At 64.3% G+C, this 53,688-nt stretch carries 57 protein-coding genes and 4 pseudogenes (2 of these 61 running past the window's edge); 36 read left to right on the top strand and 25 right to left on the bottom strand.

Features of this window, described 5'->3' with window-relative positions; all coding sequences use genetic code 11:
* The 8 genes in view from ACFLEY_RS37705 to ACFLEY_RS37670 are tightly spaced (at most 40 nt apart) and all read left to right on the top strand, a layout consistent with a single transcriptional unit that may run on beyond the window.
* Window positions 1–229 carry the 3' portion of a helix-turn-helix domain-containing protein gene (locus ACFLEY_RS37705; protein WP_249162753.1) on the top strand. Its footprint begins 8 nt before the window's first position, so 229 of the gene's 237 nt are visible here — the last part of the coding sequence; its start codon lies off the left edge, out of view; its stop codon occupies window positions 227–229.
* A complete protein-coding gene (locus tag ACFLEY_RS37700) occupies window positions 229–441 on the top strand; it encodes a hypothetical protein (protein ID WP_060911662.1) in 213 nt (70 codons plus the stop codon). Before ACFLEY_RS37705 ends, ACFLEY_RS37700 begins: the two co-directional genes overlap by 1 nt.
* Window positions 441–638: a hypothetical protein gene (locus tag ACFLEY_RS37695; RefSeq protein WP_060911663.1), complete on the top strand. Its 198-nt coding sequence runs from the start codon at window positions 441–443 to the stop codon at window positions 636–638. The genes ACFLEY_RS37700 and ACFLEY_RS37695 overlap by 1 nt, the downstream gene beginning before the upstream one ends.
* Window positions 639–678: 40 nt before the next feature.
* Complete coding sequence (locus ACFLEY_RS37690) at window positions 679–867, top strand: hypothetical protein (RefSeq protein ID WP_063685610.1); 189 nt, start codon at window positions 679–681, stop codon at window positions 865–867.
* A complete protein-coding gene (locus ACFLEY_RS37685; RefSeq protein ID WP_060911664.1) occupies window positions 867–1,076 on the top strand; it encodes a hypothetical protein in 210 nt (69 codons plus the stop codon). The genes ACFLEY_RS37690 and ACFLEY_RS37685 overlap by 1 nt, the downstream gene beginning before the upstream one ends.
* Window positions 1,073–1,402 (top strand): hypothetical protein, encoded by a 330-nt coding sequence (locus tag ACFLEY_RS37680; RefSeq protein ID WP_060911665.1) that lies wholly within the window; start codon window positions 1,073–1,075, stop codon window positions 1,400–1,402. Before ACFLEY_RS37685 ends, ACFLEY_RS37680 begins: the two co-directional genes overlap by 4 nt.
* Entirely contained in the window at window positions 1,395–2,063 is a 669-nt protein-coding gene (locus tag ACFLEY_RS37675) for a hypothetical protein (RefSeq protein ID WP_060911666.1), read from the top strand. Before ACFLEY_RS37680 ends, ACFLEY_RS37675 begins: the two co-directional genes overlap by 8 nt.
* Entirely contained in the window at window positions 2,060–2,440 is a 381-nt protein-coding gene (locus tag ACFLEY_RS37670; RefSeq protein ID WP_060911667.1) for a hypothetical protein, read from the top strand. Before ACFLEY_RS37675 ends, ACFLEY_RS37670 begins: the two co-directional genes overlap by 4 nt.
* A gap of 135 nt (window positions 2,441–2,575) precedes the next feature.
* Here the strand turns inward: ACFLEY_RS37670 and ACFLEY_RS37665 are convergent, their stop codons facing one another.
* From ACFLEY_RS37665 to trxB, 5 genes are all read right to left on the bottom strand, one after another.
* A complete protein-coding gene (locus ACFLEY_RS37665) occupies window positions 2,576–3,847 on the bottom strand; it encodes a hypothetical protein (protein WP_060913055.1) in 1,272 nt (423 codons plus the stop codon).
* 215 nt (window positions 3,848–4,062) lie between these two features.
* Window positions 4,063–4,257, bottom strand: a complete 195-nt coding sequence (locus ACFLEY_RS37660) for a hypothetical protein (RefSeq protein ID WP_060910576.1) — start codon at window positions 4,255–4,257, stop codon at window positions 4,063–4,065.
* Window positions 4,258–4,360: 103 nt separating this feature from the next.
* Window positions 4,361–5,269: a 4-hydroxy-tetrahydrodipicolinate synthase gene (locus tag ACFLEY_RS37655; RefSeq protein WP_060910577.1), complete on the bottom strand. Its 909-nt coding sequence runs from the start codon at window positions 5,267–5,269 to the stop codon at window positions 4,361–4,363.
* 448 nt (window positions 5,270–5,717) lie between these two features.
* The gene (locus tag ACFLEY_RS37650; protein ID WP_028172837.1) at window positions 5,718–6,641 is read right to left on the bottom strand and encodes a LysR family transcriptional regulator; all 924 of its coding nucleotides are present in this window, start codon (window positions 6,639–6,641) and stop codon (window positions 5,718–5,720) included.
* A 5-nt stretch (window positions 6,642–6,646) separates the two neighbouring features.
* A complete protein-coding gene (gene trxB, locus ACFLEY_RS37645) occupies window positions 6,647–7,612 on the bottom strand; it encodes a thioredoxin-disulfide reductase (RefSeq protein ID WP_060910578.1) in 966 nt (321 codons plus the stop codon).
* A gap of 267 nt (window positions 7,613–7,879) precedes the next feature.
* On the opposite strand from trxB, the gene ACFLEY_RS37640 reads away from it, so the two are divergent.
* Window positions 7,880–8,359 carry an Lrp/AsnC family transcriptional regulator gene (locus ACFLEY_RS37640; protein ID WP_027547667.1) on the top strand — a complete coding sequence of 160 codons (480 nt, stop codon included), beginning with the start codon at window positions 7,880–7,882 and terminating at the stop codon, window positions 8,357–8,359.
* A 310-nt stretch (window positions 8,360–8,669) separates the two neighbouring features.
* Here the strand turns inward: ACFLEY_RS37640 and greA are convergent, their stop codons facing one another.
* The 3 genes and pseudogenes from greA to ACFLEY_RS37625 form a co-directional block, all read right to left on the bottom strand.
* Window positions 8,670–9,143 (bottom strand): transcription elongation factor GreA, encoded by a 474-nt coding sequence (greA, locus tag ACFLEY_RS37635; protein WP_011090113.1) that lies wholly within the window; start codon window positions 9,141–9,143, stop codon window positions 8,670–8,672.
* A 229-nt stretch (window positions 9,144–9,372) separates the two neighbouring features.
* Window positions 9,373–12,837, bottom strand: a complete 3,465-nt coding sequence (carB, locus tag ACFLEY_RS37630; RefSeq protein ID WP_060910579.1) for a carbamoyl-phosphate synthase large subunit — start codon at window positions 12,835–12,837, stop codon at window positions 9,373–9,375.
* 142 nt (window positions 12,838–12,979) lie between these two features.
* Window positions 12,980–14,151: pseudogene (locus ACFLEY_RS37625) on the bottom strand (MFS transporter).
* A gap of 113 nt (window positions 14,152–14,264) precedes the next feature.
* Between ACFLEY_RS37625 and ACFLEY_RS37620 the strand changes: the two are divergent.
* On the top strand, window positions 14,265–14,636 hold the full coding sequence (locus tag ACFLEY_RS37620) for a helix-turn-helix transcriptional regulator (protein WP_038965431.1): 372 nt from the start codon (window positions 14,265–14,267) through the stop codon (window positions 14,634–14,636).
* A gap of 239 nt (window positions 14,637–14,875) precedes the next feature.
* Here ACFLEY_RS37620 and ACFLEY_RS37615 read toward each other — a convergent pair whose 3' ends face one another.
* On the bottom strand, window positions 14,876–15,577 hold the full coding sequence (locus ACFLEY_RS37615; RefSeq protein WP_028172841.1) for a class I SAM-dependent methyltransferase: 702 nt from the start codon (window positions 15,575–15,577) through the stop codon (window positions 14,876–14,878).
* Between the two features lie 115 nt (window positions 15,578–15,692).
* Between ACFLEY_RS37615 and ACFLEY_RS37610 the strand changes: the two genes are divergently transcribed.
* On the top strand, window positions 15,693–16,217 hold the full coding sequence (locus ACFLEY_RS37610) for a Dps family protein (RefSeq protein ID WP_027547661.1): 525 nt from the start codon (window positions 15,693–15,695) through the stop codon (window positions 16,215–16,217).
* A 115-nt stretch (window positions 16,218–16,332) separates the two neighbouring features.
* On the opposite strand, the gene ACFLEY_RS37605 is transcribed toward ACFLEY_RS37610, so the two are convergent.
* A complete protein-coding gene (locus ACFLEY_RS37605) occupies window positions 16,333–16,854 on the bottom strand; it encodes a hypothetical protein (protein ID WP_060910580.1) in 522 nt (173 codons plus the stop codon).
* Between the two features lie 145 nt (window positions 16,855–16,999).
* On the opposite strand from ACFLEY_RS37605, the gene ACFLEY_RS37600 reads away from it, so the two are divergent.
* Entirely contained in the window at window positions 17,000–17,215 is a 216-nt protein-coding gene (locus ACFLEY_RS37600) for a hypothetical protein (RefSeq protein ID WP_011090107.1), read from the top strand.
* A gap of 42 nt (window positions 17,216–17,257) precedes the next feature.
* Here the strand turns inward: ACFLEY_RS37600 and carA are convergent, their stop codons facing one another.
* A complete protein-coding gene (gene carA / locus ACFLEY_RS37595) occupies window positions 17,258–18,448 on the bottom strand; it encodes a glutamine-hydrolyzing carbamoyl-phosphate synthase small subunit (RefSeq protein WP_060910581.1) in 1,191 nt (396 codons plus the stop codon).
* Between the two features lie 146 nt (window positions 18,449–18,594).
* On the opposite strand from carA, the gene ACFLEY_RS37590 reads away from it, so the two are divergent.
* The 7 genes from ACFLEY_RS37590 to ACFLEY_RS37560 all read left to right on the top strand — a co-directional run bounded on the left by ACFLEY_RS37590 (window position 18,595) and on the right by ACFLEY_RS37560 (window position 24,400).
* Window positions 18,595–19,323 (top strand): alpha/beta fold hydrolase, encoded by a 729-nt coding sequence (locus tag ACFLEY_RS37590; protein ID WP_060910582.1) that lies wholly within the window; start codon window positions 18,595–18,597, stop codon window positions 19,321–19,323.
* A gap of 33 nt (window positions 19,324–19,356) precedes the next feature.
* Window positions 19,357–19,812 carry a GatB/YqeY domain-containing protein gene (locus tag ACFLEY_RS37585; protein WP_060910583.1) on the top strand — a complete coding sequence of 152 codons (456 nt, stop codon included), beginning with the start codon at window positions 19,357–19,359 and terminating at the stop codon, window positions 19,810–19,812.
* 154 nt (window positions 19,813–19,966) lie between these two features.
* On the top strand, window positions 19,967–21,106 hold the full coding sequence (locus ACFLEY_RS37580; RefSeq protein WP_060910584.1) for an epoxide hydrolase family protein: 1,140 nt from the start codon (window positions 19,967–19,969) through the stop codon (window positions 21,104–21,106).
* A gap of 264 nt (window positions 21,107–21,370) precedes the next feature.
* Entirely contained in the window at window positions 21,371–22,981 is a 1,611-nt protein-coding gene (locus ACFLEY_RS37575; protein WP_060912920.1) for an acyl-CoA synthetase, read from the top strand.
* A 9-nt stretch (window positions 22,982–22,990) separates the two neighbouring features.
* On the top strand, window positions 22,991–23,458 hold the full coding sequence (locus tag ACFLEY_RS37570) for a MarR family transcriptional regulator (RefSeq protein ID WP_011090101.1): 468 nt from the start codon (window positions 22,991–22,993) through the stop codon (window positions 23,456–23,458).
* Between the two features lie 142 nt (window positions 23,459–23,600).
* Window positions 23,601–23,954: a nuclear transport factor 2 family protein gene (locus ACFLEY_RS37565; RefSeq protein ID WP_249163172.1), complete on the top strand. Its 354-nt coding sequence runs from the start codon at window positions 23,601–23,603 to the stop codon at window positions 23,952–23,954.
* A 2-nt stretch (window positions 23,955–23,956) separates the two neighbouring features.
* Complete coding sequence (locus tag ACFLEY_RS37560) at window positions 23,957–24,400, top strand: hypothetical protein (RefSeq protein WP_028172851.1); 444 nt, start codon at window positions 23,957–23,959, stop codon at window positions 24,398–24,400.
* Between the two features lie 2 nt (window positions 24,401–24,402).
* Here ACFLEY_RS37560 and ACFLEY_RS37555 read toward each other — a convergent pair whose 3' ends face one another.
* Window positions 24,403–26,634 carry an ATP-binding protein gene (locus ACFLEY_RS37555; protein WP_060910586.1) on the bottom strand — a complete coding sequence of 744 codons (2,232 nt, stop codon included), beginning with the start codon at window positions 26,632–26,634 and terminating at the stop codon, window positions 24,403–24,405.
* A 295-nt stretch (window positions 26,635–26,929) separates the two neighbouring features.
* Here ACFLEY_RS37555 and ACFLEY_RS37550 point away from each other — a divergent pair, with 295 nt between their 5' ends.
* The gene (locus ACFLEY_RS37550; protein WP_028172853.1) at window positions 26,930–27,703 is read left to right on the top strand and encodes a DUF2189 domain-containing protein; all 774 of its coding nucleotides are present in this window, start codon (window positions 26,930–26,932) and stop codon (window positions 27,701–27,703) included.
* A gap of 381 nt (window positions 27,704–28,084) precedes the next feature.
* Window positions 28,085–28,264, top strand: coding sequence for a hypothetical protein (locus ACFLEY_RS37545; protein WP_028172854.1), 180 nt, complete (start codon window positions 28,085–28,087; stop codon window positions 28,262–28,264).
* 18 nt (window positions 28,265–28,282) lie between these two features.
* On the opposite strand, the gene ACFLEY_RS37540 is transcribed toward ACFLEY_RS37545, so the two are convergent.
* From ACFLEY_RS37540 to ACFLEY_RS37525, 4 genes and pseudogenes are all read right to left on the bottom strand, one after another.
* Complete coding sequence (locus ACFLEY_RS37540) at window positions 28,283–28,795, bottom strand: SRPBCC family protein (RefSeq protein ID WP_060910587.1); 513 nt, start codon at window positions 28,793–28,795, stop codon at window positions 28,283–28,285.
* Window positions 28,792–29,261 (bottom strand): annotated as a pseudogene (locus ACFLEY_RS37535) (SRPBCC family protein). The gene ACFLEY_RS37540 and the pseudogene ACFLEY_RS37535 overlap by 4 nt, the downstream one beginning before the upstream one ends.
* Entirely contained in the window at window positions 29,254–29,568 is a 315-nt protein-coding gene (locus ACFLEY_RS37530; protein ID WP_011090094.1) for a helix-turn-helix transcriptional regulator, read from the bottom strand. Before ACFLEY_RS37530 ends, ACFLEY_RS37535 begins: the two are co-directional and overlap by 8 nt.
* Window positions 29,569–29,745: 177 nt before the next feature.
* Window positions 29,746–30,810, bottom strand: coding sequence for an IS630-like element ISRj1 family transposase (locus tag ACFLEY_RS37525; protein ID WP_026192128.1), 1,065 nt, complete (start codon window positions 30,808–30,810; stop codon window positions 29,746–29,748).
* Window positions 30,811–30,897: 87 nt separating this feature from the next.
* Here ACFLEY_RS37525 and ACFLEY_RS37520 point away from each other — a divergent pair, with 87 nt between their 5' ends.
* The 4 genes from ACFLEY_RS37520 (at window position 30,898) to ACFLEY_RS37505 (ending at window position 34,790) form a co-directional block, all read left to right on the top strand.
* On the top strand, window positions 30,898–32,343 hold the full coding sequence (locus ACFLEY_RS37520) for an LVIVD repeat-containing protein (RefSeq protein ID WP_060910589.1): 1,446 nt from the start codon (window positions 30,898–30,900) through the stop codon (window positions 32,341–32,343).
* Window positions 32,344–32,369: 26 nt separating this feature from the next.
* Window positions 32,370–32,879, top strand: coding sequence for a hypothetical protein (locus tag ACFLEY_RS37515; RefSeq protein ID WP_249163523.1), 510 nt, complete (start codon window positions 32,370–32,372; stop codon window positions 32,877–32,879).
* Between the two features lie 224 nt (window positions 32,880–33,103).
* Window positions 33,104–33,724 carry a LysE family translocator gene (locus ACFLEY_RS37510; protein ID WP_171901227.1) on the top strand — a complete coding sequence of 207 codons (621 nt, stop codon included), beginning with the start codon at window positions 33,104–33,106 and terminating at the stop codon, window positions 33,722–33,724.
* Window positions 33,725–33,806: 82 nt separating this feature from the next.
* Complete coding sequence (locus ACFLEY_RS37505) at window positions 33,807–34,790, top strand: DUF3592 domain-containing protein (RefSeq protein WP_060912921.1); 984 nt, start codon at window positions 33,807–33,809, stop codon at window positions 34,788–34,790.
* Window positions 34,791–34,811: 21 nt separating this feature from the next.
* Here the strand turns inward: ACFLEY_RS37505 and ACFLEY_RS37500 are convergent, their stop codons facing one another.
* Complete coding sequence (locus tag ACFLEY_RS37500) at window positions 34,812–35,615, bottom strand: N-formylglutamate amidohydrolase (protein WP_161536319.1); 804 nt, start codon at window positions 35,613–35,615, stop codon at window positions 34,812–34,814.
* 90 nt (window positions 35,616–35,705) lie between these two features.
* Here ACFLEY_RS37500 and ACFLEY_RS37495 point away from each other — a divergent pair, with 90 nt between their 5' ends.
* Window positions 35,706–36,605, top strand: a complete 900-nt coding sequence (locus ACFLEY_RS37495) for a transglutaminase family protein (protein ID WP_038965426.1) — start codon at window positions 35,706–35,708, stop codon at window positions 36,603–36,605.
* A 207-nt stretch (window positions 36,606–36,812) separates the two neighbouring features.
* Here the strand turns inward: ACFLEY_RS37495 and ACFLEY_RS37490 are convergent.
* Window positions 36,813–37,849: pseudogene (locus ACFLEY_RS37490) on the bottom strand (IS630 family transposase).
* 99 nt (window positions 37,850–37,948) lie between these two features.
* On the opposite strand from ACFLEY_RS37490, the gene ACFLEY_RS37485 reads away from it, so the two are divergent.
* Both ACFLEY_RS37485 and ACFLEY_RS37480 read left to right on the top strand, forming a co-directional pair.
* Window positions 37,949–38,709 (top strand): IS5 family transposase gene (locus ACFLEY_RS37485; protein ID WP_110115998.1). Its coding sequence is split into 2 segments (ribosomal slippage): window positions 37,949–38,288 and window positions 38,288–38,709, totalling 762 coding nucleotides; the frame shifts between segments, so codons are not numbered across the junction.
* 76 nt (window positions 38,710–38,785) lie between these two features.
* Entirely contained in the window at window positions 38,786–39,184 is a 399-nt protein-coding gene (locus ACFLEY_RS37480; protein WP_028172860.1) for a gamma-glutamylcyclotransferase, read from the top strand.
* 83 nt (window positions 39,185–39,267) lie between these two features.
* Here the strand turns inward: ACFLEY_RS37480 and ACFLEY_RS37475 are convergent.
* A pseudogene (locus tag ACFLEY_RS37475) lies at window positions 39,268–39,830 on the bottom strand (chlorite dismutase family protein).
* A 280-nt stretch (window positions 39,831–40,110) separates the two neighbouring features.
* Here ACFLEY_RS37475 and dnaG point away from each other — a divergent pair.
* Window positions 40,111–42,111, top strand: a complete 2,001-nt coding sequence (gene dnaG, locus ACFLEY_RS37470) for a DNA primase (RefSeq protein WP_060910592.1) — start codon at window positions 40,111–40,113, stop codon at window positions 42,109–42,111.
* Between the two features lie 374 nt (window positions 42,112–42,485).
* Window positions 42,486–44,645, top strand: coding sequence for an RNA polymerase sigma factor RpoD (gene rpoD, locus ACFLEY_RS37465; protein WP_060910593.1), 2,160 nt, complete (start codon window positions 42,486–42,488; stop codon window positions 44,643–44,645).
* A 108-nt stretch (window positions 44,646–44,753) separates the two neighbouring features.
* Here the strand turns inward: rpoD and ACFLEY_RS37460 are convergent, their stop codons facing one another.
* From ACFLEY_RS37460 to ACFLEY_RS37445, 4 genes are all read right to left on the bottom strand, one after another.
* Entirely contained in the window at window positions 44,754–44,990 is a 237-nt protein-coding gene (locus ACFLEY_RS37460; RefSeq protein WP_011090083.1) for a hypothetical protein, read from the bottom strand.
* A gap of 517 nt (window positions 44,991–45,507) precedes the next feature.
* A complete protein-coding gene (locus tag ACFLEY_RS37455) occupies window positions 45,508–45,855 on the bottom strand; it encodes a hypothetical protein (protein ID WP_028172863.1) in 348 nt (115 codons plus the stop codon).
* Between the two features lie 258 nt (window positions 45,856–46,113).
* Entirely contained in the window at window positions 46,114–47,058 is a 945-nt protein-coding gene (locus ACFLEY_RS37450) for an OmpA family protein (RefSeq protein WP_028172864.1), read from the bottom strand.
* Window positions 47,059–47,172: 114 nt separating this feature from the next.
* Window positions 47,173–47,700, bottom strand: coding sequence for a hypothetical protein (locus tag ACFLEY_RS37445; protein WP_028172865.1), 528 nt, complete (start codon window positions 47,698–47,700; stop codon window positions 47,173–47,175).
* A 156-nt stretch (window positions 47,701–47,856) separates the two neighbouring features.
* Here ACFLEY_RS37445 and ACFLEY_RS37440 point away from each other — a divergent pair, with 156 nt between their 5' ends.
* A complete protein-coding gene (locus tag ACFLEY_RS37440) occupies window positions 47,857–48,663 on the top strand; it encodes a lytic murein transglycosylase (RefSeq protein ID WP_028172866.1) in 807 nt (268 codons plus the stop codon).
* A gap of 208 nt (window positions 48,664–48,871) precedes the next feature.
* On the opposite strand, the gene ACFLEY_RS37435 is transcribed toward ACFLEY_RS37440, so the two are convergent.
* A complete protein-coding gene (locus tag ACFLEY_RS37435) occupies window positions 48,872–49,717 on the bottom strand; it encodes an SDR family oxidoreductase (protein ID WP_060910594.1) in 846 nt (281 codons plus the stop codon).
* Window positions 49,718–49,845: 128 nt separating this feature from the next.
* On the opposite strand from ACFLEY_RS37435, the gene ACFLEY_RS37430 reads away from it, so the two are divergent.
* The 5 genes from ACFLEY_RS37430 (at window position 49,846) to ACFLEY_RS37410 (ending at window position 53,579) form a co-directional block, all read left to right on the top strand.
* The gene (locus tag ACFLEY_RS37430; protein WP_060910595.1) at window positions 49,846–50,220 is read left to right on the top strand and encodes a response regulator; all 375 of its coding nucleotides are present in this window, start codon (window positions 49,846–49,848) and stop codon (window positions 50,218–50,220) included.
* A 280-nt stretch (window positions 50,221–50,500) separates the two neighbouring features.
* Entirely contained in the window at window positions 50,501–51,112 is a 612-nt protein-coding gene (locus ACFLEY_RS37425) for a LysE family translocator (protein WP_060910596.1), read from the top strand.
* A gap of 131 nt (window positions 51,113–51,243) precedes the next feature.
* On the top strand, window positions 51,244–51,597 hold the full coding sequence (locus ACFLEY_RS37420; protein WP_129557519.1) for a hypothetical protein: 354 nt from the start codon (window positions 51,244–51,246) through the stop codon (window positions 51,595–51,597).
* 111 nt (window positions 51,598–51,708) lie between these two features.
* On the top strand, window positions 51,709–52,920 hold the full coding sequence (locus ACFLEY_RS37415; RefSeq protein ID WP_060910597.1) for a GGDEF domain-containing protein: 1,212 nt from the start codon (window positions 51,709–51,711) through the stop codon (window positions 52,918–52,920).
* A 35-nt stretch (window positions 52,921–52,955) separates the two neighbouring features.
* Window positions 52,956–53,579 carry a peptidoglycan recognition family protein gene (locus ACFLEY_RS37410; RefSeq protein WP_028172869.1) on the top strand — a complete coding sequence of 208 codons (624 nt, stop codon included), beginning with the start codon at window positions 52,956–52,958 and terminating at the stop codon, window positions 53,577–53,579.
* A 44-nt stretch (window positions 53,580–53,623) separates the two neighbouring features.
* Here the strand turns inward: ACFLEY_RS37410 and ACFLEY_RS37405 are convergent, their stop codons facing one another.
* A protein-coding gene (locus ACFLEY_RS37405) for a hypothetical protein (protein ID WP_249163212.1) crosses the window boundary here: on the bottom strand, window positions 53,624–53,688 show its 3' portion. It continues 124 nt past the right edge of the window; 65 of the gene's 189 nt are visible here — the last part of the coding sequence; its start codon lies off the right edge, out of view; its stop codon occupies window positions 53,624–53,626.

Genomic DNA, 53,688 nt, shown 5'->3' with positions numbered 1-53,688 from the left:
CGCCGCAAAAGCGAAAGCCAAATCACGCAAGAAGCCGGAGGCTCCGATGACGCAGCTTGCCTACACGGTCCCGGAGTTCTGCCGCGCCTTCCGCATCTCGGAGCGGCACTACTTCAACCTGCGCGACGAGGGTAAGGCCCCGAGGGAAATGCGGGTCGGTCGCCGGGTGCTGATCTCCGTCGAGAGCGCGCAGGCCTGGATCAGGGCGCGCGAACTGGAGGGGACCTGATGATCTCCACCACCGACAAGCTGCGCTGCGTGCTGCGCGAGATCAGCTACCGCAAGCACGTCTATCGGCGGCGCGTGGCCGACGGCTTCATGACCGAGGCCCAGGCGAACCGCGAGATCGAGCTGATGGAGGCGATTGCCATCGACTATCGCACGATGGCGGCGGCCGAAGCGCCGCAGACCGAAATGTTCACCGAAAAGGAGCGGCCGTGATGGAGGCGATGATCACCATCGACGGGCACAAGCTGACCGAAGGCCAGAGCATGTCGGTTCGCGTCGCCATCACCGCGTTCCTGATGGAGCTGAAAAACGACAAGCAGTTTGCGGACAGCCTTGGTCTGATCGGCATCGCCTACCAGGCGCGGCTGACCGAGGTCATGCACATCATCCTCAACAACGAAGCGTCTTAAGCAACGCCAGGTCGTCCTGGCAAAACAAGGAGAGAAGTCTATGCGTATTCCCAAGGGGGCCGACATCCAGTTGAAGACGGAGAACGACGCGCTCGAATTGCACGTCACCGCAGCGATCACGACCAAGGCGCAGGCCAACGACCTGATTTCCTGCATCCGCCAGGTTTCGGGCGCGCTGGAAAGCGAGCGCCGCAGCCGCCGCAAGCCGAAGATCGCCGAGGCGGCGTGATGGCCTGGCGGTGGCGCGTGTCGGCATTCTACGGCGTCGAGGACCCCGACAACGGGAAGCGGCGCGGCGACTGCGCAATCATGACGACGCACGCCACCGAGGGCAGCTTGATGGTCGAGCTGGCGGCTTTTCGCCAGCGCGCCGACATCGGCTGGGTCGACATCGTCGACCTGCAAACTAGCGAGCATCATCGGGAGTACATGCGATGACCGACCGCCGAGCCCTTCCGATGCGCCGCAGCGCGGATACCTTCGACATCAGCTTCGGGGGGTTCAATCGCGGCTATGCCGTCACGCTCGGCTTCTACGAGGACGGCACGCTCGGCGAGGTCTTCATCTCGGGCGGCAAGAGCGGCGAAGCCGTTGAGGCTATTGCGCGTGACGGCGCGGTCCTGCTGTCGCTCGCACTGCAATACGGCGCGCAGATCGAGAACTTGGCCAGCGCCATCACTCGGGACGGCCAGGGCCAGCCTTCCTCGATCATTGGCGCGGTCATCGACCGACTCCTGCCGGTGGCGAGGGCATCGAATGAGTAACGTCGTCTCGACCGTATTCGAGCATACCAGCGTGCCTTACGGCGAGGACGGCAGGCTGGTGCGGGGCATCATCGCGCGATGCGGAGCGCCCAACTGCGAGACCGCCGTTCCGTTGCCGGTGAACCTGATGGCGAACGGGCGCGGCATGGACGGCAACATCGAGTGGCAGTTCATCGCGCGCAAGCTGGAGCAAAAGGGCTGGCGCATCGGCAAGAGCGCGACCGCGCACCGCTGCCCCAAATGCTTCAGCGCGGCGAAGTTCGCAGCAATCCGGAGATCTGGAGAGAAGACCGTGGTGAATAAAATCGAGCAGTCGCTTCAGGTGGTGCAGGAGAACGCCAAGGTGATGACGCGCGAGGACCGGCGCATCATTTTCGAGAAGCTGAACGATGTCTACATCGACGGCAAGATCGGATACGGGCGCGGCTGGACCGACGAGAAGGTGGCAAATGATCTCGGCGTGCCGCGCGCCTGGGTGAAGCTGCTCCGGGAAGAGAACTTCGGCGACGAGGTCGGCAACGAGGATATCCGCGAACAGGCCGCCGAGGCGCAGGCCGCGCTTGCAGAGATACGCAAGCTGGAGCCCGACATGCGGCGGCTGCTGGCACTCGCCGACAAGGTCGAGAAGTCGCTGGCCGAAATCCAGAAGGTGCTGAAGTGAGCGAACAGACCGAACTCGAGGCCCTGCGGGCCGAGCTGGCCGCAGCCAAGGAAGACGCAGCCGAGCTGCAGGACATTTTCGATCTGCAGTGGGAGGCCGACATGCGGGCGGTGCGCCTCTGGCGCGAGGCGAACCCCGGCAACGAGCTGGTGCTCCCTGATCGCGCCAACCTGGTGGTCTGGCTGCTCGGCCTGGTCGAGCGATCAGCGGCGCTGCCAGGCAGCCGCGAAGGCGAGCGCTGCTTCTGCGGCCAGCCCGCCGCGCACAAGGTCGAGGAAGTCGTCTTTGCCGACGACCCGCACCCGATCAGGCACCCGCTGACGAGCTACGTCTGCAGCGAGCACTTCCGCGAGATCATGGGACCGGCAGCTAAATGACCTTCCGCGTCATCAACCTGACAACGGGCGAGATCGTGGCCGAGCTGCACAGGGCAGATCACGCCATGCAACTGGACGTAGACGCAGCCTGTGGGATCGCGAAACAAAAAATGCCCCGCCTGAGCGGGGCGCTGATCAGGCAGCCATGGGGACAACGTTATCGGCAGCTGGTGCGGCCTGGTGATCGAGCAGAGCGCGGCGCGAGAGGTTGCCGGAATGCTCGGTGATGAACTTCGAATAGGTCCGCTCGATTTCCGCGACGCTCGTGTTGTGGCTGGCGGCGACGACCCGTATGGGGACGTTGAGCAGCAGGTTGCGGACAATCGAGCTATGGCGCAGCGCGTATAGCGTGACCTCGTCCGCATCGAGGCCGATGGCCTTGACGACCTCTGCGATATCCTCGCGATAGTCGTCCGATACGCCCTTGCCATCGACGCCCCAGGTCTTGCCGTTGCTCCGGAGCAGGAGCGGCGCGCTCGCGGGCCGACCCTTCGCCGCCTTCGCCAACCTTTCCGCCAAGGCCGGGGTGATGTGGACCGAATAGCGCTCGACCTTTTTGCTGGTCCGGTTGAGGCCGCCGCCCTTGGCCGACTTCGGCATCATCAGCCGGGGCTCGGTCTTGTGCGCGATCAGGTCCCGCACGTAGAGGCGAGCCGCCTGGGAGGGCCGCGCCCCGCTTTGCGCCAGCACGTCGGTGAACTCGCCGAGCTTTTCATCGTGGGCATAGGCAGCCCGGACGAAGCTCATGACCTGCGGATCGGTCAGGATGACGTTGTTGACCTCGTTGGCATCGGGCAGCAGCTGGAGGCCAGTCGTCCAGGCGTGCTCGTTCTTGATGCGCCGGTCGGCCTTGGCGGCGAGATTGAGCGCGGCCTTGATCACCTTGCAGTACCGGTTGACGCTGGCCGGGGCCATCTTCGCCAGCATGGCGTCGCGCCACTTGCGCAGCTCCTGGGAGTCGAGCAGCGGGACCGGCTTGGTCAGGAGGCTGGCGGGCAGATGGCCCTTCGGGGTGGTCGCGTTGCTCGCGCCAGCGCCGCGCGAGACCAGATCGTCCTTGTAGCGGTCCATGGCGATGCCGAGCGTGACCGGCTTGTTGCCTTGTTCCTCTTCGACCTCGTCCTCGTCGCCGCCGCGCACCAGCTTGCGCGCTTCGGTGACCGCTTGGCCGTAATTGAAGATGGCCTTTCCATCGGCCTTGGTGAAGTCGTCGGCGATGCCGAACTTCTTCAGCCATTCGCCGCCCTGGCCATCGGCGGCGCGGATCGACCAAGTACCTGCGCCTTCGTTGCGCCGATAGCCGAGCGAGAGGCCGGGGCCGAGCCGTTGCCAGTGCGGCTTCTTCCGGATATCGAGCTTCAATCGAGCAGTGGGACTCTCAAGGGAATAGTTACGGGGCTTCGCCATGATCTTGCACATTCCTTTTTGTTTTAGTGTCCGGCCCGGTGTCGGGAAGTGCGGGGTGCAACCTCTTGCGCCCCGCTTCAGGACTGTGCAAAATTTACTATGGAGTTCACGGGGTTAGAAGCCCTCCGGTTTACGCAAGACGCTGCAAGGAAATGCAAAATTCTCCCACAAGGGGAGAAGGGAAGGCAGCGTGCACGAGGTGAGATTGCGTCGCGCTAAACCCACCCGCTGTATTCGCGCCTGATCTCGTCGACCCGATTCCACTCCCGCGTCACGACCTCCTCGCTCAGGCCGATGTCGCGGCGCAGCCAGGCCGTCGCCGGATATTTGTCGGCCCATGTGAAGCCGCCCGCGCATGACAGGAATTGCCAGAGGGCCTTGAGAGCGCACAGCCACCGGTGAGGTCGCATAGGTTAATGTCCACTGAGATTGCGTCGGGCAGCACGCGGCCGTTCGAACCGGAGCCAACCGGTTCGTTCGAAAGGCCACATGCGAGTGAGGTGAAGAGGGGGGCTACGCCGCGACGTTCATCCGCCGCTCGATCTCGCGGTCGATCGTAGCGGCGAGCTCGCTGCTGACTTCCACCATCGGCAGGCGCACTTCGGGGCTGTCGATCAGGCCGCTGCGCCACAGCCAGTGCTTGGCCGGCGCGGGGCTGGGCTCGGTGAACAACAGGCGCGTCAGCTCGGCGACCTCCTGCCAGCGCGCCTGCGCCGCGTCGCGGTTGCCTCGCTTCAGCTCGGCATGCACGGCCGCGAACGTCGCGGTCTCGACATGGGCCGAGAGCACGATGCCGCCGTCGGCGCCGTCGATGAGCGCTTCAAGGTAGTTCGCGTTTTCGCCGGTGAGCACGCGAAAACCGTCCGGCCGGTCGCGCAACAGCGCGATCGACTGCTCGCGGCTGGCGCCGCAATCCTTCAGGCCGGCGATGTTGGGATGCTCGGCGAGCCGCAGCATGGTCTGGTTGGTGATGTTGACCGCGCAGCGATAGGGAATGTTGTAGAGCGCGAGCGGCCAGGCGGCGTGGTCGGCAAGTGCTTCGAAATGCGCCAGGAGCCCGCGTTGCGACGGCCGCACGTAATAGGGGCTCGCGATCAGATAGCCGTCGATCGGCCAGTCCGCGGTTTCATCAAGGCGCTCCTTCAGCCGCGAGGTGTCCGCGCCCGACATTCCGAGGCAGATAGGCAACGTTCGGCGGCCGGCCGCCATCTCGTCGCGGATGATGGCGACGAGGCGTTCGAGCTCGGCGTCCCGCAGCGTCATGCCTTCACCGGAGGTCGCCCCCAGGATGAAGCCGTCGACGGCCTGTCCGCTGTAATGTCGCGTCAGCCGCCGCAGCGAGATTTCGTCGAGCTTGCCGTCACGGAATGGCGTCACCAGCGGCAGCCAGAGCCCGTGCAAATGTTCTCGTAGTCCGGTCATGTCCAGTCTCCTTCTCGGGAAAAAACCTGAGACGGAGGGCACATGAAAAAACCCCGTCCAGGTGGCGGGGTTTTCGGGATTTGCTGCGATGACGAAGCGTAGTTAGCGCGCGCAAAAAACCGAGGTCCCCGGGTGGGGGCCTTTTTTCGAAACGATTGCGCACGACTTCGTGATCATTCGCAAATGAAGCGGGCGATACGTGGAACTGTCAATACACGCGGAAGGCGAATGCCGAATTGGGCAGAAAAAAAGCCGGGCTCGAACGAGCCCGGCTTAAGGTATTGGCCACGTGAGGCCGACACAATCACCTTCCAAGAGGGATTACTGAACTCCCGCGCCACTGGAGGAGGGGGACAAATGCGCAACGCGAAGGCTCAGCGTGCAAACATTATGAGCTTGCCTAACGCCATGCAGCAACAGCCGAGGCCGCATGTCAGACATGCGGAAATCAGGAAGGCCAGCGCTGCGCCTTGCTCACCACGAAGTCGCGGAACACCTGCACGCGCGCGACCGTCTTCAACTCCTCGGGATACACGAAATATGTATCGAGCTGGATCGAATCCGATTCGCCGAACAGCTGCACGAGACGGCTCTGCTCTTCGATCAGATAATCCGGCAGCGCGGCGATGCCGAGGCCCTGCTGACAGGCGCGTACCAGGCCAAGGATGTTGTTCACCCTGAAATAGGCCTCGCGCGGACCCGAGCCGTTGCGGCCGGCTTCGACCAGCCAGTTGCGGTTCTGAAGATGCGGCGCGAAGGTGCCGTCCGAGAGCGTGATGATGCGGTGGGAGTCGAGCTCCTCCAGCGTGCGCGGCGTGCCGAAGCGCTTGATGTAATCAGGCGAGCAATAGGCGTGGAAGCCCATCGCGAACAGCTTGCGCTGGATGAGATCCGGCTGCGTCGGCTTGCGGGTGCGGATCGCAACGTCCGCCTCGCGCATCGACAGGTCCAGCTCCTCGTCGGTGACGATCAGCGAGATCCGGATCTCCGGATAGAGCGCGGTGAATTCGCCGAGCCGCGGGATCAGCCAGTTGATGCCGACGCCGGGCGTGGTGGTGATCTTAAGATCGCCGCTCGGCCGCTCGCGGCTGTCGGTCAGTTTGGCGCGCGCCGCCTGGAGCTGCATGAACACGTCATGCGCGGTGCGGAACAGGAGGTCGCCCTGCTCGGTGAGGATCAGGCCGCGGGCGTGGCGGTGGAACAGCGAGACCGAGAGCTCCTGCTCGAGCGCCGAGACCTGGCGCGAGACCGCCGATTGCGACAGGCCGAGCTGCTCGCCCGCATGCGTGAAGCTGCCCGCTTCAGCCGCCGCGTGAAACACCTTCAGCTTGTCCCAGTCCATATCCGTAAATCCGTCGCGTGTTCGAGGCATGATCTTTATTCCGCTGCTGCACGCTCGCTGGCGCGCAAGGCCAAGAAACGTTCGGCTTCGAGTGCTGCCATGCAGCCGAGGCCTGCGGCCGTCACGGCCTGGCGATAAGTCTCGTCGGCGACGTCGCCGGCGGCGAACAGGCCGGGCACCGAGGTGGCGGTCGAGTTCGGGGCGACCTCGACATAGCCCGACGGTTTGAGCTTGACCTGGTCCTTCACCAGCTCGGTCGCCGGGGCGTGGCCGATGGCAATGAAGATGCCGTCGGCCTTCAGCTCGGTGAGCTTGCCGGTCTTGACGTTCTTGAGGCGGACATGGGTGACCTTGTTCGGGTTCTCGGTGCCACAGATCTCGTCGACGGCTGAGTCCCAGACCACCTTGATCTTCGGGTGCTTGAACAGACGCTCCTGCAGGATGCGTTCGGCGCGGAAGTGGTCGCGACGATGCACGATGGTGACCTGCGAGGCATGGTTGGTGAGGAACAGCGCTTCCTCGACCGCGGTATTGCCGCCGCCGACCACGATCACTTCCTTGCCGCGGTAGAAGAAGCCGTCGCAGGTGGCGCAGGCCGAGACGCCACCGCCCTGGAATTTCCCTTCGGACGGCAGCCCGAGCCAGCGCGCTTGCGCGCCCGTGGCGAGGATCACGGTTTCGGCGAGATAGACGTCGCCGCTGTCGCAGGTGAGGCGGAACGGCCGTCGCCCGGTCTCCAGCTTGGTCACCAGGTCGGTGACGATCTTGGTGCCGACATGGACCGCCTGCTTCTCCATCTGCTCCATCAGCCAGGGGCCCTGGATCACGTCGGCGAAGCCCGGATAGTTCTCGACGTCGGTGGTGATGGTGAGCTGGCCGCCCGGCTGGATGCCCTGGATCAGGATCGGCTCGAGCATCGCACGCGCGGCGTAGATCGCCGCCGTGTAGCCCGCGGGGCCAGAGCCAATAATCACGACCTTTGCATAAACAGGAGCGGACATTTCGATGGACGCCTTTCACGGGGGATTTGCAGCGCGGGCGCGGAAGGAGCCAGGAGGCCTCGCGGAGGCGCTGAAATATCAGAGCTAATCTAAGCGTTCTGGTGAGCTATGCAAGAATTGCATTCCCTGTCGGCGGATTTTTCCAACAGGGAACAAAAGTCGATTGCGCTGCACGCGCAATAAAATTGCGCAATGGGGGCGGACTGGGCTATGAGGATTGCGACAAACCCACCCGATACCGCCGCAAAGGCCAGGAGTTCCAATCACGTGTCGCGGAACCTAGACGAGATCGACCTGAAAATTCTCACCGAGATTCAGGCCGACGGTCGAATCACGAATGTTGAGCTGGCCAAGCGGGTTGGCATTTCGCCGCCGCCCTGCCTGCGCCGGGTCCGGGCGCTGGAGGAGGAGGGCTACATTCACGGCTATCGCGGGCTGCTGGACGCGCGAAAGCTCGGTTTCGACGTCACGGTGTTCGCGGCCGTGCACCTGTCCAGCCAGGCCGAGGCGGATTTGCGCGCCTTCGAGGAGTTCGTCCGCGCCGAGCCCCTGGTGCGGGAATGCTGGATGCTGTCGGGCGAGGTCGATTTCATCCTGAAATGCGTCGCGCCCGACATGGCGACCTTCCAGGATTTCGTCACCCACCTGACCGCCGCGCCCCATGTCCGCAACGTGCGGACCTCGCTGGTGCTGCACAATTCGAAATATGAGGCGGCCGTGCCGCTGGATGTGAAGGGGCGGCGGTAGGTTCGCCAAGCCTGTTAGTCTCGTCACCCCCGCGCGAGCGCGTAGCGCTCGTCGCTGGAGGTGCGAGTGATGGGGCGCGGAGCGCCCCATCGGGAGCCTCGAAGGATGGGCGGCCCGCGTGTCGCCGCGCGAGGCAACAATGGGGCCGTCGCCCTTCGAGGGCAGCTGAAGAAGCGGCCACCTCAGGGTGACGGTGATAGAGTTGCGCTTCGCGGTCTCCACACCGTCATTCCGAGCAACACGCCTAAACAAAAAGGCCGCGCGGTTTGCGCGGCCTTTTCAAAACATCATCACGCGCAGCGGCAAATCCTTACCGCCACTCCACCTTGGTGATCTCATACGCCTTGGCGCCGCCGGGTGCGTTGACCTCGACGGTCGAACCCTTCTTCTTGCCGATCAGCGCGCGGGCGAGCGGCGAAGTGATGGAGATGCGGCCCTTCTTGGCGTCGGCCTCGACCTCGCCGACGATCTGCCACACCGCCTTCTTCTCGGTGTCCTCGTCGACCAGCGTCACGGTGGCGCCGAATTTGATGGTGTCGCCGGACAGTTTCGAGATGTCGATGATGTCGGCGCGCGCGAGCTTGTCCTCGAGCTCGGCGATGCGGCCTTCATTGTGGGACTGCTCTTCCTTCGCGGCGTGATATTCCGCGTTTTCCGACAGGTCTCCGTGCGAGCGCGCCTCCGCAATATGCTCGATGATGCGCGGACGGTCCTCGGACTGGCGCTTCTTCAATTCTTCCCCGAGCGCGGCAAACCCGGCCGAAGTCATCGGAACCTTTTCCATCTTCTCTCTCGTCCTTCGATCGTGCGCCCCAGAACGCGAATGGGCGCCCAACCTTGATTCGTCGGTATTTCCGGGGATCGGTACATGAGCCGCCGGACGTCGACAGATATGGGCTTGGCGCCGGAACAGAACAACCATATGGCCGGACAGTTCCTGCGGCCATTGTGGCTTGACTGCCAATCACTTAGCGGAAGGCTTAACCTTTCAAGGCCTAGCCTTCCGTTCGCGATCAGGTTTCCGAAAAGTAGCTCTGCAGGGTACGAACCTCAAGGTCCCCGCCAAGATAGGCGCGGATGCCCTGCGCGGCCGCCACGGCCCCGGAAAGAGTGGTGTAATACGGCACTTTATGCAAGAGGGCCGCGCGCCGCAGTGAACGGCTGTCGGCGAGCGCCTGCGGGCCTTCGGTGGTGTTGAAGACGAGCTGGACGTCGCCATTGGTGATGGCGTCGACGATATGCGGCCGCCCTTCGAGCACCTTGTTCACCTTCTCGGTCGGGATGCCCTGGTCGGTCAGGAAGCGCTGCGTGCCCGACGTCGCCAGCACCTTGAAGCCGAGCGAATGCAACTCGCGAACGGCCTCGGCGATGCGCGTCTTGTCGCTCTCGCGCACCGAGACGAACACCGTGCCCTTGCGCGGCACCCGCGTGCCGCCGCCGAGCTGGCTCTTGGCGAAGGCCACCGCAAACGAGCGGTCGATGCCCATGACCTCTCCGGTCGAGCGCATCTCGGGGCCGAGCACCGTGTCGACGCCGGGGAAGCGCGCGAACGGGAACACGGATTCCTTGACGCCGACATGCTTGAGTTGCGCCTTCTTCAGCCCGAAATCGGCGAGCTTCTCGCCGGCCATGATGCGTGCGGCGATCTTGGCGACCGGCGTGCCGACCACCTTGGCGACGAAGGGCACCGTGCGCGAGGCGCGCGGGTTGACTTCGAGCACGTAGATATCGCCGTCCTTGATGGCGTATTGCACGTTCATCAGGCCGACGACGTCGAGGCCGAGCGCGAGTTCGCGCGTCTGCCGCTCCAGCTCCTCGAACATCTTCGCATCGAGCGAGTGCGGCGGCAGCGAGCAGGCGCTGTCGCCGGAATGGATGCCGGCTTCCTCGATGTGCTCCATGATGCCGACGATGAAGGTATCCTTGCCGTCGCAGAGGCAGTCGACGTCGATTTCGGTCGCGTCCGACAGGTAGCGGTCGAACAGCAGCGGGTTCTTGCCGAGCACGGTGTTGATCTGCCCGGTCTTGTCGTTCGGATAGCGCGCCTTGACGTCGGCCGGCACCAGCTCCGGCAGCGTGCCGAGCAGATAGTCGTTGAGCTGGTTCTCCTCGCGGATGATCTGCATGGCGCGGCCGCCGAGCACGTAGGACGGGCGCACTACCAGGGGCAGGCCGAGATCGGCGGAGACCAGCCTCGCCTGCTCGACCGAATAGGCGATACCGTTCTTCGGCTGCTTCAGCCGCAGCTTGTCGAGCACGCGCTTGAAGCGGTCGCGGTCCTCGGCGAGGTCGATGGCGTCCGGCGAGGTGCCAAGGATCGGCACTTCGGCGGCCTCGAGCGCGCGCGCCAGCTTGAGCGGCGTCTGGCCGCCGAACTGCACGATCACGCCATGCAGCGTGCCGTTGGTGCGCTCCTTCGCGATGATCTCCAGCACGTCCTCGGCGGTCAGCGGCTCGAAATAGAGCCGGTCCGCGGTGTCGTAGTCGGTCGACACCGTCTCCGGGTTGCAGTTGACCATGATGGATTCGTAGCCGGCGTCGTGCAGCGCGAAGCAGGCGTGACAGCAGCAATAGTCGAACTCGATGCCCTGGCCGATGCGGTTGGGCCCGCCGCCGAGAATGATGACCTTCTTCTTGTCCGATGGCGTGCTCTCGTCCGCCGGAGCGCCAGCAAACGGCGCCTCATAGGTCGAGTACATGTAGGCGGTTGGGGAGGCGAATTCGGCCGCGCAGGTGTCGATGCGCTTGTAGACCGGGCGAACGTCGAGCGCGTGGCGCTTCGCCGTCACCTCGGCTTCCGTCGTGTCGGCGAGCACCGCGAGCCGCGCGTCGGAGAAGCCCATGGCCTTGAGCGTGCGCATGCCGAAGGCATTGCCCGGCAGGCCGTTCTTCCTGACCTTCTCCTCCATGTCGACGATGCCGCGCATCTCGCCGAGGAACCACGGATCGATCTTGCAGGAGTTGAAGATGTCCTCGTTCGACCAGCCGAGCCGCATCGCCTGGGCGACCTGGAGCAGGCGGTTGGGTGTCGGCGTGCCGAGCGCGGCACGGATCGCATTCTTGTCGTCGTGCTGGCCCAGCCCCTCGATCTCGATCTCGTCGAGGCCGGTCAATCCGGTCTCGAGCCCGCGCAATGCCTTCTGAAGACTTTCCTGGAAGGTGCGGCCGATCGCCATGACTTCGCCGACCGACTTCATCGACGTCGTGAGCGTCGTGGAGGCGCCGGGGAATTTCTCGAAGGCGAAGCGCGGCACTTTCGTGACCACGTAGTCGATGGTCGGCTCGAACGAGGCCGGCGTGGCGCCGCCGGTGATGTCGTTGGCGATCTCGTCCAGGGTGTAGCCGACCGCGAGCTTGGCGGCGACCTTTGCGATCGGAAAGCCGGTGGCCTTCGAAGCCAGCGCGGAGGAACGCGACACGCGCGGATTCATCTCGATGACGACCATGCGGCCGTCGTCGGGATTGACGCCGAACTGCACATTGGAGCCGCCGGTCTCCACCCCGATCTCGCGCAGCACCGCCAGCGAGGCGTCGCGCATGATCTGGTATTCCTTGTCGGTCAGCGTCAGTGCCGGCGCCACCGTGATGGAGTCGCCGGTGTGCACGCCCATCGGATCGAGGTTCTCGATCGAGCAGACGATGATGCAATTGTCCTTCTTGTCGCGCACCACCTCCATCTCGAACTCTTTCCAGCCGAGCACGGATTCCTCAATCAGGACTTCGTTGGTGGGAGACGCGTCCAGGCCGCGCTCGATGATGTCGAGGAACTCTTCCTTGTTGTAGGCAATGCCGCCGCCGGTGCCGCCCATGGTGAAGGAGGGGCGGATGATCGCGGGCAGGCCGATCTCGGACAGCGCCATCATGGCCTGGCCGAATGCGTATTCCTGGTAGCGCTTGCGGCGGTCGCTTTCGCCCAGCGTCCACTGCCGCTCGAGCTCTTCGAGCGCGGCGCCGGAGAGCTTTTCGCGTTCGGCGAGATATTTGTCGCGGAACGACTTCTTCAATGCCGACGCATTGGCAAGCCGGGACTTCGGCGTCTCGAGCCCGATCTTGGTCATGGCCTCGCGGAAGAGCTGGCGATCCTCCGCCTTGTCGATCGCGTCGGCGGTGGCGCCGATCATCTCGACGTCGAACTTTTCCAGCGTGCCCTGCCGGCGCAGCGACAGCGCGCAGTTCAGCGCAGTCTGGCCGCCCATGGTCGGCAAGAGCGCGAAGCCGCCGGGAATGACGTGACGTTCCTTCTCGATGATCTTGGCGACGATCTCGGGCGTGATCGGCTCGATATAGGTCGCATCGGCCAATTCCGGGTCGGTCATGATCGTGGCCGGGTTGGAATTGACGAGGACGATGCGATAGCCCTCTTCCTTCAGCGTCTTCACCGCCTGCGTGCCCGAATAGTCGAACTCGCAGGCCTGTCCGATCACGATGGGACCGGCGCCGATGATCAGAATGGTGGTGATGTCTGTACGTTTGGGCATCAACTCTCGCCGAAGTCGGATTTGGGCACAAAAAAAGGGCGCGCGGCTGCGCGTCCCTTTGGCCGAGAGCGCGGTGGTCTCCCTCGCGCGCGGGTGGGTCTTAGACCAGTTTTCGGAGCGGCGAAACCCCGAAAAACACCCATCAACCGGCAATTTTGACCGGTTTTGGCCGTGCCTGCCAGCCACGGGCGAGGTGCACCAGAAGCGAGGCCGCAACGCTCGTTCCGCCGATCCAGCCGAGGTCATTTGGCGACAGCGTGGCCAGCACCGCGCCTCCCAAGGCGCCGCCGATGGCGAAGCCCAGATACATCGACGAGGCGTTGAGCGAGAGCGCGATCATCGAGGCCTGCGGCTCGATCCGGATGATGCTGGCGATCTGCGCCGGATAGAACGCCCAGCCCGAGATGCCCCAGAGGAAGATCGTGCCCAGCACGGCATAATGCGCCTGTCCGGGCATCAATTTGTGAGGACCAGCGAATGCAGGATCAGCGCGGTCGCCATGCCGGCGAGCCCGAGCGCTGCGGTGGCGAGTGTGCCGAGCCGGTCGGCCAGGACGCCGCCGAGCATGTTCCCGATCGCGGCGGCGCCGCCGAACACCAGCAGCGCAAGGCTGATCTGCGAGGCATCGAAGCCGAGGCCGCGCAGCGGCACCGCGAAATAGGTGAACACGGTGAAGCCGCCGAGCCCCCATAGAATCGTGATCAGAAGCGCGACCAGGACATTGCCGTGACGCGCCACCGCCAGCCGCTCGCCGAGCGAGGCGGTGTTGCGCGGCAGGCCGCGGGGCAGGCCCAGCAGGAGGCCGGCGAGCGCAACGGCACCGATCAGGGCGACCATGGCAAAGGTCGCGCGCCAGCCGAGCAGGCTCCCGACGAGATTGCCGAGCGGAACGCCGATCACGGTCGCAACCGTCAGTCCCGAGGTGACCAGCGCCACCGCGCGGCCGCGCCTTTCAGGGGCGGCGACGGCTACCGAGACCGCGAGCGCCGTCGGCATGCAAAGCCCGGAGCCCAGGGCCATCAGCATCCGGGAAGCCAGAAGCAGGGCGTAGCTGGAAGCCACCATCGCGGCGAGATTCCCGGCGATGAAGGTGGTCAGCGCCAGAGCCAGCACGGTGCGGCGGTCGATATTGTTCAGCGCCACCGCCAGGATCGGCGAGCCCACGGCATAGGTGAGGGCATAGGCGGTCACCAATTGGCCGGCGGCCGAGACCGAAATCGACAGGTCGGCGGCGATCGCCGGCAAAAGCCCTGCGATAACAAAGCCTTCGGTGCCGATCGCGAAGGCCGCCAGGGCCAGCCAGAATACGCTCATTGGAAAGATCCCTATGTTCAATGTTTATTGAACTATCGAACGCGACGGTTTCAGTGTCAATTGGTTCAAGAACTATTGAGCTACATTGCGGCCGCATCGCTATGATTCGGACCATGAGCCGCACGCCCCTCCATCCCACCCGCGAGCAGATCGAGCTGCCAATGGTCCTGGATTGCCTGAGCGATCCGATCCGGTTGGCGATCGTCTACCAGCTCGCCCAGCAGGAACGTGTCAGCAGTGAGCTCTGCTGCGGTGACTTCAATGGTCTCGCCGGCAAATCCAACCTCGCCTATCACTTCGCCAAGTTGCGCGAATGCGGCCTGATGCAGACGCGCGTGGCGGGCACCAACCGCTTCATGCGGCTGCGCCGTGAGGATCTGGAGGTACGCTTCCCCGGCCTGCTCGATGCCGTGCTCAGCTCCGCAGCCAAGGATGCGGACCGGCTTCAGCTTCTGTCGGAGTGTGAAGTCGCCAAGGCAGATTGAGCCGCGGATACAGTCCGTCTACGCTTTCGCTTCGCTCAAGTTGCGCCGGACACGCTTCCGCTGCCGGTCTAGCATGGCTGCGCCACGCGTAGCCCGTCAGGGCGAAGCGTGGAGACCCGGCCTGGATTTGAACCAGGATAAAGAGCGATGCACCGCTCTCGCGTAGACACTTCCGCCACCGGGCCGGATGGATCATGTCCGAGCGAGGTGCGACAAGCCACCTCAGCCAATTGTTATGCTTAACGAACCATTGGCGGCCGCGCGATGAAGGTCATGCGCCAGCGATTGTGGCCGATATTGGTGTGGGCGCGCTGGACCGCGAACCCGGCCGCCTTCAACCTGGCCGTGATCTCGTCCTCGCTGTAGCGCTGCAGCCCGATGCGCGAGCGCAGCTGACGGTAATCGGACAGCGCGGTGCTGATCAGCCCGATCAGCGCGTCCTTCAGGAAGCCGTGACGCAAGCCGAAGCCGAGCAGCGCCATCACGTCCCTGAACATGCCGACATTGGGCTGGAGGATGTCGCCGAGCACCAGCTTGCCGGACGGGGTCAACAATCGCCGGATGTTGAGCAGCGCGGCATCGAGCTCCTCCGGCGTCATGTACTGCGCGACCGAGTTCATCACCACGAGGTCGATGGACTGGTCCTGCATCTTGCGGACGTCGTCGAGCGAGCGGACGCGGATCTTGGTGTTCGGGGCAAACCGCGCGATCAGCCGCCCGCGCACGCCCGGCGCCGGCTCGGCAAGGATCAGCTTGCCGCAGGCGGCTGCTACCTGGCTCGCCGACAGCGCCTCGCCGCAGGCGTAGTCCAGCACCGTCGCCTCGGGCGAGGAGATGTAGCCGATGATGTCCCGCGCGATGATCTGGAAGTGCAAATCGCGATGCAGCTTGCTGACATAGATCGTATGCGTGGAGTCGTAATAATCGATCCAATCGTCCATGGTGTCCGAACGTCCCGGCCAAACAGCTCCTGCACAGGAACCGGCGCTGCCCACCTTGCGTTAGGGGGGGCGACGGCGCGCCGTCAATGTCCGCGTCCTAACAGGAAGGTTTCCCGTGAGCAAAGCCCCCAACAAGGTCTCGCCCGACCTCGACACCCCCACCGATCTGTCGCCCCAGGCGGTCAACAAGGTTTCGGAGGCGCTCAACGTGCTTCTGGCCGACGCGTTCGCACTGTATCTCAAGACCAAGAATTTCCACTGGCACATCAGCGGCCGGCATTTCCGCGACTACCATCTGCTGCTCGACGAGCACTCGGACCAGATCTTCGCCACCACCGACCAGCTCGCCGAGCGCGTCCGCAAGATCGGCGGCGCGACGCTGAAGTCGATCGGCCAGGTCGCAAAGCTCCAGACCATCAAGGACAACAACGAGGATTACGTCCCGCCGCGCGAGATGCTGCGCGAGCTGATGCAGGACAACAAGCATGTCGCGGGCGCGATGCGGAAGGCCCACGAAGTCTGCGATGACGCCGGCGATGTCGCCAGCGCCAGCATCCTCGAGGTCTTCATCGACGAGACCGAGCGCCGCACCTGGTTCCTGTTCGAAGCCACCCGCCAGGAAGGCGCGAACGAGGCTTAGTCATGGTGCCGTAGGGTGGGCAAAGGCGCGCGCCGTGCCCATCATCTGTCCGCACAGTTCAAATGGATTGGTGTGCACGCTTCGCATTGCCCACCCTACGGCACCGCGCTTGTAGCTATCGCCACAACCGCGTCAGCGCCCCATCCTTGCCTGTCACCGGATCGGCCGGCGGCAACGCGACCTTTGGAATCGTCTTCAGCGCCTTGGCATGGTTCTCCGGCGTCGCGCGCGTGATCTCCATCTTGCTGCCCGGCGGATAGGCGCCGATCACGCAGAAATCACCGCTTGCCTTGATGCACTGATGTCCGGTGCCGGCTGGCAGGATCGCGACATCGCCGGCCTTGATTTGAAGCTCCTGGCCATGGTCGCCGCCGAAGCGAACGCGTGCGCTCCCACGCGCAACGCCGAGCACCTCATGCACCGTCGCGTGGTAGTGCAGATAGTCGTAGACGCCGTTGCGCCACGTGCCGCCCCAGCCGTTCTCCTCAAACAGGTTTTCGATCGTCTGCTCCGGATGCTCCGGGTCGAGCTTCACCGCCCCCTGGTAGACCAGGAAGGGGAGGATGTTGTTCGGCACGAGCCCGTCATCCTCAAACACGATGGCAAGCGGCTCGGCATTGTCGCGGACGACGGACATGGGAGGCTCCAGTGGCAACAGACCAGGAATCAAGACGGCGCAGGCGTCCTTGTTCCTGACACAAGTCCACATGCCGGCTTGACGGAGATCAAGGCGCGGGCGGCCATTCAGGGGCACGCAAATCAACGCGAAGGAGGGGGACGCCATGTACGCATCCGACGTTGCGCAGCGCCATTTTTCGGCGGCCGTCGACGAGGCGGAGACGGCCGGTCTCGGGCACGAAGCCGTCTGCCGCGCCTTGCTCAGCCTGGTGATCTCAAAATATCTCGAGACGAGGTCCGTCGCCGACATTCAGGCGGAGCTGCGCTTCATCGCCGAGAACTGCGATCCCGACACGGACTTCATGTTCATGCGCCCCTGACGGCGGGCCCCGGCGGATTCATCCGCCGGGTGATCTTGCCGCTTACGCGCTCTTCTTCTGCCGCATCAGATCGGCAAACCGCTGGAACAGGTAGTGCGAGTCGCGCGGGCCCGGCGAAGCCTCGGGGTGGTACTGCACCGAGAACACCGGCTTGCCATCGAGCCGGATGCCGCAATTGGAGCCGTCGAACAGCGAGATGTGGGTCTGCGTCGCGCCCTCCGGCAGCGTCTTCTCGTCCACGGCGAAGCCGTGGTTCATCGAGGTGATCTCGACCTTGCCGGTGGTCTCGTCCTTCACGGGATGATTGGCGCCGTGGTGGCCCTGATGCATCTTCTTGGTCTTGGCGCCGACGGCGAGGCCGAGCATCTGGTGGCCAAGACAAATCCCGAAGGTCGGCGTGCCCGACTTGATGACGTCCCGGATGACAGGCACGGCATATTTGCCGGTCGCGGCCGGATCGCCCGGGCCGTTCGACAGGAACACGCCGTCCGGCTTCATCGCCAGGATATCTTCGGCTGACGTCGTTGCCGGCACCACCGTCACCTTGCAGCCGACGCCGGCGAGCAGGCGCAAAATGTTGCGCTTGATGCCGTAGTCGATGGCGACGACGTTGAACTCGGTCTTGTCCTGCTGGCCAAAGCCCTTGTCCCAGAGCCACGGCGTCTCGTCCCAGGTGAAGCGCTGGCCGGAGGTGACCATCGGCACGAGGTCCATGCCCTCGAGTCCCGGCCATTCGCGGGCTTCTTCCTTCAGACCATGCAGGTCGAACTCGCCGTTCCTGGCATGCGCGATCACGGCATTGGGCATGCCCTTGCTGCGGATCAGCGCGGTCAGCGCGCGGGTGTCGATGCCGGAGAGGCCGATGATGCCGCGCGCCTTCAGCCAGGCGTCGAGATGCTTGGTGGCGCGGTAGTTCGAGGGATCGGTGATGGCGGTGCGCAGGATCACGCCGCGCGCGCCCGGCGTCGCGGCCATGTTCACCGTCTCGATGTCTTCCTCGTTGGTACCGACATTGCCGATATGCGGGAAGGTGAAGGTGATGAGCTGGCCGGCATAGGAGGGATCGGTGAGGATCTCCTCGTAGCCGGTCATCGCGGTGTTGAAGCAGACTTCACCGACGGCGTGGCCTTCGGCGCCGAGACCGAAGCCTTCGAGCACCGTGCCATCGGCGAGCACGAGGAGCGCGGTCGGTTTATGGTCCGGCCAAGCGGGATCGTTGTCATGTTGTGTCATGAGCGCGTTTCATAGTCTGCCCGCGCGCCTCCGTCAAAGCGGGAGAGGCCCGATTCACATGCGTTTTTGCATATTTGACAGCCCGTCCCGGGTACTTAAGCTTGGCCGCACAATTTCCAGCAAATCTAGGGGCTTTCGAGGCAATAATGGACCAGACCACCCCGCTTCTGCTGGTTCCGGGGTTGGCCTCCTCGGCCCGGATCTATGCCCCGGTGATCCCGGCGCTGTGGCGGTTCGGCCCGGTGATGGTCGCCAACCATATCCGCGATGACAGCATGGCGGCGATCGCCCGCCGCGTGCTGGGCGAGGCCCCGCGCCGCTTTGCGCTCGCCGGCCATTCCATGGGTGGCTACATCGCGCTGGAGATCATGCGCCAGGCGCCCGAGCGGGTTTTGAGGCTCGCGCTGATCAACACCCAGGCCCGGCCCGATACGGCGGAGGCGACCCAGCGCCGCCGCGGCCTGATGGAGCGCGCGAAGCGCGGGGAGTTGCGTGCCGCGCGCGAGGAGATGTTTCCGGAACTGGTGCATCCCTCGCGCCGCGACGATGCCGACATTCGCCGGCTTGTGCATGAGCAGGGCGACGACGTCGGCGTCGACGGCTATCTGCGGCAGCAGACCGCGATCATTGCGCGGGTCGACTCGCGGCCGACGCTGGCCACGATCAAATGCCCGACGCTGGTGCTGACCGGCGATCAGGACAACACGATTCCCAATGCGTTTTCGAAGGAGATGGCGGACGGCATTGCCGGCGCGAAGCTCGTCGTTCTGGCGAATTGCGGGCATCTGCCGCAGCCGGAACAGCCCGCGGCGACGGTGCAGGCGCTGACCGAATGGCTGCAAAGCCAGGTTGTCTCGGGAGCGCGAAGGGCCTAGATCAGGCGTCGGATATTCGAAGGGATCACGACCATGCTGCGCGACGACATCAACAATGCGGTCAAGGAGGCCATGAAGGCCAAGGACGAGCGCAAGCTGTCCACGCTGCGCATGGTCAATTCGACCTTCAAGAACGCCGACATCGAGGCACGCGGCAGCGGCAAGCCACCGCTGTCGGACGCCGACCTGCTCGCCGTGCTGCAGAAGATGATCAAGCAGCGCCAGGAATCGGTCGAGCTCTACGACAAGGGCGGCCGCGCCGAGCTTGCCCAGCAGGAGCGCGAGGAGATCGCGGTGATCTCGGCCTACCTGCCGAAGCAGATGTCCGAAGACGAGGTCAAGAAGGCGATCTCGGACGCGATCGCTGAAACCGGTGCCGCCGGCATGAAGGACATGGGCAAGGTGATCGCGATCCTGCGGGCGAAGTACGCCGGACAAATGGATTTCGGCAAGGCGAGCGGTTTGGTGAAGGCGGCGCTGTCGGGCTGAGTTGTCATTCCGGGGCGACGCGTCAGCGTCGAGCTATGATGCGCAATTGCGCATCAGAGAATCCATCGGGCCGCCAGTTCTGTTGCGCAATGGATTCCGGGCTCGCGCCAAGGGGTGCGCCCCGGAATGACAAAAGAACAAGGGGAGGCAACCGATGACCGGCGCCATCAAGCCGTTCCGCATCGCCATCAGCGACGACATCCTCGCCGATCTCAAATCGCGCCTCGCCCGCACGCGCTGGCCGGAGGCTGAACTCGTCGACGACTGGAGCCAGGGCGCGCCGCTGCAATGGATCCGGGAGATCTGCACCTATTGGGCTGATGGCTACGACTGGCGCGCCCGCGAAGCCAGGCTCAACCGCATCGATCAATACACGACCGAGATCGACGGGCTCGATATCCACTTCCTGCATGCGCGTTCGAAGGAGCCCTCCGCGCTGCCGCTGATCATCACCCATGGCTGGCCCGGCTCGATCGTGGAATTCCAGAAGGTGATCGCGCCGCTGGTCGATCCCGCCGCGCATGGCGGCAATCCCGCGGATGCGTTCCACGTCGTCTGTCCCTCGCTGCCGGGCTTTGGCTTCTCCGCCAAGCCGCAGACCACCGGCTGGGGCGTCGACCGCATCGCCGCGACCTGGGCGAAGCTGATGGACCGGCTCGGCTACCCGCGTTACGGCGCGCAAGGCGGCGACTGGGGCTCGGCGGTGACGACCTCGCTCGGCGCGCAGGACGCCGAGCATTGCGCCGGCATCCACATCACGCTCGCCTTCAACGCGGCGCCGAAGGTCGAGGGCGAGCCGACGGTGGAGGAGAAGCGCGCGCTCGCCGGCCTCAAGCATTATGTCGATCTCGACTCCGGTTATTCCAAGCAGCAGTCGACGCGGCCGCAGACGCTCGGCTACGGCTTGACGGATTCGCCGAGCGGGCAGGCGGCCTGGATTCTGGAAAAGTTCTGGGCCTGGACCGATTGCGGCGGCCATCCCGAGAACATCTTCTCCAGGGACGAGCTGCTCGACAACGTCATGCTCTATTGGGCTACCGAGACGGCGACCTCGTCCGCACGGCTCTATTGGGAAAGCTTTGGCAAGTGCCGCACAACGCCCAGGGTCGGCGTGCCGACCGGTGTCGCCGTCTTCCCGAAGGAGATCATCACGCCGGTACGGCGCTGGATGGAGCCCAACTTTTCCAACATCACGCATTGGAGCGAGATGGAGAAGGGTGGCCATTTCGCCGCCTTCGAGCAGCCGGAGCTGTTCGTGGGCGATGTCAGGAAGTTCTTCGCGACGGTGCGATAATTCTATCGCGGTCATTCCGGCGCGCGCAAAGCGCGAACCATGGTGCGCGCTTGCGTACCTGAGAATCTCGAGATTCCGGGGTCGGTCCTGCGGACCGCCCCCGAATGACGTCGAATGCAGATGTTATGCCCGGGCTTGTCCCGGGCACCCACGAGCTTAGACTAGGCTCAAGAAGCAAGGGCGTGGATGGCCGGGACTTTGATCGCGAAGACGCGCTTCGCGCTTTCGCCCGGCCATGACGCCAAGACCGTGGAAACGCGAGCCATGCTCACCGAAGCCAAGACCTACGACGAGCTCTATCGCAACTTCCGCTGGGATATCCCGGCGCGCTTCAACATGGCGGAGGCGTGCTGCGACCGCCATGCCGACGGTACCGGCCGTCTCGCGCTGATCTATGTCGATGAGAACGGCGTCACCACGCGCACCTCCTTCGACGAGGTCGCGGAGATGTCGCGCCGCTTCGCCAACGTGCTGAAGGCGGATGGCCTTGCGCGCGGTGACCGCGTCGCGGTGTTCCTGTCGCAGTCGCTGGAGCTGCCTATCGCGCATATGGCAGCGTTCCGCTCCGGGCTGATCTCGATCCCTCTGTTCGCGCTGTTCGGCGAGGACGCGCTGGAATTTCGCCTGTCGAATTCGCAAGCAAGAGCCATCATCACTGATGAGGCGGGCTGGGAGAAGCTCACGAGGGTCCGCGATCGGCTGCCCTATTTGCAGGACATCTACATCACGAGCGGCGCCGTCCACGCCGGCGCAAAACCGTTCTGGCCGGCGATCGAAACCGCGTCCGAGGATTTTGCGACCGTCGACACCTCGGCCGACGATCCTGCGCTGATCATCTACACCTCGGGCACAACGGGCAATCCGAAGGGTGCGCTGCATGCGCATCGCGTCGTGCTCGGCCATCTGCCGAACGTCGAGATGTGCCACAACTTCCTGCCGCGCCCCGGCGATCTGATGTGGACGCCGGCGGACTGGGCCTGGATCGGCGGCCTCGTCAACGGCCTGCTCGCGTTCTGGTATCACGGCATTCCCCTGGTCGGTCACCGCGCCCGAAAATTCGAGCCGCAGGCGGCGATGCAGATGATGGCCGATCTTTCCGTCCGCAACGTCTTCCTGCCGCCGACGGCGCTGAAGCTGATGCGGCAGGCCGGCGTGAAGCATCCCGGCGTCAAGCTGTGCAGCATTTTCACCGGCGGCGAATCGCTCGGCGGCGAACTCTTGGGCTGGGTGCGCGAGACCTTCGGCATCGACGCGCACGAAGTATTCGGCCAGACCGAGTGCAATCTCGTGATCGGCAGCAACTCCAACCTGTTTCCGATCCGGCCCGGCGCGATGGGCAAGGCGACGCCGGGCTTCGACGTCCGCATCGTCAACGACAAGGGCGAGGAGCTGCCGCGCGGGCAGCGCGGCATCATCGGCGTGCGCCAGCCGTGCCCCGTCACCATGCTCGAATACTGGCGCAATCCGGAGGCGACGCGTAAGAAATATGCCGGCGACTTCCTGCTCACCGGCGATCTCGGCGTGCAGGACGAGGACGGCTATTTCTGGTATGTCAGCCGCGAGGACGACGTCATCACCACCGCCGGCTATCGCGTCGGCCCATCCGAGATCGAGCACACGCTGATGAAGCATCCGTCGGTGGCGATGGCCGCGGTGGTCGGTATTCCCGATCCGATCCGCACGGAGTCGATCAAGGCCTGGATCGTGCTGCGTCCGGGCTTTATCGGCAGCGACGCGCTCGCGCGCGAGATCCAGGAGTTCGTGAAGGTGCAGCTCGCCGCGCACGAATATCCGCGCTTCGTGGAGTTCGCCGAGACGCTGCCGATGACGGCGACCGGCAAGGTGCTGCGGCGCGAACTGCGGGCGAAGGGTTAGCTTCTTACAATGCCAAAGACGTCTCAAGCCGCGGGGCTTCACCGCGCCTCACTTGCGAAGCTGCACGATCTCGATGCTGCGCTGGAGCTCATGTATTACGGCTGGCGCGGGATGACGCTGGAGGCCGACGAGTATCTTGCAAAGCAGGGCCTGTCGCGCCCGCACCATCGTATCCTCTACGTGGTGGCCCGCCGGCCCGACATCGCGATCGGCGCGCTGATCGAGATCCTCGGCATTTCCAAGCAGGCGTTGAACCGGCCGCTCAACCTGCTGCTGGAGCGCAAGCTCCTGACGTCGAAGCGCTCGCCCGAGCAGCATCGCTCCAAGCTGCTGCGCCTGACGGACGCCGGGAAACGTATCGAGCAAAGGGCATCGGACCACGAGCGCAAGGCCCTGCGCGCGGCGTTCGATCGCGTCGGGGCGTCCGGCGCGGCGTCATGGATGGCCGTCATGGGGGCGATCGCCGACAACCACTGACGAATTCTCAAGTCAACATAGTTGACATGAGGCGTGGACTTTGCCACTTTCCCGGCAACGAGCCAGGGGAGGGCCGCGTCATGAGCGGACGGAAGCCGGGAGCGCTCAAGAGATGAGCGCTCAAGACACGAGTGCACAGATAATGAATCGCGCAGCCGCCGAACGCTTCGTCGCGGCATGGTGCGCGAACTGGTGCAAGGTCGATATCGACGCGGTCGTCGCGCACTTTGCCGACAATGCGCAGATGCGCAGCCCGCTGGCGCTGACACTGACCGGCTCTCCTGTCGTCGCTGGCGCCGAAAATATCCGCGCCTACTGGCGGAAGGCCTATGGCCACATCGAAAGCACCGACCTGAAGATCCTGACCTGGAGCTGGGATGACACGATCTCGCGGCTGACGGTGTGGTGGCAGCTCGGCGACACGCGCGCCAGCGAGTTCATGGATTTCGACGCTGCCGGCCGCGTGGTGCGCAGCGAAGCCTTTTACGGAAAATAGACATGCGCCTTTCGGATTTCGTTCTGCTTCTCAACGCGCTCTGGTTCGGCGGCGCATTCATCCAGTTCAGCATTGCACAGCGCAACACGTTGAAGATCTTGCTGCCGCGGGAAGAGCGGAGCAATCCAATCGCGCCGACCCTCGCGGCCAGCGTGGCGTTCCTGGGCGGGATGAATTTGCCGATCGGGCTTTTGTCGTTCTTTCTTCTGGTCGCGCGCCCGCCGTTCTTCCAGCCCGTCGAGGCGCAGCTTGTGCTGTTCCTGTTCTTCGCCGCCTGCCACTTCAGCCAGTTCGCCTATAACCTGCCGATCCTGATGCGTGGCGGACGTGTCGGCGTGGCTTACTGGCCGGTGCTCAAAGGCCCGATGCTCAGGATATTTGTCATCGACGCGGCCCTGTTCGCGGCCAATCTTGGCGTGGCGCTTCTGCTCACGTGGTCGTCCTGACGTCATCGCGGCGGCGCCGACAGGGCGGACCGCAACATCGCGGCGAGGTCGTGCCGCCGGAACGGTTTTGTCAGAATGCGGGCGTCGCCGAGCCCGTCGGGCGTCTTGACGGGATTTTGGGTGTAGCCGGAGGTGAAGAGCACCTTGAGCTCGGGCCGCAAGCCGGTGGCCTGCCTGGCAAGCTCCGGCCCGAACATGCCGCCGGGCATCACGACGTCGGTGAACAGCAGGTGGATGTCCCCCGGCTGGCGCAACAGGTCGAGCGCCGCGGGGCCGTTCGGCGCCGCGATGACGCGGTAGCCGAGCGTCTTCAGCTCGTTCACGACATAGGCTCGAACCATGTCGTCGTCCTCGACCACGAGAATGGTCTCGCTTCCATCGGGTGCGACGGTCCGATCCCGGGGTGATGGGTCCTCAGTCGGCTGCGTTGCGAGGCGGGGAAAGAACAGCCTGACGACACTGCCGTGTCCCGGTTCGGACTGCATCTGCACCAGGCCGCCGGATTGTCGCACAAACCCGTAGACCATGCTGAGGCCAAGCCCGGTCCCCTTGCCGACCTCCTTGGTGGTGAAGAACGGCTCGAACGCGCGGCTCGCCACCTCGGCGGTCATGCCGCTGCCCGTGTCCGTCACCGCGACCATGACGTAGTCGCCGGGCCGCGGCTCGCCGTTGACGTCGACGTCAGTTTCTCCGAGCGAAACGTTGCGCACCTCGACCGTCAGCTTGCCGCCGTCAGGCAAGGCGTCGCGCGCGTTGAGCACGAGGTTGAGCAGCGCAGTTGTCAGCTGGCCGGGATCGACGCTGGTCAACCACACATTCGCCCCGAGCGCGAAAGCGCACTCGATGTGCCCGCCCAGGGTCCGACGCAGCAACGGCTCCATGTCGCGAATCCTGCCGGCGATGTCGATCTCCCTCGGCCTCAAGGGCTGCTTGCGTGCGAAGGCGAGCAGGCTCCGCGTCAGGTCTGAGCCGCGCTCCGCGGCGGTCGCGATATCGCCGGCGATCCGGTGCAATTCCTTGTTTCCCGCCAGGCTGTCGGCAAGATGCTCCGCATTGCCGAGAATGACGGTCAGCAGATTGTTGAAATCGTGCGCCACGCCGCCGGTGAGCTGGCCCATGGCCTCCATCTTCTGGGACTGGCTGAGTTTCTGGTTGAGCTCCGCGATGGCGGCGCGTTGCTGCTGGAGCGACTCGGCGGTGTCGTTGAGCAGGCTCATCAGTCCGCCGAGTTCGCCGCGCGGATGGGGCGGCAGAATTCGCGCGCCGAGGTCACCGCGCCCGAGCCTCTTGGCCATCGCGGCGAGCCGCCCGACCTGGCGGCCGACGCTCACCGTCGCGAGGATCCAGACCGCCGCCAGCAGCAGCAGCGAGGCCACCGCCAGGATCGCCATGTCCTCGTAGAGTCGTCGGTTCGCTGCCGCGACCAGCCCGTCCTTGGACCGTCCGACCAGGATGTAGAGACCGGCATCCCCGGTCGACGGCGAGCGGGCGGCGACACTCCAGACATGGGTGCGGCCCTCGCGATCGGTCACTTCCTGAAACGCCTTCCGGTCGGGCGTTGCCGCGAAGCGGAACAGTTCGGATCCCGCGATCGACCCGCCGACGGGCTCGGTCCAGCCTCCGCCGGAGGGAGCGACCAGAACCGTGCCCTTGGCATCGACGAGCAGGATATCCTTCTCGGCGAGCAGCCGCTTGTGGTGAAACTCCGCGAATTTGCGCAGGTTGAACGAAGCCAGCAGGATCAGCTTCAGCGCGCCGGCTTCCGATCGCACAGGATATGCGATCTGGAGCACTGACAGTCCGGTCAGCCGGCCGAAGACCGGCTCGAGCACGACACCACGCGAGACTAGGGCCTGCTTGAAATAGGCGCGATCCCTCAGGTCGAGCGTGCGGCTGGTCCGCAGCGAGTCGCAGAACAGGCTGCCGTCGGGATCGATGGTCAATATCCCGGTGAACTGCGGGTATTCCTCGCGCACTTCCGATAGAAACGCCGAGCACGCCGCCTTGTCGCGCGTGTCGAGGTCGCGGGCACGGGCGAGACCATAGTGAAGCTGCGCGGTGCCCTGGATCTTCTCGTCCAGATCGCTTGCAATCTCGTCGGCCGCCGCCGCCAGATTGGTCAGGGCGGCGTTGATGTCGCTGCTTCGATTCTGCATGAAACGCAGCCCGACGAGGCTCGCCGGCACCAGCATGGCCGCGATGACGAGTATCAGTAGCCGGGTACGCAAGCTCATCGGTCGGGTAGTCCGCTCTGGTCATCGCGTGTGCTGGTTCGAAGGTGCAATTTGCGGCACCACCGTCCGTTCCGTCCATAGGCATCGTGCCCAAAAGCCCTCGAGGGGGGAAAGATTCTGAGGTTGCGCGCAGCACGGGTGAGCCCCCGACAGGGGGCGTCGACGCAGCGCCGCCGGGCTCCCAGGATACCGTCATCCGGAACCAAACTGCGCGTGCGCGCGGCGCCCGACGGCGCTAATATCACGGACGAACCGCGTGCGACGAAGATCGCACCGGCAAATGAGGAGGAAGCTGATGTCCATCTCGGGCAAGGTCGATCCGGTGGTGCGTCCCGTTATGGCGACCGACATTGCCGAGGCGCTGGTCGAGGGTCTCCGCGATTTCCAGGCGCTGCCGCTCTACGGGCTTTGCTTCGGCGCACTCTATGCCGCCGGCGGCATCGCCATCATGCTCTGCCTCACCGCTTTCGGCATGGTCTACCTGGTCTATCCCCTGGCCGCCGGTTTCGCGCTGATCGGCCCGTTCGTCGCGATCGGTCTCTACGAGGTCAGCCGCCGCCGCGAGCGCGGCGAGCCCGTCTCCTTCGGCGCGATCTGGTCGGCGATACGCTCGCGCAGCGAGATCGGCTGGATGGCGTTCGTCACGCTGTTCATGTTCGTGATCTGGATGTACCAGGTGAGGCTCCTGATCGCGCTGCTGCTCGGCCTGCACGCCTCGTTCTCGAGCCTTCAGGAGTTCATGACGGTGGTGCTGACGACCAATGAGGGTCTGCTGTTCCTCGCCATCGGCAACGCGGTCGGCGCCGTGTTGTCGCTGATCCTGTTCTCGCTCACCGTGGTGTCGTTTCCGTTGCTGCTCGACCGCGAGGTCGATTTCGTCACGGCCATGGTGACGAGCGTGCGTGCGGTCGTGACCAGCCCGCTGCCGATGATCGGTTGGGCGGCCGTGATCGTGATGCTGCTGATCGTCTCCGCGCTGCCTTACTTCCTCGGGCTGATCGTGACGCTGCCGGTGCTCGGCCATGCGACATGGCATCTCTATCGGCGTCTGGTGGCGCCGGTGCCGTGAGAGGCAAGCCCCGACGCACGACCAAGCAGTCGAAAACGAGGCTTCGGCGGCCTTATTCGATCGAGAACGGCATTTGGCGCGTCAAAGGCGCGGTGCGGGCGAGAAAACGATAGCTAATTGCAGTGATTGCGCGCACGGTGCGCCAATGTCGGAAAGTCCGGTCGTCCTTTCGCACACGCGACGCCGTGACCATGCGCGCGCGACGTGAAACGGCTCATTCCTCGCACCGGCGGAGCTGGCTCATCACGCCATCGTAACGGCGATGGTTGCGCATATTGCCCGTTCCCGCGGGTGAGTCGGACGCGGCGGGCGCGTGCCGGATATGCCTGAAAGATTCCACCGCGGTTCGATACGAGATCGAACGCCAACCGAAAGCACCTGATGCAAACTCTCTCCCCAAGACACGTCAAGACAGACGAAGCACTCCGGCTCGGCGTGGAGTCGGGCTGGTACGCGATCAAGGTCAGTGGGACCTTTGTCTCGGGCCCGCACGATTCGGAAGGGGATTGCCGTCGCAAGATCGACGAGATTCAACCGCCGCCGGCGAAGAAGAAGCGATGAGGGCGCAGATTCCGGCCGCTACGGCGTCTTGATCCCCATCGCCTTCAGGGCATCCAGCATCCGCTGCGGCGGGCCCATCTTCACCACCAGCGGCTTGCCGGTCTCGAGCATGCTCTTGAGGCTGGAGAGGATCGCCGGCCAGCCCTGCCGTCCGCCGGAGAGGATGTCGTCGCTGAGCGGCCGGTCATGGCCTTCGCTCATGGTGAGACGGACCGCGTCGCCGACCTCTTCGATCTCGTAGGTGACGAGGGTCGGGCCGAGCTTCTCGATCAGATCCGGCCAGTTGACGTTGAAGGTGACCGAGAGCTTTCGCGGCGGATCGTAAGAGAGGACCTCGCCGCTGATGTGCAGGGCGCCGTCGGGCGTGCGCACGACGAACGCGCCGCCGAGCCGCGGCTCGACCTCCACGGCATTGCCGAAGAAATACTGCCGGCTGAACTCGGCCGAGGTCAGCGCCTCCCACACCTTCTCCGGTGTGGAGGCGATGTAGATGGTATAGACGGTGAGTGGCTTGAATTGATCGAGGTTCATTTTGCGTCGAATCCCTTGTTGAGGGCTGCGCGGGGAATGGCGAGCACCTTGCCTCGCTCCAACAGGCTCTTGAGGCCTGACAGGATCGCCGGCCAGCCATTGGAGACGGCGCCGAGATATTTGCCGCCCTCGACGAAGCCGTCATGCAGCACGGTCAAACGCACGAGCGAGCCGAACGGTTCGATGGTGAAGACGACGCGCGAGATCGGCTCGCCGCGGAGCTCTTCGTATTTCTGGTGCTGAAGCTGTAGGACAGGCGCCGCGGCGGATCGGCCTCGAGGATCTCGCCGGAATCGGTGATTTCGCCGTCCAGCAGAAGCGCGAAGGGCGAGCCGACCTCCCAGTCGGAACGGATCTCGGCGCCGAACCAGTATTGCCTGGTGAACTCGCTCGACGTCAGCGCCTCCCACAGCTTTTCCGGCGAGGTCTCGATATAGCTCACATAGACGAATTGCGGCTTACTCATCGCGCTTCTCCAACTGGCGTTTCAACTCGCCGAGCGCGGCGAGCTTGCCGCGTTCGAACTTCCTGATCCAGCGTTCGCCGATCTGATGGATCGGCACCGGATTGAGGTAATGCAGCTTCTCGCGGCCATGCCTGATGGCCGTGACCAGGTTGGCCTCTTCCAGAATCACCAGATGCTTGGTCACGGCCTGCCGCGTCATCGCGAGGCCTTCGCAGAGTTCGTTCAGCGTCTGGCCGTTCCTGGCGTGAAGCCTGTCGAGCAGCGATCGTCGTGACGCGTCGGCGAGCGCTTTGAAGACCTCATCCATGGCGGTGATAATAGGCAACCAAATGGTTGCATGTCAAGCGGCACGTCATTCCGGGGCGACGCATTAGCGTCGAACCCGGAATCTCGAGATTCCGGGTTCGCACTTCGTGCGCCCCGGAATGACTGGCCGCGAAATCGTGTTCTGGGCGCCTGCAGTCGGCTGTGCTAGTACCCGGAATCAGAGCTGAGTGATACGGCGGCCTTTGAAACGGCGTTGACGGACCTTTTTCTTGGTCCAGACGAAGGGCTCGGCTCTGTCGTTGTATGCGTTGACGTAGGCATCGATGTGTTCCTGAAGCTGCTTGAGGCTCGTGAAGGAGGTGCCGCTGAGCGACTGCCCCTGCAAGATGGAAAACCATACTTCGACCTGATTGAGCCATGACGCACTTGTCGGCGTGAAATGAAATTGCACGTTGGGGTGGGCCTTGAGCCAGTCCTCGTTCTTTTTATGGGTGTTGAGGTTGTCGAGGATGACGTGAAGCTTGCGGTTCGGAAAAGCCGCGGTGACGCTGTTCATGAAATCGAGAAACTCGACGCGGCGCCGGCGTTTTGAATGGGTCGCGATGATCTTTCCGGTGGCGACTTCGAGCGCCGCAAACAATGTTGTGGTGCCATGCCGCTTGTAATCGTGGCTTTGGCCGGTCAAGGCGCGGCCATTGGGCAACTTCAGATAACCCTGCGCTCGCTCCAAAGCCTGGATCGAGGGCTTCTCGTCCACGCACAGCACAATGGCCTTCGCCGGCGGCGCGACATAGAGGCCGACAACATCGGCGGCTTTGGCCGTAAAGTTCGGGTCGTTGCTCTCGCACCAGGACTTGCGAGCCACCAGGTCAATCTTGTGGCTGCGCAGGAACCGCCAGACATATTGGACATCGACATCGCCCAGCGCCTCGGCCAGCAGGGGGCCGGTCCAGCGCGCAAACCCTTGCGGTGGCGGCTTATCCAGCAGCTTCAGAATCCGCTTGTCGGTCGTCTTCGTATAGATCGGCTGCTTGCCAGGCCGCGGCTTGTCTTGCAGCCCTTCAAGGCCATGGTCGGCATAGCGATGCCGCCAAAGGCTGACAATCCGCGGCTGGACCCCAACTTCCTTGGCGATCGACCGGGTGCTGCGCCCATCCGCCGCCAACAGAACTATCCGCGCCCGCTTCAAATCGCGCTGCAACGTCACCGGTGAGCGACAGCACGCCTCAAGCACCTTGCGATCTTTCCTCGAAAGGTGGACTTCTCTTGCTTCGGGTATCATCCCGACCTTGAATCACGACTCACGTTCCAAGAAAAGTGGGTACTAGCCTTTCAGCTCAGCCAACGCAGATTGGTTCCGGGAGGATTCATGTTCCGTTGCGTCTTAACTGCCGCGGGCCTCGTCTTCTTCGCTTGCGGCACACCGGCCTACGCGCAGAAGCAGACGATCGGCGCGCCGCCGGAAGCTTCCAACATGAAGCTGGTCGGGACCAACGACCTCCAGGCGCGCAGCGCCTATCAGCCGACCATCCATCATCAGGGCGAGCGCTGGATCGCCTATATCGGCCATCACGGCGGCACCGACGACGTGCCCGCTCCCGTCAATCCGATGACGGGACAGGCGGAGCCGAACGGAACCTCGATCGTCGACGTCACCGATCCCGCGCATCCCAAATATCTGCGTCACCTGCCGGGGCAGGAAGGCAAATATGAATCCGGCGGCGCGCAGATGGTGCGGGTCTGCGACGGCAAGTCGTTGCCGAAGGGCGATCCGAATGCGGTGTACATGCTGCGCACCTTCGGCAGCGAGGCGCATGAGATCTGGAACGTCGCCGATCCCGCCAGCCCTGTGCTGATCGCGCGCATTGGCGGCTTGAAGGACACGCACAAGAGCTGGTGGGAATGCGACACCGGTATCGCCTTTCTCGTCTCGGGCGCGCCGGACTGGCGCACGCGGCGCATGACGCAGGTCTATGACCTCTCCGATCCCGCGCATCCGCAGAAGATCCGCGACTTCGGCCTGCCCGGTCAGGAGCCCGGCGCCACCGGCGCGGTGCCGACCGAACTGCACGGGCCGATCTCGACCGGGCCCCAAGGCAATCGCGTCTTTTTCGGGTACGGCACTAACAAAGGCGGCATCCTTCAGATCGTCGATCGTGACAAGCTCCTGAACGGGCCGAAGGAGCCGACGCCGGACAATCTGCGCTATCCCGAGATTGCGCGGATGCCGATGTCCGCCTTCAACGGCGCGCACACGACGTTCCCGATGCTCGACATGCCCGTTGCGGAATTTTCCGAGGACAAGGACGGCAGGACCCGCGACATCGTGATGATCGTGGACGAGGCGATCCTCAACGAATGCGGCGAGGCGCGGCAGATGGTGTGGTTCGCGGACGTCACCACCGAGACGCGGCCTATGATGATCTCGAGCTATACCGTGCCGGAGGCGAGCGGACAGTTCTGCCAGCGCGGCGGCCGCTTCGGCTCGCACTCCTCGAACGAGAGCATGGCGCCGGTCTACTACAAGAAGCTGGCTTTCATCGCCTTCTTCAATGCCGGCGTGCGCGCGCTCGACATCCGCGACCCCTATCACCCGAAGGAGGTCGGCTATTTCATTCCGTCGATCACGAGCGCGACCGACAAGCGCTGCATCCCGATCGAAGGCGGCGAACGCTGCAAGGTCGCGATCCAGACCAACAATGTGGAGACGGACGATCGCGGCTACATCTACATCGTCGACCGCGCCAATACCGGCCTGCATATCCTCGAGCTGACCGGTCCCGCGCGCGCCGTCGCCGGCCTGCCGAAGAGCTGACGATGCGGCGCGGGGCGAGGATGCTGATGGCCTTGATCGCCCTCGGCGCGCTGCCCGGTCTGCGTGTCCATGCGACGGAACGCGCCGGGCATTGGCAGGAGATGAGCTGGCCGTTTCCCCGCGACGGCTGGCCCGCCGGCCGCGCGTTCCGTTGTACGGCGGGCGGCTGCGACGGCGCCGAGCTCTACGTCCGCGCCAAGCGCGGCTTCTGCAATTGCGACACCGGCGTTGCCGATGACGACGAGGTCGACCGCGTCACCGATATCGACCTGATCAGTCCGCGCTTCACGCCTGTCGCGGCCGGCGAGGCCGTGAGCATCGCGGCCATGCAGGGCCGCATCAGGCACTACGATCTCGACATGCCCGACGGCGCGCGCCATGCCGCCGCCGGCCTCGCGCTGTCGCGCCGCTGCGATCTGCTCGTCGCGGTGGCGCAAGGCGCGGGCGAGGCGAATGCCGCGCAGCGCGCCGCGCTCGTGCTTCTGGAAACGGAGGAGATGAAGCAATGGATGGCTGCTGCATTGGATGGGCGGTGAGGGGGCGCGACCCGCGCCACGTTCTCCGCTGTCATCACCCGCGAAAGCGGGTGATCCAGTATTCCGAGGCGCTCGTGGGATACCGAGAAGCCGCGGCGTACTGGATACCCCGCCTCCGCGGGGTATGACACCGGTGGTTGGGCGGGCACGCTGCGCTCATCTGTCTTCCGTTCCCGTCCTTCCCGTGCATTAATGCCTTCAACCGCTCTCAGCCGAGTCCCTCCATGATGTCCATGCAAGCCTATCTCGCCTTCGTCGCCGCCTGCATTGCGCTGGCGCTGCTGCCGGGTCCGATCGTCACCCTCGTCATCGCCAACGGCCTGCGTCACGGCACGCGTGCGGCGCTGACCAATGTCCTTGGCGCGCAGGCCGGGCTCGCCATCGTCATCGGCATCGTTGCGATCGGCCTGACGTCGCTGATGGCGACCATGGGCTACTGGTTCGACTGGGTGCGCTTTGCCGGCGCCGCCTATCTGGTCTGGCTCGGCATCAAGCTGATCTGGGCGCCGGTCGAGGGCGTCAATGTCGACCAGCCGCCTCCGCCGCCGCGCGGCGGGTTCTTCCTGCAAGGTTTCCTGGTGTTGCTATCGAACCCGAAGGTGCTGGTGTTCTTCGGTGCCTTCATCCCGCAGTTCATGGACATGAACCGCGACCACTTTCCGCAAGTCGCACTGCTCGGCGCAACTTTCATGGTCACCGCGGCGATGACGGACGCGCTCTACGCGATTGCAGCCGGCCGCGCGCGAAAATTCTTCTCGGCCCGCCGCACGCGGATGATGTCGCGCATCTCCGGCGGCTTCATGATCGGCGGCGGCATCTGGCTGGCGCTGACCAGGGCGAAATAACCTTCCAGAGGCCGGTTTGGTTTGAACCCTTCGCGGCGGCAATGCGTCCAATCGGGCATTGCCGCTGACGAAGGATTTTGCCGTGCCTGCTCTGCCCCCGCTCGTTTACGCGATGCTGCTTGCGCCGCTCGCGCTGATCCTGATTGCCGCCGTCGTGAAGACCTGGCAGGCGCGCGAGGCGCGGAGCTGGCCGCAGGCGCCCGGCAAGGTGGTTACATCAGTTGCCGAGGTGCGCGAGGTCAGGGTGTCCGACGACGAGCGCGAAGATGGCTATCGGATGGAGAACCGCAACTTCGCCAACGTGACCTACGAGTATTCGGTCGGCGGCCGCAAGCTGCGCAACAACCGCATCTCGATCGGCGAAGACCTCGGCAATTTCCAGGTCGCCGAGAAACTCGCGAAATATCCCGCCGGCAGCATCGTCACCGTCTACTACAATCCGCGCCATCCCGATCAGGCCGTGCTGGAGCGCGATCTGCCCAAAGGCCTATGGGGCTGTCTCGGCATCGGTACCGTGGTCGTGCTCGCCATCGTGTTCGGCTCGGCCTTCGGTCTCAACCAGAGTTACCAATATCTCGCCCATCACGTCGCACGGCCCGATCTCGCGGGCCTGGTCGTCGCCTTCGGTGCGTTCGGCCTCGTCATCGCGCTGATGGCGTGGGCCGTGCAGCGGCAGGCCTCGATGGCGACGCGGTGGCCGACCGTGCCGGGCACGATCAAGCTGTCGGGAATCGAGGAATATCACGAGGCGAGCGAGCCGGGCGAGCGCCGCGGCACCGAGATGTTCGGCAAGCGCGTGACCTACACCTACCTCTATCAGAACGTCAGCTACACCAATGAATGCGCGCGCGTCGCGGCAGGAACGACGTCGGCGTCTGACGAGATGCTGCGAAAGCTGATGTCACGCTATCAGGACGGCGCGACCGTCGAGGTCCGCGTCAACCCCGACAACCCGGCCGAGGCCACGCTCGACGCCCGCGGCGACGGCCGCATCGCCTACGTGCTGTGGGGCATCGCCGCGATCTTTGCCGCGCTCGCGGTGTTCGTGGCAACGCGTGGCGGTTGACCGCAGCGCCGGCCTGGCTGGCTATGCCACCCTCTCCGCGCGCAACCCCAGCTCGATCTCCGCAAAGATCCGCGCCAGCCGCTCGGCCCATTGCTGCTGGCCGGACTGGTCCGCGATCAGATCCTGGCGGATCTCGATGCCGGTGTTGACGAGGCCGCGGGCTTCGCCATGCACGGGGATGGTGTAGTCGGTGAGGTCGTTGACCGCATAGGGCTCGTTGTCGCCGACGACGAGATCGCTCTCGGCGCGTAGATGTTTGATCAGGAGCTGCGGCAGCACCGTGTCGCGGTTGTAGAGCGCGCCGATATGCCAGGGCCGCTCAACACCGGCATAGACCGATGTGAAGCTGTGCAGCGACACCAGCACCGTCGGCCGCTTGTCGTGCAGGCGGCGGCCGATCGTGGCATCGATGCGATGATGATAGGGCTCGAAAATCTCGCGCCGCCTTGCCGCGCGCTCGCCCGCGGAGATGCCCTCATTGCGCGGGATTGCCGTTGCCTCCGACATCACGGGAATCGAGCTCACGGCGCCCGGCGGGCGGTTGCAGTCGATCACGAGCCGCGAATAGCGCTGCGCGATCAGATGCGCATCCAGCATTTCTGCCAGCCGCTCGGCGACGCCGGCAATGCCGATGTCCCAGGCGATGTGCCGCGTCAGCTCGTTCTCGGCGACGCCGAGATCGCCGAGCGCGCGCGGCAGCACCCGCCCGTAGTGATCCGCGGTGAGCAGAAAGGGCGATGCCCCCGCCGCATTCACCTCATGCACTGGCGGAATGTCACCCTCGCCGAGCAGTTGATCGGTCGCGTCGGCTGTGTCTAAAGCCATCCTGATTGCCTATGGAAAATGCAGTCACCCCAAGAATCGGGCAGAATCGCTATAGATTGATCCGCCCAAAGTCACCATGATCGCCTCACGATGCCGCTGCTCACGATTCATCACAAGACCGAATATCGCTATAACCGCCCCGTGGCGTTCGGCGAACACCGGATCATGCTCCGTCCGCGCGACGGGCACGATCTGCGCGTGCTCGACTCCAGGCTCGAAATCTCGCCCGAGCCGATGTCGCTGCACTGGATCCACGACGTGTTCGGCAATTCGGTCGCGATCGCCAATTTCGACGAGCGCGCGGACGCGCTGATCTTCGACTGGCATGTCACCGTCGAGCACAATCCGGTGGAGGAGTTCGCGCTGACGCCGGACGATCCGGCCTATTTCTATCCCTTCGTCTACGACGACGAGGAATTCCCCGATCTCGTCCAGTACATCACGCCGCAATACACCGATCCCGACGGCGAGATCGCGGAGTGGGCGCGCGGGTTCCTCGACGAGGACGCGCCGACGCCGACCTTCAAGATCTTGAGCGGCATGACGCACGGCATCCGCAAGCAGTTCAAATACCGCAAGCGCCACGAGTTGGGCACGCAGCATCCGCTCGACACTTTGCAGTCGGGCACAGGAACTTGTCGGGACTATGCGCTGTTCATGATTGAGGCGCTGCGCCAGCTCGGCATCGCCGCGCGATTCGTCTCCGGCTACATCTTCGTGCCGGAGGATATCGAGCAGCGGCACGTCGGCGGCGGTTCGACGCACGCCTGGGTGCAGGTCTATTTGCCGAGCGCGGGCTGGATCGAGTTCGATCCGACCAACGGCATCGTCGGCACCCGCGACCTGATCCGGGTCGCGGTCGCCCGCGATCCGCGCCAGGCGATCCCGCTGCACGGCGTCTATATCGGCTCCGGGGATGCCTTCGAAGCCATGGACGTGAACATCAAGGTGGTTTCGGACGACCAGGAGATGGAGGCAGAGGTCTTGTAGATGGACATCGGGGTCGGCTTCGAGATCACCTACGCGGCAAGGCGGGCACAACGCCTCTCCAACGTCGTCCTGGCGAAAGCCAGGACCCATACCGCGGAATCTATCGATTGCGAACGGTAGTCGTACCGAACGACGAGTCTTCGCCAAACGGCTCCCCGGGGTAATGGGTCCTGGCCCCCGTGCGCAATTGCGCACTAGTACCCGGAATCAGAGCTGAGTGATACGGCGGCCTTTGAAACGGCGTTGACGGACCTTTTTCTTGGTCCAGACGAAGGGCTCGGCTCTGTCGTTGTATGCGTTGACGTAGGCATCGATGTGTTCCTGAAGCTGCTTGAGGCTCGTGAAGGAGGTGCCGCTGAGCGACTGCCCCTGCAAGATGGAAAACCATACTTCGACCTGATTGAGCCATGACGCACTTGTCGGCGTGAAATGAAATTGCACGTTGGGGTGGGCCTTGAGCCAGTCCTCGTTCTTTTTATGGGTGTTGAGGTTGTCGAGGATGACGTGAAGCTTGCGGTTCGGAAAAGCCGCGGTGACGCTGTTCATGAAATCGAGAAACTCGACGCGGCGCCGGCGTTTTGAATGGGTCGCGATGATCTTTCCGGTGGCGACTTCGAGCGCCGCAAACAATGTTGTGGTGCCATGCCGCTTGTAATCGTGGCTTTGGCCGGTCAAGGCGCGGCCATTGGGCAACTTCAGATAACCCTGCGCTCGCTCCAAAGCCTGGATCGAGGGCTTCTCGTCCACGCACAGCACAATGGCCTTCGCCGGCGGCGCGACATAGAGGCCGACAACATCGGCGGCTTTGGCCGTAAAGTTCGGGTCGTTGCTCTCGCACCAGGACTTGCGAGCCACCAGGTCAATCTTGTGGCTGCGCAGGAACCGCCAGACATATTGGACATCGACATCGCCCAGCGCCTCGGCCAGCAGGGGGCCGGTCCAGCGCGCAAACCCTTGCGGTGGCGGCTTATCCAGCAGCTTCAGAATCCGCTTGTCGGTCGTCTTCGTATAGATCGGCTGCTTGCCAGGCCGCGGCTTGTCTTGCAGCCCTTCAAGGCCATGACAATCCGCGGCTGGACCCCAACTTCCTTGGCGATCGACCGGGTGCTGCGCCCATCCGCCGCCAACAGAACTATCCGCGCCCGCTTCAAATCGCGCTGCAACGTCACCGGTGAGCGACAGCACGCCTCAAGCACCTTGCGATCTTTCCTCGAAAGGTGGACTTCTCTTGCTTCGGGTATCATCCCGACCTTGAATCACGACTCACGTTCCAAGTACTAGGGTCTGTACCTAAATAGCGCCACGTGATTCTCTTGCCTACGTGTTGATTCGGGGGCGAGAGAATGCGCGCTGGTTTGTTTTGGCTGAACGACAGGCAATGGGCGCGTATCGAACCGCATCTGCCGAGGGGACTGACGGGGCCGGATCGGGACGACGACCGACGCATCGTCAGCGGCATCATTCACATGCTGCAATCGGGTGCACGATGGCGTGATTGTCCACGTGAATACGGCCCTTACACGACGATCTACAATCGCTTCAATCGCTGGGCCAAGCGAGGACGATGGTGCGCAATCTTCGAAGCGCTGGCCAAGCCTGGCGAAGACGGCGTCGTACTGTCGCTCGACTCGACCTCGATTAAAGCTCACCGGTGTGCCTCCGGCGGAAAAGGGGGGAGCACAATCAAGCAATCGGCCGCTCGCGCGGAGGCCGCACGACAAAAATCCATGCGCTGAGCGATCCGCTCTGCCGGCCGGTCGTCCTGCATCTGACTCCAGGCCAGGATGCCGATATCGCTGCGGCTCCCGATGTCCTGGCGCTCGCGCCACCCATGAGCGTGCTCCTCGCCGACAAAGGGTATGATGGCGACAAGCTTCGCGGCGAAATCATTCGTCGTGGCGCCAAGCCCGTAATCCCCAATAAATCTAACCGTGTCGTCATCCATCGCTTCAACAAACGCGCCTACAAAGGACGAAATGTCATCGAACGCTGCTTTTGCAGGCTCAAGGACTTCCGGCGCATCGCCACGCGATATGACAAGCTCGCCCGTAATTTTTTGGCCGCTGTTCATCTCGCCGCTCTCGTCGCATATTGGCTCAATTGAGTCTGGACCCTAGGCCAGGACGACATCGAATGTGCAACGCTGTCGTTCCGCAAAATTCACAGTTATAGACACCCCCATGACCTCCGATCGTCTCTTCGTCTATGGCACCCTGATGCGTGGCTTCGACCATCCGATGGCGCGGCTGCTTGCCGGCCACGCGGAATTTCTGGGTAAAGCGACCTGCCGCGGCCGGCTCTTTCTCATCAAGCATTATCCGGGATTGCTGCTGTCGGATGCGCCGTCCGACCTTGTCCATGGCGAGCTGTTCCACATGCGCGTGCCCGACGAGCTGCTGCGCGAGCTCGACATGTACGAGGCCTGCGGCGAGGGGTTTCCGGAGCCGACCGAATATCTGCGCAAGCTGATCGACGTGACGCTGCCGGACGGCACCGCCGGCAAGGCGTGGACCTATGTCTACAACTGGCCCGTCGCCGATCTGCCCCGCATCGAGTCGGGGCGCTTCCTGGAGCACTAGAGCATGATCCGGAAAAGTGCGTAGCGGTTTTCCGACAAGATCATGCTCAAAAAAAATAACCTAAAGCGCGATCTCTTCGCGCTTTAGGCCGACAGCACTTCCTTGACCACGCGCACGTCCACTTCGCGTTCGACGTAAGTCCATTCCTCGGTGCGCCTGAGCATCGCCACCAGCTCCTCGAACAGCGAGGCGTGCGCGGGGGCGAACTCGAACCAAGTCAGGAAGTCGAAGGGGCCGCCGAGGTCGCGGCAGTGATAGAGCTGCCGCGCGATGGCGGGCAGGAAGCGCAGGCTGCTGGCGATGTGGTGCGATCTGTCCTCGAAAATCCTGCGGCGCTCTTCCTGCGTCAGCTCCCACCAGGCCTGCGACTTGCGGATCGGGATCAGCGCCGCGCTGGTTGCCTCGAGCCGGCCGAGCCCGGCTGCACGGCCACGAGCTGCTGCTTCTCGGCGCGCTCGGTGTAGCGCAAGCTGCTGGGCACGCCGGCAAGCCGCCACGCATTGCGCGAAGGCACCAGCGGCAACGAGACCGCCTCGCTGTCGGTGACCGACAGCGCCGGCATGAAGGGCAGGGGCTCGCCCGTCACCGGCGAAATCGAGGTGATGCGCCAGCCCCCGCTGTGGCCGCCTCGAAAGGTCCTGAACATAGGGATATGGAAGCGTGGAACCGGGTTAGGTTCAAGCTTTTCGCGTCATTCCCGGCCACCTGTTCCGTCGCCCTTCGAGGCTCGCCGAAGAGGCGAGCGCCTCCAGCGACAATGGCTTCGCCATTGCGCGGGGGTGACGGGATGGGCGCCTCGGGATGACGGCGCCTGTGCATAGGTCGAATAACCCGGATAAGCCTGACAAACCTGACTTTTGGGCGGGCCGCACCTATATCCCTGATCCTTCGCCCGACTCACACGGTTTCGCGCTAGACACACCCCCATGCGCTTCACGCCCCAATTCCTCGACGAGCTGCGTGCCCGGCTTTCGGTTTCCGAAGTCGTGGGCAAGCGCGTCAAGCTGAAGAAGGCCGGACGGGAGTGGAAGGGGCTGTCGCCGTTCCAGCAGGAGAAGACGCCGTCCTTCTACGTCAACGACCAGAAGGGTTTTTACCACGACTTCTCCTCCGGCAAGCATGGCGACATCATCACCTTCGTGATGGAGACCGACGGCCTGCCGTTCGCAGAGGCGGTCGAGCGGCTCGCGAGCATGGCGGGCCTGCCGCTGCCGGCGGTGACGCCCGATGCGGCGCGCCAGGAGCAGCGGCGCCGCTCGCTGCATGACGTCATGGATCTCGCGGCAAAGTATTTCGCCGAAACGCTGGCTTCGCGCGTCGGCGCCAAGGCGCGCGGCTATCTCGCCGATCGCGCCATCTCGCCGGCGACGCAATTGCAGTTCCGCCTCGGCTATGCCTCGCCCGATCGCTTCGCGCTGAAGGAGCATCTCGGCAAGCTCGGCGTCTCCGTCGACGACATGGTCGAGACCGGCCTGCTGATCGGCGGCGACGATATTCCCGTGCCCTATGACCGCTTCCGCGATCGCGTGATGTTTCCGATCACCGATCTGCGCGGCCGCGTCATCGCCTTCGGCGGACGCGCGCTGGAGAAGGACGTTCCGGCCAAATACCTGAACTCGCCGGAGACGCCGCTCTTCCACAAGGGCGACAATCTCTACAACCACCAGACCGCGCGCAAAGCCACGCATGACGGCAGCGCGCTGATCGTGGTCGAAGGCTATGTCGACGTCATCGCCATGGTCACCGCGGGCTTTGCCGGCAGCGTGGCGCCGCTCGGCACCGCGCTCACCGAAAACCAGCTCGCGCTGCTCTGGAAGATGGCGGACGAGCCGATCCTCTGCTTCGACGGCGACAGGGCCGGCCAGAAGGCGGCCTATCGTGCGGCCGATCTCGCCTTGCCGTTTCTCGCGCCCGGAAAAAGCTTGCGCTTTGCGCTGCTGCCGGAAGGGCAGGACCCCGACGATCTCGTCCGCTCCGGCGGGCGTGGCGCGATGGAAGAGGTGATCGCGGCGGCGCGTCCGCTCGCCGACATGCTCTGGTCGCGCGAGCTCGAAGGCGGCAACTTCGCCACCCCCGAGCGGCGCGCTGCACTGGAGGCGCGCATCAAGGAGCTCGCGGGCGGCATCCGCGACGAGGTGGTGCGGCGCTATTATCGCCAGGATCTCGCCGAGCGGCTTCAGCGTACGTTTGCGCCCGAGAGCGGGCGCGGCGGCTTTGCCGGCCGTGGCAATTTCCGCCCCGGTCAGAGCGGCCGCCCGTTCCAGCCGCGGAGCGGCGGGCAGGCGAATCGATTCGGCGGCCAGGGGTTCCGCGGCGCGCCCGGCCCCACCCCGCTACCCTCCGGCCCATACCAGGCGGCGAGCCCCCAGCTCGCGACGAGCCCGATCATGAAGGGCCAGCGCAGCGTCATCTCCCGCAGGGAGGCCCTGATCCTGCAATGCCTGATCAACCACCCCTGGCTGCTGCATGAGCACCTTGAGGAGGTGGCCGCCCTGGAATTCGCCCATCCGGAGGCCCACAAGCTCCGCGCCGGCATTATCGTCGCTTTCGCCAACGACCATCACCACTCGCCGGACCCTGGCGAGCTGGCCGAGAAGATGCGGGCCGACATCGAGAAGGGAGGATTTTCTCAGCTTCTTCAAAGGGTTGAGAATGGCATCACGACCGCGGCGGTGTGGGGCGCGCGGGAAGGCGCGGCACGGGACGACGTTCTCTCCACTTGGCATCAGCTGGTTGCCTTGCATCGGCAATGGCATTCACTACTTAGAGAGCTGAAGGACGCCGAGCTGGCCTTGGGGGAGGACCCCAGCGAGGCCAATTTGGCGTGGCTGCGTGACGTCAAGGCTCGGATAGGCGAAGTCGACGGCACCGAGGCCCTGATCGAGGGTTTTGGCGAGCTGTCGGGCCGGTTCCAGAAGAGCGTGTGATGAAAGAATCATGCGGACGGCCGGGGCCGGAACCGCTAAAAGACTCGCCAAATCCATGGTTTGGCGGCAAAAACAGGGTTAATCGAGGCTTAACGGTCTTGTAGCACTTTGGCCCAGAGGCGGCCGCAGGCAGAACAGACGCGTCAGGAATGAATCCGCGCGAGAACTGTTGGCACTACACCTGCATCCGCTGCGACAAAGAGGCTCACGAAGCGTTAGGCAAATCCGGCGAGAGAAAGTTGGGGGTGGCGAGAGATGTGCGCGCCGCCCTTTCCGTGTCGAGAGCTGACGAAGCGAGAGCGTCGAGCAACAGGTTCAAGTGATTTCAGGCAGGCGCGGCGAACGTCTGTGTGAAACGCGTTTAGGAGCAATGGATGGCCACCAAGGCAAAGACGCTGCAGGCGAAGGACAAGGAAAAAGACGACAAGGCAGCGGATGCTCCCGAGAAGGATTCCCAGGACGCGCCCTCGCCGTTGCTCGATCTGTCCGACGCGGCCGTGAAGAAGATGATCAAGCAGGCCAAGAAGCGCGGCTTCGTGACCTTCGATCAGCTCAATGAAGTGTTGCCGTCCGACCAGACCTCGCCCGAGCAGATCGAGGACATCATGTCCATGCTCTCGGACATGGGCATCAACGTCACCGAAGCCGACGATAGCGAAGGCGAGGAAGACAAGGACGAGGGCGGCGAGGACGAGACCGACAACGAACTCGTCGAGGTCACCCAGAAGGCCGTCACCGAGGTCAAGAAGAGCGAGCCGGGCGAGCGCACCGACGATCCCGTGCGCATGTATCTGCGCGAGATGGGCACCGTCGAGCTGCTCTCCCGCGAAGGCGAAATCGCGATCGCCAAGCGCATCGAGGCCGGCCGCGAGGCGATGATCGCAGGGCTGTGCGAAAGCCCGCTGAGCTTCCAGGCCATCATCATCTGGCGCGACGAACTCAACGAAGGCAAGATCTTCCTTCGCGACATCATCGATCTCGAAGCGACCTATGCCGGCCCCGAAGCCAAGGGCGGCATGAACACCGCGATGATCGGCGGCCCCACCGGTGAGAACGGCGAAGCCACGGCCGAGGGCGGCGAAGCGGTTGCAGTGACCGGGACTGCGCCCGCGCATGTCGCCCCGCCCGCCGCGCCGCCGGCGCCGACCCCGTTCCGCGCCGCGCCTGCCGCCGGCAACGGCGCCGAGGCCGAGAAGGATCCGGGCGAGGCCGCCGCCGAAGCCGACATGGACGAGGACGACGAGTTCGAGAACCAGATGTCGCTTGCGGCGATCGAGGCCGAGCTCAAGCCCAAGGTCGTCGAGATCTTCGACAAGATCGCCGAGAGCTACAAGAAGCTGCGCAAGCTTCAGGAGCAGGACATCCAGAACCAGCTCGAGAGCACCTCGCATGGGCCCTCGCTCTCGCCGCACCAGGAGCGCAAGTACCGCAAGCTCAAGGACGAGATCATCGTCGAGGTGAAGTCGCTGCGCCTCAACCAGGCGCGTATCGACTCACTCGTCGAGCAGCTCTACGACATCAACAAGCGCCTCGTCTCGCATGAGGGCCGCCTGATGCGTCTCGCCGACAGCCACGGCGTCGCGCGCGAGGATTTCCTGCGCAACTACACCGGCTCGGAGCTCGATCCGCGCTGGCTCAACCGCGTGTCGAAGCTGTCGGCCAAGGGCTGGAAGAACTTCGTCCACCACGAGAAGGACCGCATCAAGGACCTCCGCCACGAGGTGCATCAGCTCGCTGCGCTCACCGGCCTGGAGATCGTCGAGTTCCGCAAGATCGTGCACTCCGTGCAGAAGGGCGAGCGCGAAGCCCGCCAGGCCAAGAAGGAGATGGTGGAAGCCAACCTCCGTCTCGTGATCTCGATCGCGAAGAAGTACACCAACCGCGGCCTGCAGTTCCTCGACCTGATCCAGGAAGGCAACATCGGCCTGATGAAGGCCGTCGACAAGTTCGAGTATCGCCGCGGCTACAAGTTCTCGACCTACGCCACGTGGTGGATCCGGCAGGCGATCACCCGCTCGATCGCCGACCAGGCGCGCACCATCCGCATCCCCGTGCACATGATCGAGACGATCAACAAGATCGTGCGCACGAGCCGCCAGATGCTCAACGAGATCGGCCGCGAGCCGACCCCTGAAGAGCTCGCCGAGAAGCTCGGCATGCCCTTGGAGAAGGTCCGCAAGGTCCTCAAGATCGCCAAGGAGCCGTTGTCGCTCGAAACCCCCGTCGGTGACGAGGAGGATTCGCATCTCGGCGATTTCATCGAGGACAAGAACGCGATCCTGCCGATCGACGCCGCGATCCAGTCGAACCTGCGCGAGACCACCACGCGCGTGCTCGCCTCGCTCACTCCGCGCGAAGAGCGCGTGCTGCGCATGCGCTTCGGCATCGGCATGAACACCGACCACACGCTGGAAGAAGTCGGCCAGCAGTTCTCGGTGACCCGCGAGCGTATTCGCCAGATCGAGGCCAAGGCGCTGCGCAAGCTGAAGCATCCGTCGAGGAGCCGGAAGCTGCGGAGCTTCCTGGATAACTAATTCGGATTCTCATGCCCGGGCCTGACCCGGGCATCCAGACGAAAACGGCGGGCCGAAAGCCCGCCGTTTTTCGTTTGTGCTGACGCGTCGCGTGTCGCGCTCGAAGTCCTACTTCTTCTTCACCCCCACCCGCTCGATCTCCTTGATCGCCAGCGGCGGGCGGCCGGATTTTTCGGCGATCTCGCGGTCCTGCTCCATGATGAAGCCGCGGGCGGGCTCGTCGCCCTCGAGGCCCCCGAGCAATTCCGCGGGGACGCGGCGGTTGGAGCGTTGGGAGCCGTCCTCATAGACGACGTTGAAGAAGGCAAACTCGCCTTTGGGATTGGTCCCGGGTTTCTTGGCCATGGCGGCTTGTCGTCGATAAGGGCGCCATAGTCAAATGGCTTTGGGGGTTGTCAGCATGGAGCCGCGGCCTGCGGAGGTCTCCGTGCCATCGATCGGCGAAATCTGATTTCAAGAAATGGATGCGCCCGGCGCTTCGTAAGGTCCGTTGCGGCCCTTCCTCAATAAACGGCGGGCCGAAAAGCCCGCCGTTTATTTTGGGTCTTCAGTGTCGCCCGGGGCTGGCGGGGCGACAACCTAGGATAGAATAATATAACTCGCGCCATGCCGTGGCAAGATAAATCGCCGCAGCGTTGGTGTCGCAGTGAGCGCATCAGATATGCGTCGATCGCGATCTCTGGTTTCGATGCGCGCCGAAACAATTGCTTGGACTATAAAATCACTTTGTTCATCTTGTCCGCTCTCGCGATGCAGCGAGAGTTACGCGCTTGTAGCGAGGCGCGTCGGGCTGCACGTGTTCCCGTTTGCGTGCCGACAATGTGATCCGGTGCGGACGAGTTCCATCTTCGCGGTGCACATCTCAATGCGTGCGCCTGCGCTGCGCCAGTTCCTGGACGGCGAGCGGCGATTGGTGTCCGCCGCCGCGCCCGCTATCATCCTCCTTACGTCCCTGCGCCATGATCGCGCTGCCCATCGCGGCGGAACCGAAGGTGATGAGGAACGAAGCGAGCAGCAGAACAAGCGCAACGCCGCCTGCGCGGTCGGCGAGGATCAGCTCGCGCAGATGCCCGGGGTTGAGCCAGAGCAGGCCGCCGACGAGAAGCGCCGCGGCGCAGGCGCCGATCGCGAGGTTGATGGCGAGCAGGCGGAAGAGCGGGATGCGCAGCAGGGCGGGGCGGGTTGGTTTAGGTTGCTGATTGTTGGGCATGGCGGTTCGCCTCCTACAGAAGCGCAGAAATTATAGCGACAAGTCCGCCATCCGTCATGCCGGGGCGCGCAAAGCGCGAACTATGACGCGCAATTGCGCATCTGAGAATCCATTCATCCACCAACGCTGCCGCTCGATGGATTCCGGGTTCGCGCTGGCGCGCGCCCCGGAATGACGAGAGGGGAGCGTGGGCGCGATCGTTCATCCCATGTCGCTTGCAGCACTATGTTGAGGCGCATCAAACTCCGGCGCACGTCCTCACGGCGCCACCAGCTCCACCCGCCGGTTCAGCGCGCGGCCGGCGTCCGTCGCGTTCGAGCCGACTGGCGCGAGCAGGCCGACGCCGGCGGTGCGCAAGCGTGCCTGCGCGATGCGAAAGCTCTTCGCGAGCTCGGCGGCGACCGCTTCGGCGCGGCGTTTCGACAGGTCGAGATTGTACTCATAGGCGCCCTGGCTGTCGGTGTGGCCGACGATGAAGACGTTGAGCTGCGGCTGGCTGGTCAAGAGCTTTGCGATCTGCTCCAGCGTCGGGCGGCTCTCCGGCTTCAGCACGGCCTTGTCGGTGTCGAAATAGATGCCGTAGAGCGCGATGTGACCGGTCTCGCCCAGGCCCTTCGCCATCGCGGCGGCATCGACCATCTTGTTCGCGATGGCGCCGAGCTCGGCGACGGTGACCTGCGCATAGATCTCCTGGTTGTTCTGGCTGACGATGACGCTGGCATAGGTCTCGCGCCCGCCTTCGCTCTTGCGGCCGGCAAAGTAGCGGTAATTGAAGCCGTCGACCCACATCTGCGGGATCGGCAGCGTGTCGATGTTTTCCGTGAAGGGAATGGCGCCGCAGGCGTCGGTGTCGCAGGAGAGCAGGGTCTCGAAGCCGGCTTTCGCGAGCTGCGTCTCGAAATTGCGCGACACTTCCAGGATCGAGGGACCGGGATTGGTGCGATAGGCGATGCGGACAACGCGGCCCTCGAGCCGCCGCGCATCGGTCGGCTGGCCGTCCTTGAAGGCGGCCGCCTGCATCCGAGCGGCGTCAAAATCCTTCACCACATAGCCGGTGATGACGCTGCCGGCGAACCGGCCGATGCCGGGATAGTCGCGGCTGCCGGCGACGTCGCGCGTCTGCGCGGTCGCGGTGGTGTCGGCGAGAAGGCAGAGCAGGGCGGCAAGGACGAGCGATCCGGGGATGTTTCGCGGCGCGGGCATCGGCACTCTCTATCGGTTGAGGAGGGGGCGCAGACGTTAGTCGCCTGCACCATACCGCCGGTTCTCACCGGCGGCCCATTCCCTTGCCGATTGTCCGGAAAGCCGCCGCCCGTTTCAAGCCGCCGGTGCAATCCGGCTGCCGGCCTCGGGCGCCTGCGCCGCCTGCTGGCGTTCCATCATGGTCTGCCACAGCGTTGCGATGCTGGTCTGGGTCTGCGGCGCGATCAGGCAATGGCCCTCATTGTCGAAGCCGCAGAACCGCACCGACGGGTCTTTTCTCACCTCGGTCAGCGCCTCGTTGAGCATCTCCAGGCAGGTCATGACCTGGCCGACGTCCTGCAGGCGGGTGTGATGCAGGATGTCCATCAGGCGGAACGTCATCACTGCGGGCTGGCCGATGCTGATGCCGGGACGGCCGAGCTCGAACAGCACGTTCACGGCGGGAAACACGCCGCGGACATGCTCAAGCACGCCGGCCATGTCCTCCACGCTGCAGGCGACGAGATGGGCGGCCTGCGGCGGCGCGGCCGCAGGCGTCCGCGGTGCAAGGCCGAGCGAGGTGATCACCTCCTGCTCGATCCATTGCCGCACCAAGGCGGGCGCATTGCGGATCTGCTCGGCGGTCAAGGTAATTCCGGTCATAGGCTAGTCTCCTGGGAGGCTCTCGTGTTTCGCTCAATCTAGAAAGCGGGGCGTGAGACACGTTGATGCGGATCAAGCGCGCCGCTTTGACGGTTGCCGCTTTCCCGGGCATGATCGCGCGCTGCTTCGCACTGGGATTTTGGGGGATCGCTCGACATGCTGAGATACGCTCTGGCCGCCGCTTGCTTCGTTGGTCTGGCCGGCGGCCCGGCCGAGGCCGCGCGCTGCGGCGGCGACTTCAACGGCTTCGTCGCCAGCATGGCCTCGGAAGCGCAAGGAGCCGGCGTCTCGGCGAGCGTGACCAGTGCGGCGTTCAGCGGCATCACCCAGGACGGCGCCGTGCTCGCCTTCGACCGGCGCCAGCGCTACACCTTCAACAAGAGCTTTGAGCAGTATGTTTCGACCCGCGTCGGGCCGGGCCGCATCAATGGCGGCAAGGCGCTGTTGCAGCGTCACGCCGCGCTGCTCTCGCGCATCGAGCAGCAGTTCGGCGTACCCCGCTATATCCTGGTTGCGATCTGGGGGCTGGAGAGCGATTTTGGCAAGGGCGACATCGGCAAGCTGCCGGTGATCCGCACGCTGGCGACGCTCGCGCATGACTGCCGCCGCACCGATCTGTTCCAGGGCGAGCTGCTCGCCGCCCTCAAGATCGTGCAGCGCGGCGACCTGCCGCTGCGCGACCTGATCGGCGCCTATGCCGGCGAGATCGGCCAAACCCAGTTCCTGCCGTCGTCCTACATCAAGTACGGCGTCGATTTCGACGGCGACGGTCACGTCGACCTGCGCCACAGCGTGCCCGACGTGCTCGCCTCGACCGCGAACCTGCTCCACACCAGCGGCTTCAAGATGGGCCAGCCCTACGGCGAAGGCACCGCCAATTTCGAGGCGATGCGGGAGTGGAACAGGGCGGTGATCTATCGCAAGACGATCGGCTATTTTGCCGATCGGCTGGCGGGGCAGTGAGGGTGGGAGACGGCTGCGAGGGTACCCCCCATCGTCGTCCTGGCGAAAGCCAGGACCCATTCCCCAGGGAGTAATTGTTACGACGGCTCTCAGCCACTTGCATCGGCTGAGTAACTGCCCGCCTTCGCCAAACTGAGTTCGGTGGCTATGGGTCCTGGCTTTCGCCAGGACGACAACGGTGGGTGCGGAGGGCGGCGTCGCATCACACTCACTTCGTCCCCTTCGCCATCTTCTCCAGCCTCCGCTGCAACGGCGCCCAGTAGGTCCCCGGGCGGAAGCGCTGCAGCAGGTCCATGAAGCGGGCGTCGTTGCCGATCAGGATGCGGGGCTCGTTCCTCTCGATGCCCCGGATGATGCGCAGAGCGGCGTCCTTTGGTGTCGTCTTTGCCGCGTTCTCGAACCGCTCGATCATTTGCGAGCGGCGGGCATTGTCGGTGACGCCGACCCCGGTGCGCGAACTCCGCGCGATTGCGGTGGCGACGCCGCCGGGATGCACGACCGACAGCTTCACCGGGCTTCCGGCGACCGCGAGCTCGTGCCGGACGCTCTCGGAAAAACCGCGCACGGCGAATTTTGCCGCGGCATAGGCCGATTGTCCCGGCGGGGCGATGATGCCGAAAACCGACGAGACGTTGACGATATGCGCCGCTTCCATCGTCTTCAGGTGTGGCAGAAAGGCGCGCGTGCCGTGCACCACGCCCCAGAAATTGATGTCGAACAGCCACTCCATCTGCGCCTGGTCGATCTCCTCGAAGGTGCCCAGCAGCGCCACGCCGGCATTGTTGACGAGGATGCCGAGCGACGGATGCGCCGCTGTCGCTTCGCTTGCGAACTGCGCGATGTCGCCGGGCTCGCTGACGTCGACGCGATGCAGGGTGACCTTGCGTGCCTTCTCGCTTCCTTCGCCGATCTCGGCGGCGAGCGCCTTCAGCCCGGCCTCGTCGCGATCGGCGAGCGCAAGGTCGCAGCCGCGCTGGGCGAGTTCGATGGCGAGTGCGCGGCCAATGCCGCTTGCAGCTCCCGTGATGGCGGCGGCGCCGCGAATCGCAGTCATGGATCCCCCCTCAAGCTCCGATTTTGGAACTATGATTTACATTTTTTCAGAATGGAACCGAACCGTATTCGAGTTGGCTCCTTAACGTAAGTTACTTGGACGAAGACAGGCAGCATTGGGAGTCGCCGATGGGACAATCGAGACCATTTCCTGCAACGGCACTCGTCGTTGAAGACGACCCCATGCAGAGGGAAATGCTCAGTCTCCTGCTGGAAGAGAGCGGCTATCAGGTCATCCAGTGCGAGAGCGCCGAAGCGGCCGAGCGCGTGCTCGAGAAGAGCGCAGGCACGCTCTGCCTGATGGTGACCGACGTGCAGCTTGCCGGCCGCATGAACGGCGTCGAGCTCGCCCATGTCGCCAAGGGACGCAATCCCAAGCTCGACGTCGTCGTCACCTCCGGCCGCCCCTTGAACCAACCCTTGCCCGACGGCGCCAAATTCTGGGCCAAGCCCTGGGCGCCGCTCGACGTGCTGCGCGAGGCCGAGATCGCGCAGGTGGTCTGACCGGGGCAGAACCGCTTTGTTTGTAGGGCTGGCCAGTTCTCACCTCGTCATCCTGAGGTGCAAGCCGCACGGCGCAAAGCGTCGTGTGGCGAGCCTCGGATGAACGGCCGAGATGCAGCCGGGCCATCACCCTTCGAGGCTCGCCGAAGAGGCGAGCACTTCAGGGTGACGGTGTTGGAATTGCCTTGTCTGTGGGGCAGGTCTGTTCGCACCCCGTCATCCTGACGGCTGATCCCGGGCGCCGCTTTCTTGCCATGAGGCGGGGTGGTAGGGTCTGCTCATGACCTGGTCCTTCCTGCTCACCTCGCTGATCGTCGTCGCCTCGCCCGGCACCGGCGTGGTTTACACGCTGGCCGCGGCATTGACGCGCGGCTCCCGCGCCAGCTTGGCTGCCGCCTTCGGCTGCACGCTCGGGATCGTGCCGCACATGGTTGCCGCCATGCTGGGACTTGCCGCCGTGCTCCACACCAGCGCGCTCGCCTTCGCCGCGCTGAAATGGTGCGGCGTTCTCTATCTGCTTTACATGTCCTGGCAGGCGCTGCGTGAGCGGGGTGCGCTGGCGGTGGAGGGCGAGATCAAGGAGCGGTCGAGCGGCCGGGTCATCGTCACCGGCTTCCTGATCAACATCCTCAATCCAAAACTGTCGATCTTCTTCCTCGCCTTCCTGCCGCAGTTCATCGCGGCGGACGAGGCCCATGTGCTGGCGCGGATGCTGGAATTGAGCGGCGCCTTCATGGCGATGACGTTTGCGGTGTTCGTCGTCTACGGCCTCTGCGCCGCATCCGTGCGCGAGCGCGTCATCTCCCGCCCCGCGGTGATGACCTGGCTGCGCCGCAGCTTTGCGGCGGGATTTGCCGCACTCGGCGCCAAGCTCGCGTTTGCCGAGCGGTAGCTTCTCCAGCCAATAAAAAAGCGGGCCTCGCGCCCGCCATCTTCAAACTCTCTTAGCCTTACCCGACGCCCGGGCGGAGCGAGCTCCACCCGGGCAAAGAACATGCTGGCTACTTCTTCTTCGCGGCCTTCTTGGCCTTCTTCTTTGTCGCCTTCTTCGCCTTCTTCGCTTTCTTAGCCATAGTATCCTCTCAAGGGTTAATGGTGGAACGCGACACGAGGGATGCTCGGCGGAGGGCCAGCCTCGCAACATCCTCGACGACAAACTCAGCAGATTCGCAGGTCTCTGCCCCGCGCCGTCATATCTGTGTCATCACGTTATCCACAGCTCAGATGCGTTTTCGGGTGATTTTTGCCCGCGAATCCGCTCCGCGGCGGATCGCGATACGACCGCACGAGGCCGATGGCGACATGCCTAACGATCCGACAATCCGCGCGCCGTTCACGAATCCAAAACCAAAGGCGCGCTTTGAAGGATCGCAGTGAGACTCCGTTAAGTGCAACCCGCGCATTGTTCCCCGCAAGAAAACGGGGATGGGTTATGGACGGACGGCTGCCAGGAATGGGGGGCGGGGCGCTGCGCTTGCCGCACGCGCCATGCTGAACGTACCGACACTCTGGACGGTCTTCGTCGTCAACTTCCTGGCGCTCGGCCTGATCTGGGCCTACGTGACGCGTTCCTATCCGAAATTCGCGGCCGCACGGTTCTGGATGGCATCGGCCTTCGTCGGCGCGGCCGGCGCGATGGCGGCGCTGATCCGTCTGTTCGTCGCCTCTCCCGTGCCGCTTCTCATCGGGGCCACCGGTATCATTGCGGCGAGCTGCTTTGCCGCCATGGGCATTCAGCGCTTCTACGACCGGCCGGTCTCCTGGCGCGTTATGGCTGCGACGGGGATCATCAGCATCGGCAGTGTCGTCTTCTTCATGGTCGGCTTCGAGCACATGCAGCTGCGCATGCTCAGCTACACGATCGGCCAGGCCCTGCCGCTGGTGCTGTCGCTGCGTCTGTTGCTGTTGCCGCCTGAAGGGCACGTCAATCCTGGCGCCCGTCTGGCCGGCATCGTCATCATCACCATCATTGCGATCTTCCTTGCCCGTGCGGTGGGCAATCTGCTCGGCTACGATTTCTCGGCGGTCGCCGGCGGTCAGACCCACGCCGTCATGGTGCTGGGGCTCCTGTTCCTGTCGATGACGCTGAATTTCGGCTTCCTCCTGATGGTGATGGACCGGCTGCGTGGCGAGGTCGCCGACCTCGCGCTGCTCGACGATCTCACCGGTGTCGCCAACCGGCGCCATCTGTTGCAGCGCCTGTCCGAGGAATGCGCCCGTTCGGAGCGCAGCGGCGAGCCGTTCTCGCTGCTGGTGATCGATCTCGACGGCTTCAAGACCATCAACGACACCCATGGCCATGCCGCGGGCGATGCCTGCCTCCAGCACTTCACCCTGATGGCGCAGACGCGGCTGCGGCCCGGCGACATGCTCGCCCGCACCGGCGGTGACGAGTTCTGCGTCGTGCTGCCGTCCTCTTCCTTGCGCGAGGCGGCCGCAATCGCCCGCCGTGTGCTCGAGGTCTGCCGTCGGGACGCTGCGGCCTGCAACGGCAACGACATCCCGATCGCGATCTCGATCGGCGCGGCGCAATGGGATCCCGGCATCGGCCAATTCCCGGACCGCCTGATCGCGCATGCCGATCACGCCCTCTATGCCGCCAAGAAGAACGGCAAGAACGATTTTGCAGTCTACGATCCGGCACCGCCGCTCTCGCCCGAGCCGAACGGCATGGGCGAAGCCGCGCACAATTTCGCCTGACAGCGTGCTAGGCTCGGGTCCGCATTGGACCTTTAATGATGATGTCTCGCCTGCTCGCGGCCATTCTCGCCGCCCTCCTGATCGCACCCGCCGCCGCAACCGACGCTGAACTCGCAAAGCTCGCGCGCGCCTCGGGCACGCCCGATATTCCCGGCCTGAAGATCGTCTGGCTGGCGCCGTGGGGCGACGTCCGCAGCGCCCATTCCTGGCGCAACATCATCGTGCACCAGACCGAGGGGCCGGCGGGCTCGGCCCGCGGCGGCGCGGCGGAGCAGTCGAAGAACCCGACGCGGCGCGGCGTCACGGTCTGGGTCGAGACCGACGGCACGGTCTATTGGGCGGTCGCGGAAAACCTGGTGCCGACCCATGGCGACGGCGCCAACCGCAACGACAACAAGTACATCGACAACAGACCGACCTATCGCCAGGTGGTGCGCGACAATTCGATCGGCGTCGAGTTCGCCGGCAATTATCCCGATGTTGCGGCCGGTCCCACCGAGGCGCAGGTCGCGGCGTGGAAGATCCTCGTCCAGGTGCTGCGTGCGCGCTACGACATCCCGCTCGACCGCGTCTATGCGCACAATTGGATCGACTACAAGGACGCGCGCTATTGCGAAGGCTGCTGGCTCGCGACGCTGGCGAGGACATGGGGGGAGTAGCTCGCGTGTCATTCCGGGGCCGCGCCCCGGAATGACGGGAGAGGCTACACCGGCTGCGCCATCCAGCCGAACAGCCGCCGGATCAAACCCGGCCGCTGCGGCAATTCCG

Origin of the sequence: Bradyrhizobium sp. YCK136 (genome assembly GCF_044570075.1) — a bacterium.
GTDB classification, from domain to species: Bacteria; Pseudomonadota; Alphaproteobacteria; order Rhizobiales; family Xanthobacteraceae; genus Bradyrhizobium; species Bradyrhizobium diazoefficiens.
Note: the sequence above shows the minus strand (reverse complement) of the source record. Positions and strands in the feature narration are given on the sequence as shown.

Coding starts and splice junctions, on each gene's coding strand:
- ACFLEY_RS37700 (WP_060911662.1), top strand. CDS start 229: ATGATCTCCACCACCGACAAGCTGCGCTGCGTGCTGCGCGAGATCAGC.
- ACFLEY_RS37695 (WP_060911663.1), top strand. CDS start 441: ATGGAGGCGATGATCACCATCGACGGGCACAAGCTGACCGAAGGCCAG.
- ACFLEY_RS37690 (WP_063685610.1), top strand. CDS start 679: ATGCGTATTCCCAAGGGGGCCGACATCCAGTTGAAGACGGAGAACGAC.
- ACFLEY_RS37685 (WP_060911664.1), top strand. CDS start 867: ATGGCCTGGCGGTGGCGCGTGTCGGCATTCTACGGCGTCGAGGACCCC.
- ACFLEY_RS37680 (WP_060911665.1), top strand. CDS start 1,073: ATGACCGACCGCCGAGCCCTTCCGATGCGCCGCAGCGCGGATACCTTC.
- ACFLEY_RS37675 (WP_060911666.1), top strand. CDS start 1,395: ATGAGTAACGTCGTCTCGACCGTATTCGAGCATACCAGCGTGCCTTAC.
- ACFLEY_RS37665 (WP_060913055.1), bottom strand. CDS start 3,847: ATGGCGAAGCCCCGTAACTATTCCCTTGAGAGTCCCACTGCTCGATTG.
- ACFLEY_RS37660 (WP_060910576.1), bottom strand. CDS start 4,257: ATGCGACCTCACCGGTGGCTGTGCGCTCTCAAGGCCCTCTGGCAATTC.
- ACFLEY_RS37655 (WP_060910577.1), bottom strand. CDS start 5,269: ATGACCGGACTACGAGAACATTTGCACGGGCTCTGGCTGCCGCTGGTG.
- ACFLEY_RS37650 (WP_028172837.1), bottom strand. CDS start 6,641: ATGCCTCGAACACGCGACGGATTTACGGATATGGACTGGGACAAGCTG.
- trxB (WP_060910578.1), bottom strand. CDS start 7,612: ATGTCCGCTCCTGTTTATGCAAAGGTCGTGATTATTGGCTCTGGCCCC.
- greA (WP_011090113.1), bottom strand. CDS start 9,143: ATGGAAAAGGTTCCGATGACTTCGGCCGGGTTTGCCGCGCTCGGGGAA.
- carB (WP_060910579.1), bottom strand. CDS start 12,837: ATGCCCAAACGTACAGACATCACCACCATTCTGATCATCGGCGCCGGT.
- ACFLEY_RS37620 (WP_038965431.1), top strand. CDS start 14,265: ATGAGCCGCACGCCCCTCCATCCCACCCGCGAGCAGATCGAGCTGCCA.
- ACFLEY_RS37615 (WP_028172841.1), bottom strand. CDS start 15,577: ATGGACGATTGGATCGATTATTACGACTCCACGCATACGATCTATGTC.
- ACFLEY_RS37605 (WP_060910580.1), bottom strand. CDS start 16,854: ATGTCCGTCGTCCGCGACAATGCCGAGCCGCTTGCCATCGTGTTTGAG.
- ACFLEY_RS37600 (WP_011090107.1), top strand. CDS start 17,000: ATGTACGCATCCGACGTTGCGCAGCGCCATTTTTCGGCGGCCGTCGAC.
- carA (WP_060910581.1), bottom strand. CDS start 18,448: ATGACACAACATGACAACGATCCCGCTTGGCCGGACCATAAACCGACC.
- ACFLEY_RS37590 (WP_060910582.1), top strand. CDS start 18,595: ATGGACCAGACCACCCCGCTTCTGCTGGTTCCGGGGTTGGCCTCCTCG.
- ACFLEY_RS37585 (WP_060910583.1), top strand. CDS start 19,357: ATGCTGCGCGACGACATCAACAATGCGGTCAAGGAGGCCATGAAGGCC.
- ACFLEY_RS37580 (WP_060910584.1), top strand. CDS start 19,967: ATGACCGGCGCCATCAAGCCGTTCCGCATCGCCATCAGCGACGACATC.
- ACFLEY_RS37575 (WP_060912920.1), top strand. CDS start 21,371: ATGCTCACCGAAGCCAAGACCTACGACGAGCTCTATCGCAACTTCCGC.
- ACFLEY_RS37570 (WP_011090101.1), top strand. CDS start 22,991: ATGCCAAAGACGTCTCAAGCCGCGGGGCTTCACCGCGCCTCACTTGCG.
- ACFLEY_RS37565 (WP_249163172.1), top strand. CDS start 23,601: ATGAATCGCGCAGCCGCCGAACGCTTCGTCGCGGCATGGTGCGCGAAC.
- ACFLEY_RS37560 (WP_028172851.1), top strand. CDS start 23,957: ATGCGCCTTTCGGATTTCGTTCTGCTTCTCAACGCGCTCTGGTTCGGC.
- ACFLEY_RS37555 (WP_060910586.1), bottom strand. CDS start 26,634: ATGAGCTTGCGTACCCGGCTACTGATACTCGTCATCGCGGCCATGCTG.
- ACFLEY_RS37550 (WP_028172853.1), top strand. CDS start 26,930: ATGTCCATCTCGGGCAAGGTCGATCCGGTGGTGCGTCCCGTTATGGCG.
- ACFLEY_RS37545 (WP_028172854.1), top strand. CDS start 28,085: ATGCAAACTCTCTCCCCAAGACACGTCAAGACAGACGAAGCACTCCGG.
- ACFLEY_RS37540 (WP_060910587.1), bottom strand. CDS start 28,795: ATGAACCTCGATCAATTCAAGCCACTCACCGTCTATACCATCTACATC.
- ACFLEY_RS37530 (WP_011090094.1), bottom strand. CDS start 29,568: ATGGATGAGGTCTTCAAAGCGCTCGCCGACGCGTCACGACGATCGCTG.
- ACFLEY_RS37525 (WP_026192128.1), bottom strand. CDS start 30,810: ATGATACCCGAAGCAAGAGAAGTCCACCTTTCGAGGAAAGATCGCAAG.
- ACFLEY_RS37520 (WP_060910589.1), top strand. CDS start 30,898: ATGTTCCGTTGCGTCTTAACTGCCGCGGGCCTCGTCTTCTTCGCTTGC.
- ACFLEY_RS37515 (WP_249163523.1), top strand. CDS start 32,370: ATGGCCTTGATCGCCCTCGGCGCGCTGCCCGGTCTGCGTGTCCATGCG.
- ACFLEY_RS37510 (WP_171901227.1), top strand. CDS start 33,104: ATGATGTCCATGCAAGCCTATCTCGCCTTCGTCGCCGCCTGCATTGCG.
- ACFLEY_RS37500 (WP_161536319.1), bottom strand. CDS start 35,615: ATGGCTTTAGACACAGCCGACGCGACCGATCAACTGCTCGGCGAGGGT.
- ACFLEY_RS37495 (WP_038965426.1), top strand. CDS start 35,706: ATGCCGCTGCTCACGATTCATCACAAGACCGAATATCGCTATAACCGC.
- ACFLEY_RS37480 (WP_028172860.1), top strand. CDS start 38,786: ATGACCTCCGATCGTCTCTTCGTCTATGGCACCCTGATGCGTGGCTTC.
- dnaG (WP_060910592.1), top strand. CDS start 40,111: ATGCGCTTCACGCCCCAATTCCTCGACGAGCTGCGTGCCCGGCTTTCG.
- rpoD (WP_060910593.1), top strand. CDS start 42,486: ATGGCCACCAAGGCAAAGACGCTGCAGGCGAAGGACAAGGAAAAAGAC.
- ACFLEY_RS37460 (WP_011090083.1), bottom strand. CDS start 44,990: ATGGCCAAGAAACCCGGGACCAATCCCAAAGGCGAGTTTGCCTTCTTC.
- ACFLEY_RS37455 (WP_028172863.1), bottom strand. CDS start 45,855: ATGCCCAACAATCAGCAACCTAAACCAACCCGCCCCGCCCTGCTGCGC.
- ACFLEY_RS37450 (WP_028172864.1), bottom strand. CDS start 47,058: ATGCCCGCGCCGCGAAACATCCCCGGATCGCTCGTCCTTGCCGCCCTG.
- ACFLEY_RS37445 (WP_028172865.1), bottom strand. CDS start 47,700: ATGACCGGAATTACCTTGACCGCCGAGCAGATCCGCAATGCGCCCGCC.
- ACFLEY_RS37440 (WP_028172866.1), top strand. CDS start 47,857: ATGCTGAGATACGCTCTGGCCGCCGCTTGCTTCGTTGGTCTGGCCGGC.
- ACFLEY_RS37435 (WP_060910594.1), bottom strand. CDS start 49,717: ATGACTGCGATTCGCGGCGCCGCCGCCATCACGGGAGCTGCAAGCGGC.
- ACFLEY_RS37430 (WP_060910595.1), top strand. CDS start 49,846: ATGGGACAATCGAGACCATTTCCTGCAACGGCACTCGTCGTTGAAGAC.
- ACFLEY_RS37425 (WP_060910596.1), top strand. CDS start 50,501: ATGACCTGGTCCTTCCTGCTCACCTCGCTGATCGTCGTCGCCTCGCCC.
- ACFLEY_RS37415 (WP_060910597.1), top strand. CDS start 51,709: ATGCTGAACGTACCGACACTCTGGACGGTCTTCGTCGTCAACTTCCTG.
- ACFLEY_RS37410 (WP_028172869.1), top strand. CDS start 52,956: ATGATGATGTCTCGCCTGCTCGCGGCCATTCTCGCCGCCCTCCTGATC.